Below are 57,221 nucleotides of genomic sequence, written 5' to 3'. Positions count from 1 at the left end.
GGATGAAGCAGGCGCTGACCTGCTGCGGCGCGCTGGTGCCGACGTTGAACCAGACGGGTGAGTTGAAGCTGAAGTACTGGTGCAGCAGCATCCAGGTCAGCTCGTGCTCGAAGATCTCGGCGTCGCCCTCGCTGGCGAAGTAGCCGTGCTCGCGGCCGGCCTGGCCGTAGGTCAGCACCACCCGGTCGATGAGCTGGCGCAGGCTGGTCTCGCGCTGCGGGGTGCCGACGGCGCCGCGGAAGTACTTCGTGGTGACGATGTTGGTGGCGTTGATGCTCCACTCGGCGGGGAACTCCACGCCGCGCTGCTCGAAGTTGATCGAGCCGTCCCGCCAGTTGGTCATGACGACGTCACGACGCTCCCAGGTCACCTCGTCGTACGGGTGCACCCCGGCGGTGGTGAAGACACGCTTGACCTTCAGGCCCTTCCCCCTGGTCGGCGCCTTGGCGGCGCGACGCGTACGGCCCGACAAGCGATCCTCGGTCTCGGTCACGGAGCTCTCCCTGTGTTGTGGGCCCTGTCGTGTGGGCATCTGCGGCGGCTGGGGAAGAGAGCCGCCCTCTTCTTATCGGGTGGTGCTGACGGTTCTCAGGAGCCGGCGGTGCCGCCGGCGGAGGCGGCCTGGCCGCGCCCTCCACCCCGCCGGCGCGCCGGCGGGTCCTGCATGCCAGGCAGCGGCGGGGTGCCGGCGGCGATGTGCCGGGCCCGCAGCTCGGTGATCTCCTTCTCGAAGTCCTCGAGCGAGGTGAAGGCGCGGTAGACGCTCGCGAAGCGCAGGTACGCGACCTCGTCCAGCTCCCGCAGCGGCCGGAGGATGGCCAGCCCCACCTCGTGGCTGGGGACCTCCGCCGCGCCGGTCGCCCGGATGGCGTCCTCGACCTGCTGGGCGAGCTGCTGCAGCTGGTCCTCGTCGACCGGCCGCCCCTGGCAGGCCCGGCGGACGCCGGCCACCACCTTGCTGCGGTTGAACGGCTCGCTCACGCCGCTGCGCTTGACGACGGCGAGGACGGCCTCCTCCACCGTGGTGAAGCGCCGCCCGCACGCGGGGCACGACCGGCGGCGGCGGGTGGTCGCCCCCTCGTCGGCCTCGCGCGAGTCGATGACGCGGCTGTCGGGGTTGTGGCAGAAGGGACAGCGCATGGCCGACCCCCTCCCTCGCGACGCGCTCCGGCGCGGGTCCGCCCGGGAGCGCCGCGGCGACCGCGCGAGCGGCCGGAGCGACGGGACCGGGAGGCCGGCTGTGGACCTCCCTGGGGACATCTGGTGGACGTCGTGGGGAGGGCCTGAGGACGGCCTGTGGACGGACTTACATCGGTGCAACTACTAGATGTAGGGGAACCCTAGGTCCGGCCCCACTAGATCTGCAAGCCGAACGCCAGGCGCGTCGTCCGTCGAGACGACTTCGTGACCACCCGCGCGCACGCGTCACACGCGCCTCGGGAACACGCCGGAGAGCGCTCCGCAGCGGTCGCGGGACGCGCCGGTCGGGTGTAACGGGGCGACCGAACCCGCCGGCGCAGGTGCGCCGCGGGCCGGGCGCGGTGACGCCGACCGGGACGCGTCGCGCGGGATGCGGGAGCGCGTCGCGCCTCAGGCGCGGAGGGCCTCGCCGGGTCGCCCCAGGCGGGGACGGGAGGCGCGGTCGCCGAGCCGCAGGGGCCGGGTCAGGCAGTCGGCCTCGATCGCCCGGGGCATGAGCACCGTGGCGTCGCCCGGCTCCGGACCCGATGCCTCCTCCGGCTGCTCCGCCGCGTCCGCCGCCCGGTGACGCCCGACGCGGTGCCGGCCGGCGGCCGCACCCGCGGGGACGGCGGGCTGCTCGGCGGTCACGTCGCCGCCGTGGCGGCGGCGACGGCGGCCGGCGGCCGGCGCCGACGTGGGGAGGACGCCCGCCACCCGCTGCTCACGGGCGGCGGCCTCGCTCAGCGACAGCAGCGGGGCGACCGAGGCGCCCGGCAGCAGTTCCTCGCCGACACTCGCGAAGGGGTCGATGCCGCTGTCCGGCACCAGCACCGGCACCGGCCGGTTCTCCGGCAGGCGCACCTCGGCCAGGTCGGTCCAGGTCTCCCGGTCGACGCCGGCCACGGTCACCCGGACCCACATCTGGCACGCACCCTGACCATCGTGCCGCCACCCCAGCAGAGAACCCGGCCACCAGGTGCCCTCGACGAAGACCTCGCAGCGCTGCGACTGCTGCGTGAAGACGGCGGCCCGGCTGCCTGAGATCGCTGACACGGAGCTGACCGTAAACGGGCCGTCGGCCACGGGGTGTCAGCGACTCGGCACGACGGGTTGACGAACATGGCCGCCGCCTCTTGTCGCTCCTCGACCGCCCCGTGCCGCGAGCGACCGCGCGCCTCAGGGCAGCTCGAGGACCTGGCCGGGGACCAGTGCCGAACCCTCGAGGTCGTTGAGCTCCTCGATGGCGTCGACCACCGTGCGCACGTCCTGGTCGGCACCGGCGGCCTCCCCGGCGATCGACCACACCGTGTCGCCGGACTCCACCACCACGCTCCGCTCGCCGGCCAGCTGGAGTCCACCGTCGTCCGGGCCCTCGACGAGCGGGGCGAGGAGCACGCCGAGCGCGACGGCGCCGCCGAGGGCCAGGGCGAGCGCCAGCCGGCGCCCCCGGCGGGTCAGACGCAGCCGCGGGACCGCAGCGCGCTCCGGGGTGGCGCAGCCCCCGCGCACGGCACGGGCCGGCACCGGGCGCGACGCGGCGGGACGGCCGCCCGAGGACGTCGGCTCCCGCCGAGCGGGTGCCCGGCCGGCACCCCGGCCCGAGGGAGCCGGGTCCGCGGTGCGCGGCTCCGGGCCCGCCGGGCGGTCGGGCACCGGCCGCAGGTGACCGGCGACGCGGGGGCCGGTCCCGGCCGGCCCCGACGCAGCAGGCGTCTGCGGCAGGCGCCCGGACGCGGCCGTCGCCCGGCCCGGGTGCCCGCACCCGGCCGCACGGCCGTCGTCCGCCGACCCGAGCAACGGACGCCACGGGACCCGGACCGTCGCGTCGAACTCCAGCACGGCCTGCCGCACGCTCGCCATGACCTCTCCTCCTCCATCGACCCGGCGCTGCTCGAACACGCGTTCGATCGAACGTCCGTGCGATGTGTACCGCATCCCCCCGACGAGGTCGACCCGACACCGCACGCCGACTTCGAACACACGTTTGAAGTACCGGCTCCGAGGCGCTACGGTCCGTAGCAGCACCCGTCCGCCGTCGCCGCGAGGGCGCCGGCGGGGCCGGGGCCGGCAGCGGTCCCACGCAGTGGAGCCGGCCGGGTCCGGCTCCCCGGGCGGGCGCAGGTCGACAGGGCCGTGACGACACGGCCGGCGAGGAGGAGACGTGGCGGGCACGAGCGGGACGTCGGGCGGCGGTGTCCGGGGCGGAGGCGGCTCGTCGCGGCGCGCGTCCGGGAGCCGGACCGCCGCACCGGAGCGGGCCGAGACGGCGTCGGTGCGCACCTTCCCCGACCGGGGCGAGAGCGGCGACGGGCTCACCCAGCGGCAGCGGCGGGTCCTCGAGGTGATCCGCGACTCGATCGAGCGGCGCGGCTACCCGCCCTCGGTCCGCGAGATCGGCGAGGCCGTGGGGCTGTCGTCGGCCTCGTCGGTGGCCCACCAGCTCAGCGTGCTGCAGAAGAAGGGCTGGCTGCGCCGCGACCCCAACCGCCCGCGCGCGCTCGACGTCCGCCTGCCCGGCGACACCCCCGGCGCGCCCGCGCCCACGGTGGTGGCCCCCGCCGGCGCCGAGGAGACCCCTGCCCCCACCTACGTCCCGCTCGTCGGCCGGATCGCCGCCGGTGGCCCCGTGCTGGCCGAGCAGGCGGTCGAGGACGTCTTCCCGCTCCCCCGCGAGCTGGTCGGCGAGGGCACGCTGTTCATGCTCAAGGTCACCGGTGACTCGATGGTCGAGGCCGCCATCTGCGACGGCGACTGGGTCGTCGTGCGCCAGCAGCCGACCGCGGAGAACGGCGAGATCGTCGCCGCCATGATCGACGGTGAGGCGACGGTGAAGACCTACAAGCGGCGCGACGGACACGTGTGGCTGCTGCCGCACAACCCCGCGTACGAGCCCATCCCGGGGGATGACGCCACCGTGCTCGGCCGCGTCGTCACGGTGCTCCGCCGGGTCTGACGAAGGGCCCCGTCCCACCCACCCCTCGCACGCTCGGGACGGGCCCCGGGACGGGGCCGACGGGCCGCCGGCGCGGTGACCGCCGCGCCAGCGGCCGAGCGCCCGACCTGGTCGTCAGCCGCTCCGGACGGCAGGCCCCGGCCGGAGCCCCGGGACGCGGGAGGGCCGAGGCCTCAGTCGCGCCGGCGCACCAGCGCGCCCCCGAGCCAGACGAGCACGCCGGCCACGACAGCGGCAGCGACCGCCGCGGCCACCGGGGGCGGGCCGTCGTCGCCGGACAGCAGGCCGGAGCCCGTGCCGTCCGTGGCCGCCGACGACGACGAGGGCGCCGCCTCGGCCGGCAGCGGCACCACGGTGACGTCGCTGGCCAGCCCCTCCCCCGCGACGACGATCGCCGCGGAGTCCCCGGTGAAACTGATCGCCTCGCCCTGGGCCGCCTCGGGCAGGGCGACCCGGCGCGGCTCCCCCGCCAGCGCACCGGCCACGTCCGAGCCGGTCAGCGGCCAGACGTAGGCGTCGGTGTAGGTGCGCAGGGCGATCCAGCGCTCGTCGGGAGAGACCGCACCACCGGTGACCATCAGCTGGCCGGCGCGGCCGACCGGGCCGCCCGGCGTCCCGGTCGGCAGGAACTCCGCGTCGCCGACCTCGGTGAGGCCGACCGTGCCGTCCTCCACGAGCGCCGACACCGGCCGGTACACCTCACTGGCGCCCAGCACCTCCTTGGTCACCAGGTACGGCGTCCCGTCGGGGGCGAGCAGCAGCGCCTCGACGTCCCGCGGGCCGTCGGGGTACGCCAGCCGGTAGACCGAGCTGCTGCCGTCGGCGTGCAGGGCCAGCAGCGCGACCGTCGTCCGGGTGCCGTTGTTGTCGCCGGTGTCGGCGAGCCAGACGGTCCCGTCGACGGCCAGCGCCATGTCCTCGGGGTCGTAGGGGTCCACCGCCGCGGAGTGCACGCTGACCACCGCACAGGTCCCGTCCAGCACGTAGACGTCGAGCGAGTCGCCGCCGTCGTTGTGCACCAGCATCCGGTCACCCACCTCGACCATCCCGGAGACCTCGGGCAGCCGGGGGTCGGTGAGCTGGCAGCGCGTCGTGGGTGCAGCCGGATCGGCCGGTGCGGCGGACGCGGGCAGGGCGGGGCCGAGGGCGAGCGTCAGCGCGAGACCGGTCCCGGCCCCCAGGCGTCGCCCCCTGGCTCCGCTACGCGGACGACCGGCCAGCTCGGGCACCGATCCAGCGTGACACCAGGACCGCGTCGAGCAGGTGAACCACGCCCAACAGCAGGACGCCGACGGCCGCTCCGACCACGGCGTCGGTGACCCAGTGGAAGTCCAGGGACACCATGGCCACGCCGGTGGCCACCGGGCCGGCGACGCTGAGCAGCCGCGCGGTCCGCTGCACCCACGCTGCGAGTCGGTACTGCACCACCTGCCAGCGGGCGACCCCCCACATGAGCACGGCGTTGGCGACGTGCCCGGAGGGGTAGGAGGCGCCGTCCCGGTGGAAGAACGACCCGGGGTAGGCCGGGGCCGTCCGGCCGGTCCCGTACTTGAACGAGTAGACGACGACCGTGAGCAGCACCAGCGCCAACAGCACCCGCACCAGCGGGACGACGGTGCGGAACCGCCACCCGAGGTAGCCGACGAGTCCGGCCAGGACGATCAGGATGAAGCCGCGCCCACCGAGCTGGGTCACCGCCCACACCGGCCAGTAGGCGGCCGAGTCCTGCAGGTCCCAGGCGCTGACCACCTCGGAGACCCGCAGGTCCATCCGCTCGAGCACGCCCCGGCCGAGCAGGTCGACGGTGACTCCGACGGTGACCACCAGGGCGGCTCCCAGGAGCCACCGCGACGGGCGGCCGACGCGGACGTCGGCGTCGGCGGCGTCCGGCGGGGGTGTCCCGGGACGCCGCCGCACCGCGCCGCTGGTCACGCAGGTCACGGTACCGGGCCGTGACCTGACCGTGACCTCGCTCGCCGGCAGACGTGTCAGGCGACCGGCGCCGCGAACCCCTCGAGGGCAGCGGCCAGACCGCCGTCCACCCGGGCGCTGAGCCGGGTGCCCCCGGCCTCGTGGGTCTCCTTGAGCACCTCGCCGTCCCGGTGCACCCGGGCCACCAGGTCGCCGCGGTCGTAGGGCACCAGCACGTCGACCTCGACGTCGGGGTGCGGCAACCGGGCGGCCACGATCTCGCGCAGCTGCTCGATGCCGACGCCCGTGCGGGCCGACACCCACACCGCACCCGGCAGGGCCCGGCGCAGGGTGAGGATGTCCTCCTCGCTCATCGCGTCCACCTTGTTGACGACGATGAGCTCCGGGACGGACGCGGCGTCGATCTCACCGAGGACCACGCGCACCGCCTCGATCTGCCCCAGGGGGTCGGGGTCGGAACCGTCGACGACGTGCAGGAGCAGGTCGGCGGCGGCCACCTCCTCCAGCGTCGAGCGGAACGCGTCGACCAGCTGGTGCGGCAGGTGCCGCACGAAGCCGACGGTGTCGGTGAGCGTGTACTCGCGGCCGTCCGGGGACTGCGCCCGGCGCACCGTCGGGTCCAGGGTCGCGAACAACGCGTTCTCGACCAGCACGCCGGCGCCGGTCAGCCGGTTGAGCAGGCTGGACTTGCCGGCGTTGGTGTACCCGGCGATCGCCACGCTCGGGACGGCGTTGCGCCCGCGGGACGAGCGCTGGGTCGCCCGGGCGGTCGCCATGCCGGCGATCTCCCGGCGCAGCTTGCTCACCCGCGCGCGGATCCGCCGCCGATCGGTCTCGATCTTGGTCTCACCGGGGCCGCGGGTGCCGATGCCGCCACCGCCGGCGACACGGCCACCGGCCTGCCGGGACAGCGACTCACCCCAGCCGCGCAGCCGCGGCAGCATGTACTGCATCTGCGCCAGCTCGACCTGCGCCTTGCCCTCCCGGCTGGAGGCGTGCTGGGCGAAGATGTCGAGGATCAGCGCGGTCCGGTCGACGACCTTGACCTTGAGGATCTTCTCCAGCGCGTTGAGCTGGCCCGGGGTCAGCTCGCCGTCGCAGATGACGGTGTCGGCGCCGGCGGCCGCGACGATGTCGCGGATCTCGGCGGCCTTGCCCGACCCGACGTAGGTGCCGGCGTCGGGCTTGTCGCGCCGCTGGCTCACCGCCTCCAGGACCTGCGAGCCCGCGGTCTCGGCCAGCGCGGCCAGCTCCGCGAGCGAGCGGTCGGCGTCGGCCTGGGTGCCCTCGGTCCAGACGCCGACCAGCACGACGCGCTCGAGGCGCAGCTGGCGGTACTCGACCTCGGTGACGTCGGCGAGCTCGGTGGACAGGCCGGCGACGCGGCGCAGCGCACCGCGCGCCTCGAGCGCGTAGGAGCCGGTCGTGTCGTCCGGCTCGTCCCGTCCCCCGTCGGGACGGGACGCCTCCTCGGCGGGCGCCGGCGCGGCCCGCAGGGCCCGCTCCTCGGCGTCGGCGAGCACGGCGCGGTTCTGTGCTGTCGTCATCGTCTCCAGCGTCGCAGACCCCAGCACCTGGGGCATCTGAGTTGTCATCGCCTCTTCCAACACCGCGGCGGCGGCGGACCATCCCGGCACGCGTGGCCGGGTCGCGACCGGGTAGGGCGGAGGACGGCGACCGACACCACGAGGAGGCTCGACATGAGCGAGACGGGCAGCAGCGCCGCCGGGGCGAACGAGGAGCTCGACGACCCGGGCCGGGACCCCAAGGGCCTCAACCCGCCGCGCAACCCGCTGGGCGGCGGGCCGGACCAGGACAGCGGCCGTGGCCGGCCCTCCGGCAGCCCGGGGACGGCCGGCGAGTCGCTGATGCCGGAGGCACCCGAGGACACCGAGACACCGAAGACCTGAGAGAGGACCCCGTCCCCTCACCGCTCGCCGGCTCGCGGCGAGCCCCTGGACGGGGCCGGGCCGGCGGGTCAGCCCTCGAGCCACTCGGGGGTGAGCTCGCCGGCCGCGACCACGACCGCGGGACCGGACAGCACCGTCGTCCGCTCGTCGACGGTCACGCCCAGCCGGCCGCCGGGGACGTCGACGGTGACCGTGCCCGCCGCCGCGCCGGCGGCCTCCAGGGCCGCCCAGGCCGCGGCGCAGGCGCCCGTGCCGCACGAGCGGGTCTCCCCCACCCCGCGCTCGGACACCCGCAGCCGCACGTGCCGGCCGGCCTCGACGACGTTGACGAACTCGACGTTCACCCCGTCGGGGAACAGCTGCGCGTCGACCGCCGGCGCCGTCGTGAGGTCGAGGGCGTCGACGTCGACGTCGGTGAGGCAGGCCAGGTGCGGGTTGCCCATCGAGACCGCGCGGCCGGGGAACGTCGCGCCCCCGAGCTCGGCGGTGCCGGCGCCGAACGGCCGGGCCGGCCCCATGTCCACCCAGTAACCGCCGTCCGCGGCGGCCCCCACCCGGCGCGGGCCGCCGCGGGTGCCGACCCAGATGCCGCCGGCGCAGGCGTCCCGCTCGACCAGGCCCTCGGTGACGAGCACGTGCAGGAACAGCCGGATGCCGTTGCCGCACATCTCGGCGGTGGAGCCGTCGGCGTTGCGGTGGTCCATGAACCACTCGCACCGCCCCAGCGCCTCGCCGAGCACGGCCGGGGCGTCGGGCACGTGCACGCTGCGGACGACGCGCAGCACGCCGTCCCCGCCGACACCGGCGCGGCGCTCGCACAGCCGCCGGACCATCGCCGCGTCCAGCCGGTCCTCCGGCCAGCCCGTGCCGTCGGGGTCGGGCAGGACGACGAAGTCGTTCTCCGTGCCGTGGCCGATCAGCACCCGGTGCGCGCTCACCGGCCCAGGGTACGAGCGGTGATCACCCCGAGGGCGGCCTCCACCAGGTCGGGCCGGGCGGCGTCGAGCCAGGTGGTCGCCGGGTCGCGGCGGAACCACGAGCGCTGGCGGCGCACGAAGCGGCGGGTGGTCGACACCGTGCGCTCGCGCGCCTCGTCCGGGGTGAGGGCGCCGTCGAGCTGGGCCAGCACCTGGGCGTAGCCCAGGGCCCGGGACGCCGTGGGCCCCTCCCGCAGCCCGTCGGCGGCCAGCGCCTCCACCTCCGCGACGAGACCGGCCGCCCACATGCGGTCGACCCGCAGCGCGATCCGTTCGTCGAGCTCGGCCGGTTCGCGGTCCAGCCCGACGACGACCGCCGGGTAGTGCGGCCGCGGCTCGGGCAGCGTCGCGCGGAACGGCCCGCCGGTGATCTCGACAACCTCGAGCGCCCGCACGATCCGCCGTCCGTTGCTCGGCAGCACCCCCGCGGCAGCGGCCGGGTCCACCGCGGCGAGGCGGGCGTGCAGCGCGGCCGGGCCGACCTCGGCGAGCTCGGCCTCGAGCCGGGCGCGGACGGCGGGGTCGGTACCGGGGAAGTCCAGCTCGTCGAGGACGGCGCGCACGTAGAGCCCGGAGCCGCCGACCAGCAGCGGCACCACCCCGGCCGCGCGCAGCCGGTCGACCTCGGCGCGCGCCAGCCGCCGGTACTCGGCCACCGACGCCGGCTGCCGCACGTGCCAGAGGTCGAGCAGGTGGTGCGGCACGCCGTCGCGCTCGGCGGCGTCGGGCTTGGCGGTGCCGATGTCCATGCCCCGGTAGAGCTGCATCGAGTCCGCGTTGACCACCTCGCCGCCCAGCCGGTGCGCCAGCGCGACCCCGAGGGCGGTCTTGCCGGTGGCGGTGGGACCCACCAGCGCCACGACCGGCGGGAGAGCGGTCACCGCACGCTCCAGTCGGCCACCAGGTAGCCGACGCCGAAGGGCGCCTCGTGCGCGTGGAGCCGGCCGCGCACCTCGCGGCCGGCCAGCGCGACGCCGACCGCCCGCCAGGCGGGCACGCCGGCGGCGAGCAGCCGGGCGCCCTCCGCGGGGTCGAGTGCGGCCAGGGCGCCCGGGTCCCCGGCGGCCAGCGCGGCGGCCACGGCGTCGTCGAACGGCTGCGCCGCCGGGTCGAGGTGGCCCGGCGCCTTGAGCGAGCGCCGCGCCGAGCCGTCTCCCACCGCCAGGACGGCGACCGGGCCGGGCAGGGCACCCAGGGTGTCGGCGAGGTCGTCGGGACCGACGCCGAGGCGGGGGCCGGCGTACCCGGCCTCGTGCAGCAGCCAGGCGCCGATCGTGTGCGCCAGCGGGGTGCGGCGACCGCCCGCGCGCACCCGGCCGGCGAAGGGGACGTCGAGGTCGACGCCGTAGCCGCGCAGGTCCCCGCCGTCGCCGTCGCCGAAGCACCCGCAGCCGTCCTCGCCGCCGACGACCACGACGACCTCCGGGCGAGTGGCCAGCGCCGCGTCCACCGCGGCCGCGCAGGCCGCCCGCAGGACGGCGGTGTCCGCCGCGGCCCGCCCGGCCACGGCCGGCACCAGCAGCGGCGGGCACGGGCAGAAGGCGACGGCGGCCGGGACCGAGCTCACCGCAGCAGTGTCCCGGATGCGGCGTGGGACACTCCGACACGTGTCGAGCACGGAGAACGCCGGAAACCCCTCGCAGCAGCTGTCCCAGCCCGAGACGGCCGGATCCGAGGCGGTCGCCCCCGAGGCGGGGACGGCGGCGGCGCCCACCCCTGGCGACGCCGCTCTCGCCGACCCGACCGCGGGGGCCGCCGAGCAGGCCGCGCCGGAGATCGTCGCGCCGGGGACCCCTGTCCCGGAGACCCCCGCTGCCGAGGCCCCCGCGCCCGAGGCCGCCGCAGCACACCCCGCGGTCCCCCAGCCGCCCGCCGACGCCGCCGCCGCGTCCGACCCCGCGCAGTGGGGCCGCGTGGACGACGACGGGACGGTCTACGTCCGCACCGCCGAGGGCGAGCGCGCCGTCGGCTCGTGGCAGGCCGGCGACCCGGCGGCGGGGCTGGCCCACTACGCCCGCCGCTACGACGACCTCGCGACAGAGGTGTCGCTGCTCGAGGCGCGGCTGCGGGCGCACACCGGCAACCCCGGCGAGATCAAGGCCAAGGCGCAGGCGCTGGCCGAGTCGATCCCCACCGCCGCCGCCGTCGGCGACCTGGACGGGCTGGCCGCCCGCGCTCGCGCCATGGTCGAGACCGCTGACTCCGCGGCCGCCGAGTCCCGGGCGGAGAAGGCCGCCGCCCGGGCCGCGCAGGTGGCCCGCAAGGAGGCGCTGGCCGCCGAGGCCGAGCAGATCGCCGCGGAGTCCACCTCGTGGAAGGCCGCCGGCGACCGGCTCAAGGCCATCGTCGAGGAGTGGAAGACCATCCGCGGCATCGACCGCAAGACCGACGAGGCGCTGTGGAGCCGGTTCGCCGCCGCCCGTGACGCCTTCGGCCGCCGCCGGGGCGCGCACTTCGCCGCCCTCGACGCCCAGCGCGGTGAGGCCCGGGCCGCCAAGCAGGAGCTGATCGCCGAGGCGCAGCGGCTCTCGACGTCCACCGAGTGGGGCCCGACCAGTGCCGCGATGCGCAACCTGATGGACCGCTGGAAGGCCGTCCCGCGCACCGGCCGCGACGGCGACGACGACCTGTGGAAGCAGTTCCGCGCCGCGCAGGACGTCTTCTTCACCGCCCGCGCCGAGTCGGACAAGGCCCGCAACGCCGAGCAGCTGGCCAACCAGCAGGCCAAGGAGGAGATCCTCGCCGAGGCCGAGAAGCTCGACCCGTCGACCGACCTGCGCACCGCGCAGAACGTGCTGCGCAAGCTGCAGGAGCGCTACGACGCCATCGGCCACGTGCCGCGCGGCGCGATGCGCCAGCTGGAGGACCGCATGCAGGCCGTCGAGCAGCGCATCCGCGGCGCGGTCGACTCGTCCCGCCCCCGGGTGGCCCCGGAGAACCCGATGGTCACCTCGATGCGGCAGGCCGTCGCCAAGGCCGAGGAGCAGCTGGCCAAGGCCGAGGCCGCCGGCGACGCGCGGCGGATCGAGGAGGCGCGGGCCAACCTCGCCACCCGCCGCGAGTGGCTGGCCGAGGCGGAGAAGTCGGCCTCCCGCCGCTGACGACCCGTCCGGGTCCCGCCCCGAGCTCGCGAGGCGTGTAGAGGACGGGGTCCTGTCTCAGCAGCCGCCGGCAGGGGCCAGCGGGGCCGGGACGCCGACCTGCGGCATCCCGAGCAGCACGCCGGGGGTGGTGGGGCGGGTGCCGGCCTCGTGCGCGTCGCCGGCGCGGGTGCGCCGGTGCGACAGCAGCGGACCGTCGGCGACCAGGTGGTGCGGCGCCGCCTGGGTCACCACGGTGTCGACCACGTCACCGGGGCGCACGTCCCCGTCGGCACCGCCGTCCGTCGCCGTGAAGTGCACCAGCCGGCCGTCGCGGGCACGGCCGCTCATCCGTCCGGTGCGGGCGTCCTTGCTGCCCTCGCCCGCGGCGACCAGCAGCTCGACGGTCCGACCGACCTGGGCACGGTTCGCAGCGAGGCTGATCTCGTCCTGCAGCGCGGTCAACCGCAGGTAGCGCTCCTGCACGACCTCCTTGGGCAGCTGCTCGGCCATCTCGGCGGCCGGCGTCCCCGGGCGCTTGGAGTACTGGAAGGTGAAGGCGCTGGCGAAGCGCGCCTGCCGGACCACCTCGAGGGTCTGCTCGAAGTCGGCCTCGGTCTCACCGGGGAAGCCCACGATGACGTCCGTGGTGATCGCCGCGTCCGGCATGGCGGCCCGAACCCGGTCGATGATGCCGAGGTAGCGGTCCTGCCGGTAGCCGCGGCGCATCCGGCGCAGCACGTCGTCCGACCCGCTCTGCAGCGGCATGTGCAGCTGGTGGCACACCGCCGGTGTCTCGGCCATCGCCTCGATGACGTCGTCGGTGAACTCGCGCGGGTGCGGGCTGGTGAAGCGGATCCGCTCCAGGCCGTCGATCCGCCCCGTCGCGCGCAGCAGGTCGGCGAAGGCGCCGCGGTCGCGGAACTCGACGCCGTAGGCGTTGACGTTCTGGCCCAGCAGGGTCACCTCGAGCACGCCCTGGTCGACCAGCGCCTGCACCTCGGCCAGGATCTCGCCGGGACGGCGGTCCTTCTCCCTGCCGCGCAGCGCCGGGACGATGCAGAACGTGCAGGTGTTGTTGCACCCGACGCTGATCGACACCCAGCCGGAGTAGGCGGAGTCCCGCTTGGCCGGCAGCGTCGACGGGAAGACCTCGAGCGCCTCGGCGATCTCGACCTGCGCCTCGGCGTTGTGCCGCGCGCGCTCGAGCAGCGCCGGCAGCGAACCGACGTTGTGGGTGCCGAAGACGACGTCCACCCACGGCGCGCGCCGGACGATCTCGCCGCGGTCCTTCTGCGCCAGGCAGCCGCCCACGGCGATCTGCATGCCGGGGTGGGCGTCCTTGACCGGGCGGAGGTGGCCGAGGTTGCCGTAGAGCCGGTTGTCGGCGTTCTCCCGCACCGCGCAGGTGTTGAGGACGACGACGTCGGCGTCGGCCCCCTCGGGCGCGGCGCTGTAGCCGGCGGCCTCCAGCAGCCCGGAGAGGCGCTCGGAGTCGTGCACGTTCATCTGGCAGCCGTAGGTCCGGACCCGGTAGGTCCGCCCGGCAGCCTGCAGGTCGGTCGTCATGACGGAACGAGGGTACGGCGACCCGATCGGGTGGCCCGCGCCTCACACGGTCGGGCTTCGTTACGCCTTCGTGATGGCCGGAGGCGGATGGCGTCGTCCGCCGCCTCTAGGGTTCCCCGGGTGACCAGCCGTACCGCCGGAGAGCCTCTCGTCCGCCTGTCCGGGGTCGACAAGTGGTTCGGTGAGCTGCACGTCCTGCAGGACATCGACCTGTCGATCGACCGCGGCGAGGTGGTCGTCGTCATCGGCCCGTCCGGCTCGGGCAAGTCGACGCTGTGCCGGACGATCAACCGGCTCGAGCCCATCGACTCCGGCGAGATCACCATCGACGGCCAGCGACTGCCCGAGGAGGGCAGGGAGCTGGCCCGGCTGCGGGCCGACGTCGGCATGGTGTTCCAGAGCTTCAACCTCTTCGCCCACAAGACGATCCTCGAGAACGTCACCCTCGGCCCGATCAAGGTGCGCAAGCAGAGCAGGGGCGAGGCCGAGCGGCGCGCCCGCGAGCTGCTGGACCGGGTCGGGGTGGCCGCGCAGGCCGACAAGTACCCGGCACAGCTCTCGGGCGGTCAGCAGCAGCGGGTCGCCATCGCGCGGGCCCTGGCGATGGACCCCAAGGTGATGCTCTTCGACGAGCCGACGTCCGCCCTCGACCCCGAGATGATCAACGAGGTCCTGGACGTCATGACCTCGCTGGCCCGCGACGGCATGACGATGGTCGTCGTCACCCACGAGATGGGCTTCGCCCGCCGGGCGGCCAACCGGGTCGTGTTCATGGACGGCGGCCGGATCGTCGAGTCCGCCGACCCCGAGACCTTCTTCACCAACCCGCAGTCGGACCGGGCCAAGGACTTCCTCGCGAAGATCCTCACCCACTGAGCCCGGTAGAGAGGAACGCACATGCGCATCACCCGCTACGCCGCCACCCTGGGGGCCCTCGGCCTCGTGCTCGCCGGCTGCTCCAGCGAGGCCGGCCAGCAGGCCGAGGAGGCCACCGAGAACGCCCCCGAGGTCGCACAGGACGTCGAGTTCCCGGCGGGGAGCACGATGGCCGAGCTCGCCGAGGCCGGGACGATCACCGTCGGCACCAAGTTCGACCAGCCCGGATTCGGCCTGGCCAACCCGCAGGGTGTGCCCGAGGGCTTCGACGTCGAGGTCGCCAAGATCGTCGCCGGTGGGCTGGGCATCGCCCCCGAGGCCATCGAGTGGAAGGAGACGGTGTCGGCCAACCGGGAGTCGTTCATCCAGAACGGCGACGTCGACATCGTCGTGGCGACCTACACGATCAACGACGCCCGCAAGCAGCTCATCGACTTCGCCGGGCCCTACTACGTGGCCGGCCAGGACATCATGGTCGCCACGGGCAACCCGCTGGGCATCGAGGGCCCGGACGACCTCGCGGGCAAGCGGGTCTGCTCGGTGGAGGGCTCGACCCCGGCGCAGAACATCCGGGACAACTACCCCGAGGCCCAGCTGACGCTGTTCGACGTGTACTCCAAGTGCGCCGACGCGCTGCGCAACGGCCAGGTCGACGCGGTGACCACCGACAACGTCATCCTCACCGGCCTGGTCCAGGGCGGCCAGGGTGCGTTCGAGCTGGTGGGCAACCCCTTCACCCAGGAGCCGTACGGCATCGGCCTGGCGAAGGGCGACGACGAGTTCCGCACCTACATCAACGACACCCTCGAGCAGTCCTTCGAGGACGGCAGCTGGGCCGCGGCGTGGGACCGCACCGCGGGCGCCATCACCGGCGAGCCGGCTCCCGAGCCCCCGACGATCGACCGCTACTGACCGACCGGATCCCCTGACGCCGCCGGGCGGGGCCTCCCCGCCCGGCGGCGTCAGCCGTCCCGACCCGGAGAGGAGGCGCCGTGGACTTCGTGCGCGAGAACGCCGACCTGTTCCTCGATGCGTTCCTGACCACCCTCGGACTGTCCCTGCTGGCCGGTCTGCTGGCGTTGGTGCTCGGCACCCTCCTCGCCGCGATGCGGGTCAGCCCGATCCCCCCGCTGCGCGGGCTGGCCACCTTCTACGTCGAGACCTTCCGCAACACGCCGCTCACGGTGGTCTTCTTCTTCATCATCTTCGGGCTGCCGCAGATCGACTTCGTCATCGGCTTCTTCCCCGGGGCCGTCCTGTCGGTCGGTCTCTACACCGCCGCGTTCGTCTGCGAGGCGCTGCGGTCGGGGATCAACGCGGTGTCGGCCGGCCAGGCCGAGGCCGCGCGGGCGCTCGGGCTGACCTTCGGGCAGTCCCTCCGCGAGGTCGTCCTCCCCCAGGCGTTCCGGACCGTCGTCCCGCCCCTGGGCAACGTGCTGATCGCGATGGTGAAGAACACCTCCATCGCCGCGGGCTTCTCGGTCAGCGAGCTGAGCTCGCTGCTGCCCCGGTTGGTCAACGCCGACGCCGGTGACCTGACCCTCGTGCTCGTCGGCGTGGTGGTGGGCTACATGGTGATCACCCTCCCCTCCGCCCTGGCGGTCAACCGGATCGAGCGGCGGGTGGCGATCCTGCGATGACCACACCCGTCCTCTTCGACCTGCCCGGCCCGAAGGCGCGTCAGCGCATCCGCTTCGGCACCGCGGCCGGCGTCCTCGTCGTCGTGGCGATCGTCGCCCTCGTGCTCGCCCGCCTGGCCGGCAACGGTCAGCTGGAGGCACAGCGCTGGGCCGTCCTGTTCGACCCGGCCAGCCAGGTGCCGCAGGCGCTCGGCCAGGCCCTGCTGCGCACGCTGCAGGTCGCGATCGTCGGCATGGTGCTCGCCACCGTGCTGGGTCTGCTGCTCGCGGTCGGCCGGCTCTCGGAGCACCGCTGGGTCCGCGTGCTCGTGTCGACGCTGATCGAGTTCTTCCGCGCGGTGCCCCTGCTGGTCCTGATCTTCGCGCTCTACTTCCTGCTCCCGAAGTTCGGGATCCGGCTCAGCGCGTTCTGGGCCCTCGTCGGCGGCCTGGTCCTCTACAACTCCGCGGTGCTCGCCGAGATCTTCCGCGCCGGCATCCTGTCGGTGGACCGCGGCCAGCGCGAGGCCGCCTACGGGCTGGGCATGCGCAAGACGCAGGTCATGACGCTGGTGCTGCTCCCCCAGGCCACCCGGCGCATGCTGCCGGTGCTCATCGCCCAGCTGGTCGTGCTGCTCAAGGACACCTCGCTGGGCTTCATCATCAGCTTCCCGGAGCTGCTGCGCGGGGCGCGGAGCCTGGTCGAGTTCTTCACCCTGCAGTTCGGCAACCAGTACACGTTCCAGCTCTACGTCGCCGCGGCAGTCGTCTACATCGTGATCAACCTGCTGCTGTCGTGGCTGGCGCGGTACGTGGAGCGGCGCACGCGGACCAGCCAGAAGGCGGCGGCCACGACCCCCACCGAGCTGCCCGCCGACGTGCAGATGGGCGGTGGCGGCGGCGCCGTCCCGGCGGCACGGTGACAGCGGCCGCCGGGCGCGGTCGATGGGTTGCGCCCGGCGGTTCCGACCGGCGGCGGACCTGCCGAGAACTCCGACGTGGACACCGCCCTCCGCCCCGCCGTGCCCCCGCTCCCGGCGCCGGTGCGCCGCCCGGCGGCACCTCCGGACGCCGCGCAGGAGTTCGTGACCCGGCTGCGGGCGTGCGCGTCGTCCCTGGCCGCCGCCGCAGGCGCCGACACCGCCGTCGTCCGGGAGGTCGTGCCCCCCGCACGTCACCGGCGCTCGCGCTGCCGGGTGGTGCTGCGCTTCGCCGGGGGCGGGGAGACCGACCTGACCTTCCTCGGGCCGGTCAGCTCCGCGGCCGCCGCACCCCAGCGCGCCTTCGACCTGCAGATCCGGGCGTGGCTGTCCTCCGAGCTGGGCCGGGAGGGCAGCTGGCTGGTGGCCGACGACGAGGCGCCGGACGGCGTCGCCGTCGACGTGACCGCCTGGTCGGCAGCCAGGCGCTCCGCCGGCTGATCCACTCCCCACGGGCACGGGCGCCCTCGGGCCGGCCCGGCTTCCCTGACCTGCGTTGTTGGGACACCATGGGAGCCAGCTCCTAATCGGAGGAGCGCGGTCGCCCCCGGGAGTCGCCGCATGACCGCTCTGGCCCCGCACCCCATCGTCACGCGCTCGAGCACCGCTCCTGCACCGGAGAAGGGCTCGCGGCTGGCGAACCTGCTGCGGACCACCGACCACAAGACCATCGGCCTGATGTACCTGGTCACGTCGTTCGTGTGGTTCGTCATCGGCGGCCTGATGGCGATGCTGATGCGCGGGGAACTGGCCCGGCCTGCCCTGCAGTTCCTGTCGCCGGAGCAGTACAACCAGCTGGTCACCATGCACGGCACGATCATGTTGTTGTTCTTCGCGACGCCGCTGTTCTTCGCGTTCGGCAACCTGATCATGCCGCTGCAGATCGGCGCGCCGGACGTGGCGTTCCCGCGGCTGAACTCGTTCTCCTACTGGCTGTTCCTCTTCGGCAGCACGATCGCGGTCTCGGGCTTCTTCACCCCGGGCGGGGCTGCCGACTTCGGCTGGTACGCCTACACCCCGCTGTCCGACGTCGCACACAGCCCCGGAGCCGGGCCGGACCTGTGGATCGCCGGCCTGGCGGTGTCCGGTCTGGGCACCATCCTCGGCGCGGTCAACTTCGCCACCACGATCGTCTGCCTGCGGGCACCGGGGATGACGCTGTTCCGGATGCCGATCTTCTGCTGGAACACGCTGGTCACCAGCCTGCTGGTGCTCTTCGCCTTCCCGATCCTCACCGCCGCCCTCATGGCGCTGCTCGCCGACCGGCAGGTCGGCGCGTTGGTGTACTCGGAGGAGAACGGTGGGCCGATGCTGTGGCAGCACCTGTTCTGGTTCTTCGGGCACCCCGAGGTCTACATCATCGCGCTGCCGTTCTTCGGCATCATCACCGAGGTCATCCCGGTGTTCAGCCGCAAGCCGCTGTTCGGCTACAAGGGCATGGTCTTCGCGACCATCGCCATCGGCGCCCTGTCGGTGACGGTGTGGGCGCACCACATGTACGCCACCGGTGCGGTGCTGCTGCCGTTCTTCGCGTTCCTGACCTACCTGATCGCCGTGCCGACCGGGATCAAGTTCTTCAACTGGATCGGCACCATGTGGCGCGGGCAGCTGACCTTCGAGACGCCGATGCTGTGGTCGATCGGCTTCATGGTCACCTTCCTGCTCGGTGGTCTGACCGGTGTGCTGCTGGCCTCCCCGCCGCTGGACTGGCACGTCAACGACAGCTACTTCGTGGTGGCGCACTTCCACTACGTGGTCTTCGGGACCGTGGTGTTCGCGGCCAACGCCGGCATCGCCTTCTGGTTCCCCAAGATGTGCGGCCGGATGCTCGACGAGCGTCTCGGGAAGCTCCAGTTCTGGATGACGTTCATCGGCTTCCACGGCACGTTCCTGGTGCAGCACTGGCTCGGCGGCGAGGGCTTCCCCCGGCGCTACGTGAACTACCTGCCGAGCGACGGGTTCACCACGCTGAACACGGTGTCGACGATCTTCTCGTTCATCCTCGGCGCCTCCATCATCCCGTTCCTGTTCAACGTGATCCGGTCCTGGCGCCACGGGCCCCTGGCGCTGCGCGACGACCCCTGGGGCCACGGGAACTCGCTGGAGTGGGCGACGTCGTCGCCGCCGCCGCGGCACAACTTCGTGGAGATCCCGAAGATCCGCTCCGAGCGGCCGGCGTTCGAGGCGCACTACCCCCACCTGCTGGACCGTCTGGAGCAGGAGAAGCACGTCGGCGGACGGCACGAGCCCTACGCCGGCGTCAGCGACGTCGGCCTCAGCGAGGGTGGCCGGCAGGGCAGCCGGGACCCCGACCCGACCTGAGTCGAGCCCTGGCCGTCCCCACTCGGGATGGTCGACAGCCCGCGCCCGCGGCCGGCCCGGACCCTACGGCCGGCCGGCCGGCCGGGCCGGCCGGTCGTCACCCATGTGTCGGGCCGGCGCCACGCGCCAGGACGGCGAGCGGAGCAGGTCCGGAGCAGGGTGGTCCGGTCTGCTCAGCCCGGAGTGCGGGCCCGGAGCCGACGCTGCTCCGTCAGGGCAGCCAGGCGTCCAGGCCCTGTTCCTCGTGCGCCCCGGGCTCCTCGGCCTCGCCGGACCGGTCCTCGTCGAGGGCCTCGCGGACCACCCACCCGGCCAGTCTGGAGCCGTAGCCCTTACGGGCGAGCATCCCCACGAGCCGTCGCTCGGCGGTCGTCCGGTCGACCCTCCGCAGGCCCGGCAGCCGGCGCTGCACCAGCCGCCTTGCCGCGTCCCACTCGTCCTGGTCGTCGACGAGCGCGACCGCCTCCTCGGCGACCTCGCCGTCGACGCCCTTGGCGCGCAGCTCCGCCTTGAGGGCCCGGCGTGCCAGCCCGCGTCCGGCCTGTCGGGAGGTCACCCAGGCCCGGGCGAAGGCGGCGTCGTCGATGAGCCCGACCTCGCCGAACCGGTCGAGGACCGCCTCGGCGACGTCATCGGGGATTCCGCGCTTGGTTAGCAGGTCGGCCAGTTGCTGACGGGTCTTGGGTGCACCGGTCAGCGCCCGCAGGCAGATCGACCGGGCGACCTGCTCGGGGTCGCCCGGGTCGTCCTCGGGGTGCGGGCCGCCGGCCGGTGGGGCGGCGTCCGAGCCGTCCGGGGCAGGGGACGGAACGGAGCGCCGCCCGCGTCGACGTCCGGGAGCCGAGCGCTCCCGGGCCTCGGGCCAGCCGCCCACCGTCAGAAGTCGGCCTGGTCGGCCGTCGCCGGCTCATCCAGCTTCGGGCCGATGCCCAGCTTCTCCTTGACCTTCTTCTCGATCTCGTCGGCGAGGTCGGGGTTGTCGCGCAGGAACGTGCGGACGTTCTCCTTGCCCTGACCGAGCTGGTCGCCCTCGTACGTGTACCAGGCGCCGGACTTGCGGATGAAGCCCTGCTCGACACCGGCGTCGATCAGACCGCCCTCACGGCTGAAGCCCTGACCCCACAGCAGGTCGAGCTCGGCCTGCTTGAACGGCGCGGCGACCTTGTTCTTGACGATCTTCACGCGTACCCGGCTGCCGACCGCCTCGGTGCCCTGCTTGAGGGTCTCGATGCGTCGGACGTCGAGCCGGACCGACGAGTAGAACTTCAGCGCGCGGCCACCGGTGGTGACCTCCGGCGAGCCGTAGACGACGCCGACCTTCTCGCGCAGCTGGTTGATGAAGATCGCGGTGGTGCCGGAGTTGTTGAGCGCACCGGTGATCTTGCGGAGCGCCTGGCTCATCAGCCGGGCCTGCAGACCGACGTGGCTGTCACCCATCTCGCCCTCGATCTCGGCACGGGGCACGAGCGCGGCGACCGAGTCGATGACGATGATGTCGAGCGCGCCGGAGCGGATGAGCATGTCGGCGATCTCGAGCGCCTGCTCACCGGTGTCGGGCTGGCTGACCAGGAGCGCGTCGGTGTCGACGCCGATCGCCCGGGCGTACTCGGGGTCGAGCGCGTGCTCGGCGTCGATGAAGGCCGCGATGCCGCCGGCGGCCTGCGCGTTGGCCACCGCGTGCAGCGCGACCGTGGTCTTGCCGGAGGCCTCGGGGCCGTACACCTCGATGACGCGGCCGCGCGGCAGGCCACCGATGCCGAGGGCGATGTCGAGGGCGATCGAGCCGGTCGGGATGACCTTGATCGCCTGTGCGGCGTTGTCGCCCAGCCGCATGACCGAGCCCTTGCCGAACTGCTTGTCGATCTGGGCGAGGGCCATGTCGAGGGCCTTGTCGCGGTCGAGCGTTGCCATGGTGCTCACCTTCGAGAAGTCGCGATGCCGTGTGTTCGAGCGGTCGGTGTCGACGCTAGAGCGGGGGTCTGACACTTCCGGGGGATCCGGTCGACCTGTGGAGGAACGCCCGGCCTGTGGACTGTGCCACCCAATCTAGACCGAACACGTGTTCGACTGCCAGCGTGACACGCCGCTCCCGCGACTCAGCGCTCCTTGCGCGGCACGTCGAACTCCTCGCAGATCGCCAGCCACACGCGTCGCACGGGCAGGCCGGCCTCGATCGCCTCGACGGCGCTGCGCCCGCCCAGCGACGAGAAGACGTGGTCGCGGGCGACGCTCTCGGCCCGCATGGGGCCGAACTGCTCGCGGAGACGGGCCCAGAAGTCCTGCAGTCGCACGACCCCGACGCTAGCGCGCACGCGGGGCGGTCGGCCGGGCCCTGCGGAGTCCTACGCTGGGTACGTGATCCCCGGCACCGGCTCGGCCAGCCTCGACCTCGTCCTCGAGATCGGGATCGCGCTCGCCCTGCTGGCGTCCCTGGTCCTGCTCTGGCGCAACTACCGGGGCCGCTGAGCCGACACCGCTGCTCCGCCCTCACGGGTGCGCGCCCACACCGCCAGCAGCGGGACGACGAGCGCGGCCGAGACCGTCGCGACCAGCCCGTAGCCGCCGAGGGCGAGCAGCGGGCCCCCGACGACGCCGGCCAGCGCGGCGCCCAGGCCCATCAGCAGGTCGGTGCCGCCCTGCGCGGCGGGCCGCCGTCCCTCGTCGACCGCCTCGGTGACCAGGGTGGAGCCGGCGATGAGCCCGCAGGACCAGCCCAGCCCGAGCAGCAGCAGCCCCGCGCCCAGCTGCAGCGCCGCTCCGGACGGCGCCGTCCCGGCCAGCGCGGCTGCCGTCAGCAGCAGGCCCGCACCCACGGCGACCGTCGTCCGGCGGCCGGCCCGGTCGGCGAGCACCCCCACCAGCGGGGAGAACAGGTACATGCCGGCGACGTGCACGCTGATCACCAGGCCGATGACGCGCAGCGTCGTCCCGCCGGCGTGGCCCATGTGCACCGGCGTCATCACCATCACGCCGACCATCACCGAGTGGGAGACCACGACCGCGGTGAGCCCGAGCCGGCCGCGGGGGTCGGCCCACACGGCCCGGACCGCGTCCGTGGTCGCCCGTCGTGGCCGGCCGGTGTCCGCCCCCGCGCCCCGCAGCCGCCGTGCCAGCAGCAGCGGGTCGGGCCGCAGCAGGACGAGCAGCCCCAGCGCCACCACGGCGAAGACGGCGACCGAGACGGCGAAGGCCCCGGTCAGGGGCGGCAGCCCGAGGAGGTCGCCGAGCGCCTCACCGGGGCCGGCCAGGTTGGGGCCGACCACCGAGCCGACCGTGGTCGCCCACACCACCAGGGACAACGCCCGCCCCCGGCGCTCCGGGACGGCGAGGTCGGCCGCGGCGTAGCGGGCCTGCAGCCCGCAGGCGGTGGCGGCGCCGAAGGCGAACAGGCCCACGAGCAGCAGCGTGAGGGAGGAGACGACCGCGGCGACGACCGTCACGAGGGAGCCGAGGACGGCGACCGCGTACCCCGCGGCCAGGCCCGCCCGCCGGCCGGCGCGGTCGCTGATCCGCGCCAGTGGCACGGCGAGGACCGCGGCCCCGAGCACGCCGGCCGTCTGGCCCAGACCGGCGGCGGTCTCGGTGCCGGCCACGTCCCGGGCGAGGAGGCCGCCGACGGTGATGCCCACCGTGATGCCGAGCCCGCTCAGGGCGACTCCCCCGCTGAGCACGCCGAGGGTCCGGCGCTGGACGGCGACCGGGTCGACGGCGCGGGTCTCCGCGGGCACGGCAGGCCCGGCCTAGAGGCCCATGGAGCGGCCGACGATCTCGCGCATGATCTCGTTGGTGCCGCCGTAGATGGGCTGGATGCGGGCGTCGCGCCAGGCCTTGGACACCGGGTACTCGTCCATGTACCCGTAGCCGCCGTGCAGCTGCAGGCAGCGGTCGGCCACCTTGTTCTGCAGCTCCGTCGTCCAGTACTTCGCCATCGCCGCGTCGACCGCCGTGAGCTCACCGGTGTCCAGCTGGCGCACGCACTCGTCGACGAAGGTGCGCGCGATGGTGACCTCGGTCCGGAGCTCGGCCAGGAGGAAGCGGCTGTTCTGGAAGCTGCCGACCGGCCGGCCGAAGGCGGTGCGCGCGGTGACGTACTCGACGGTCTGCGCCAGCACCGTCTCGGCCGCGGCCACCGCGCCGACGGCGATCGACAGCCGCTCCTGCGGCAGGTTCTCCATAAGGTGCGCGAAACCGCGGTTCTCGGTGCCGAGCAGGTTCTCGGCCGGCACCCGCACCCCGTCGAAGAACAGCTCGGCGGTGTCCTGCGCCTTGAGCCCGATCTTGGCCAGGTTCCGGCCACGGGTGAAGCCGGGCATGTCGCGCTCGACCACCAGGAGGCTCAGGCCGCGGGAGCCCGGGGCGTCGGGGTCGGTCCGGGCCACGACGATGACCAGGTCGGCGTTGATGCCGTTGGTGATGAACGTCTTCGAGCCGCTCAGCACCCACCCGTCGCCGTCCCGCCGGGCCGTCGTCCGGATGCCCTGCAGGTCGCTGCCGGCCGCCGGCTCGGTCATCGCGATGGCGGTGATCAGCTCACCGCGGCAGAAGCCGGGCAGCCAGCGCTGCTTCTGCTCCTCGGTGCCCAGGTCGCGCAGGTAGGGCCCGGCGACGTCGTTGTGCAGACCGAAGCCCAGGCCGGTGGCGCCGATCCGCATGAGCTCCTCGTCGAGGACCGCCTGGTAGCGGAAGTCGCGCACGCCCCCGCCGCCGAACCGCTCGTCCATGTCGGTGCCGAGGAAGCCCTGCGCACCGGCCGAGGTCCAGACCTCGCGCGGCACGATGCCGTCGCGCTCCCACTGGTCGTGGAAGGGGGCGACGTTCTTCTCGGCCCACGCCCGGACCGTCTCCCGGAAGTCCTCGTGCTCGGCCTCGTACAGGGATCGGCGCATGGCGGTCAGTGTGCCGCACCCCACGTCGCACCCGAGCGGCTCCGCGCAGGCCAGCGGAGTGTCGTACCCCTGTGGACACTGGGAGCCGTGCCCGCCCTCGACCGGTTCTCCGAGCCCACCCGGGCGTGGTTCACCGGCGCCTTCGCCGAGCCCACCGCCGCGCAGGAGGGGGCCTGGCAGGCCATCAGCAGCGGCGGTCACGCCCTCGTCGTGGCCCCGACCGGCTCGGGCAAGACCCTGGCCGCCTTCCTCTGGTCGCTCGACCGGCTGGCCAACACCCCGCCGCCGGCCGACGAGCGGGCCCGCTGCCGCGTCCTCTACGTCTCACCGCTGAAGGCCCTGGCCGTCGACGTCGAGCGCAACCTGCGCGCGCCGCTCGCCGGCATCGGGCAGGCCGCGGCCCGGCTGGGCCTGCCGCGCCCGGAGATCCAGGTGGGCACCCGCTCGGGTGACACCCCGGCCGAGGAGCGGCGGGCCTTCGCCCGGCGGCCCACCGACATCCTCATCACCACGCCGGAGTCGCTGTTCCTCCTGCTCACCAGCGCCGCCCGCGAGGCGCTGCGCGGCGTCGAGACGGTGATCGTCGACGAGGTGCACGCGGTCGCCGACACCAAGCGCGGCGCGCACCTGGCCGTCACCCTCGACCGGCTCGACGAGCTGCTGGAGCGCCCGGCGCAGCGGATCGGCCTGTCGGCGACGGTGCGCCCCGTCGAGGAGGTGGCCGCCTTCCTCGCCGGCGGCCGCCCGGTGGAGGTGGTCGCGCCCGGGTCGCCCAAGGAGTGGGACCTCTCGGTCGTCGTCCCGGTGGAGGACATGAGCGCTCTGGGCCAGCCCACCGGTGAGCTCGAGGGCTCGGCGGCCGGCGACCAGCCGCGGACGTCGATCTGGCCGGCGGTCGAGGAGCGGGTGCTCGACCTCGTCGAGGCCCACCGCAGCACGATCGTCTTCGCCAACTCCCGCCGGCTGGCCGAGCGGCTGACCAGCCGGCTCAACGAGCTGGCGTACGAACGGGCGACCGGGGAGTCCGTCCCACCCGGCACCAACGCCGCGGCGCTCATGGCGCAGGCCGGGTCCGGCGGTGGGGTGCCCGAGGGCGTGCAGCCGGTCGCGGCCGCCCACCACGGCTCGGTCTCCCGCGAGCAGCGCGCGATCGTCGAGGAGGCGCTGAAGTCGGGCCGGCTACCTGCCGTGGTGGCCACCTCGAGTCTGGAGCTGGGCATCGACATGGGGTCGGTCGACCTGGTGGTGCAGGTCGAGGCGCCACCCACGGTCGCCTCCGGCCTGCAGCGGGTCGGCCGCGCCGGGCACCAGGTGGGGGCGGTCAGCCGGGGCGTCCTGTTCCCGAAGTACCGCGGCGACCTGGTGCAGTGCGCGCTGGTGGCCGAGCGGATGAGGTCCGGCGCGATCGAGTCGATCCGCTACCTGCGCAACCCGCTCGACGTGCTGGCCCAGCAGGTGGTCGCGATCGTCTCCGAGCGGCCGCGCACCGTCGACGAGGTGGGCGCGCTGGTCCGCCGGTCGGCGCCGTTCGCCTCGCTGCCGGACTCCGCGCTGCACGCGGTGCTCGACATGCTGGCCGGCCGCTACCCCTCCGACGCCTTCGCCGAGCTGCGGCCGCGGCTGACCTGGGACCGGGTGACCGACACCCTGACCGCCCGGGGCGGCGCACAGCGGCTGGCCGTCACCAGCGGCGGCACCATCCCCGACCGCGGCCTGTTCGGCGTCTTCCTCGTCGGTGGCGAGGACAGCCGCGGTGGGCGGCGCGTGGGCGAGCTCGACGAGGAGATGGTCTACGAGTCCCGGGTGGGCGACGTCTTCCTGCTCGGCTCCTCCTCCTGGCGGATCGAGGAGATCACCCACGACCGCGTGCTGGTCAGCCCGGCCCCCGGCCAGCCCGGCAAGATGCCGTTCTGGCACGGCGACGCCCCCGGTCGCCCGCTGGAGCTCGGCCGCGCGCTGGGCGCCTTCCTCCGCGAGGTCGGCACCGCCACCCCCGAGGCCGGGCTCGACCGCTCCCGCGCCGCCGGCCTCGACGAGTGGGGCGCGGCCAACCTGCTGGCCTACCTCGCCGAGCAGAAGGCGGCCACCGGCCACCTCCCCGACGACCGCACGCTCCTGGTCGAGCGGTTCCGCGACGAGCTCGGCGACTGGCGGCTGGTCGTGCACTCGCCCTTCGGTGCGCAGGTCAACGCCCCGTGGGCGCTGGTGCTGGCCGCCCGGCTGCGGGAGCGCTACGGCGTCGACGTCGCCTCGATGCACTCCGACGACGGCATCGTGCTGCGCTTGCCCGACACCACCGGGGAGCCGCCGGAGGCCGACCTCGCCGTCCTGGACCCGGACGACGTCGAGCGGGAGGTGACCGCCGAGGTCGGCAGCTCGGCGCTGTTCGCCAGCCGGTTCCGCGAGTGCGCGGCGCGGGCGCTGCTGCTCCCCCGCCGCGACCCGCGCCGGCGCACCCCGCTGTGGCAGCAGCGGCAGCGGGCCGCCCAGCTGCTGTCGGTGGCCAGCGAGTTCTCCAGCTTCCCCATCACGCTCGAGGCCGCCCGGGAGGTGCTGCAGGACGTCTACGACGTGCCCGGCCTGGTCGAGCTGATGCGCGACGTCCGCTCCCGGCGGGTGCGGGTGGTCGACGTGCAGACCCAGGCAGCCTCCCCCTTCGCCCAGTCGCTGCTGTTCGGCTACGTCGGTCAGTTCCTCTACGAGGGCGACGCCCCCCTGGCCGAACGCCGGGCGCAGGCACTGGCCCTCGACACGGGGCTGCTCGCCGAGCTGCTCGGCCGCTCCGAGCTGCGCGAGCTGCTCGACGCCGAGGCGCTCACCGAGGTCGAGGCCGAGCTGCAGCGGCTGCCGGCCGACCGCCACCCCCGCGACCCCGACGGCGCCGCGGACCTGCTGCGCATCGTCGGTGACCTCACCGCCACCGAGGCCGCCGCCCGCGGCGCGGGCCGGGAGTGGCTCGACGAGCTGGTGGCCGCCCGCCGTGCGCTGGTGGTGCGGATCGCCGGCGAGGAGCGGTACGTCGCGATCGAGGACGCCGGCCGGCTGCGCGACGCCCTCGGCACCGCGCTGCCGGTCGGGGTGCCGGAGGTGTTCACCGAGCCGGTGCCCGACCCGCTGGGTGACCTGGTCGGCCGCTACGCCCGCACCCACGGCCCCTTCCAGCCCGGCGAGGTCGCCCAGCGGCTGGGGCTGGGCGTCGCGGTGGTGACCGCCACGGTTCAGCGGCTCGTCGGCACCGGCCGGCTGGTCACCGGGGAGTTCCGCCCGGGCGGCACCGGCCAGGAGTGGTGCGACGCGGACGTGCTGCGGTCGGTGCGCCGGCGCAGCCTGGCCCGGCTGCGCCAGGAGGTCGAGCCGGTGCCGGTGGACACGCTGGCGCGGTTCACGCCGTCCTGGCAGTCGGTGGGCAGCCGGATGCGCGGGCCGGACGGCGTGCTGGCGGTCGTCGAGCAGCTGGCCGGGGCGCTGGTCCCGGCCAGCGCGCTGGAGTCGCTGGTGCTGCCGGCCCGGGTCCGTGACTACTCCCCCGCGATGCTCGACGAGCTGACCAGCGCCGGCGAGGTGCTGTGGGCAGGCGCCGGCGGGCTGCCCGGCGGTGACGGCTGGGTCAGCCTCGTGCCGGCCGACCTCGCGCCGCTGCTGCTGCCCGAGCCGTTGGAGCTGCCCGAGGCGGGCCCGGCGGTGCTCGAGCACCTGGCCGGTGGACAGGCGCTGTTCTTCCGCGGGCTGTCGGACCTCGCCGGCTCCACCGACGACGCCGCATTCGCCGACCTGGTGTGGGACCTCGTCTGGGCCGGTGCGCTCACCAACGACACCTTCGCGCCGCTGCGCACCCGGCTGTCCGGTGGCGGGACGCACAAGCGCCAGCCGGCCCCGCCCCGGGCCCGGCTGGACCGCAGCCGCTACGGCCGCACCCGGCTGGGCCGGCCGGCGATGCCGACCCGCAGCGGGCCGCCCACGATGGCCGGCCGCTGGTCGCGGCTGCCCGACCGGGAGGCCAATCCCACCAAGCGGACGACGGCCCGCGCCGAGGCGTTGCTGGAGCGGCACGGCGTGCTGACCCGCGGCGCGGTGGTGGCTGAGCAGGTCGCCGGCGGGTTCTCCGCGGTGTACCCGGTGCTGCGGGCCTTCGAGGAGAACGGCCGCGCTCGACGCGGGTACTTCGTGGAGACCCTCGGCGCCGCGCAGTTCGGCACGCCGGGCTCGGTCGACCGGCTGCGCAGCTTCGCGTCGCCGGACCGGGTGCCCGGCGGCGCGGTGGTCCTGGCCGCGACCGACCCGGCCAACGTCTACGGCGCGGCCCTGCCCTGGCCCGAACGCCCCGGCGAGACGGGAGAGGACGGTGGCGCCCCAGGTGGAGCCGTCGACGTCGGCGAGGGCATCGGCGGCGGACGGCGCAGTCCCGGGCACCGGGCCGGGCGCAAGGCCGGTGCGCTGGTCGTGCTCGTCGACGGGGAGCTCGTGCTCTACGTCGAGCGGGGCGGCAAGACGCTGCTGTCCTGGACCGAGGACGAGACCGCGCTCAAGGAGGCCGCGACGGCCCTGTCCGGCGCGGTCGCGGCGGGCGCGCTCGGCCGGATGGTGGTGCAGAAGGCCGACGGGGCCTCGGTGCACGAGTCGACCCCGCTGTCGGCCGCGCTGCAGGCGGCGGGCTTCGCCGCCACCCCCCGCGGCCTGCGCGTCCGCGCCTGACCAGGCCGGGCGAGCCCCTCCGGGGCACCGCCGACCACGTCCCGGGCCCCGCCCTGAGCCTGCGCAGGGTGGCGGACGGGGTGCTGGCACGAGGGGCCGCCTCCCGGCAGGGTCCCCGCCGTGAGCCTGCGGCTGACCGGGGGCAGGGAGGCCCTCGTCAGTCGCGGGAGGGGTGCAGCCAGCGGCGGAACAGCCGCGACAGCGCCGGCATGACGACGTAGCCGAGCAGCACCACCACGACGACGGCCGACAGCAGCAGTCGCGCCGGCAGCGGCCACCCCGACACGTGCGGGGCGACCAGCAGCTGGAAGGCCAGCGTGATGGCGAAGACGGCGACCACGGTGAGGACCGTCAGCCGCCACCGGGGCCCCGGCCGGGAGGGGGTCAGGGCCGTGAAGAAGCTGTCCAGCCCGGCCACGTGGGCGTAGTCGACCCGGTCGGTGAGGTGCTCGACACGCTGCAGCGCGGCCTGCCGCTCGCTCGAGCGCTCCCAGCGCGCCAGCGACTCGCCGTCGGCGAACCGGTAGACCAGGTGGTAGCGGGTCGAGCCCGGACCGGGACGCAGCAGGCTGGTGCCCAGGTTGCCCGGGAACCGCGCGGCCAGGTCGAGCACGTCGGCCGCCCATCCCTCGAAGGCCTCCCGCTGGTCGGCGCGTACGTCGCGAGCGACGGTCACCGTGACCGGCTCGGCGGCGGCGACCACCGCCTCGGGTGCGGTGAGCGGGGCGTTCGTCGATCGGTCGCGTCGCTGCACGGGAGGCTCAGCACCGCGGCGGACCTGCGCCTTCCCGCCGCGCGGGTGACCTGCGCCGCGTCCGAGCAGCAGAAGGACCCCGTCCTGCCCACCCTTCGCACGCTCAGGGCGGTGCCCTGGACGGGGCCGGGGGACACTGGAGCGCGTGCCCGAGGGAGACACCGTCTGGCTGGCGGCGAAACGGATGCACACCGCACTCGCCGGCGCCACCCTGCGCCGCGGCGAGCTGCGCGTGCCGCAGCTGGCCGCCACCGACCTCGCCGGCCGCACCGTCTCCGAGGTCGTCCCGCGCGGCAAGCACATGCTCACCCGCTTCACCGACGGATGGACGCTGCGCACCCACTACCGGATGGACGGCAGCTGGCACATCTACCGGCACGGCTCGCGGTGGCGCGGCGGTCCGGCCTTCGCGATCCGCGCCATCCTCGCCACCGACCGGTGGGACTGCGTGGGCTACCGGCTGCACGACGTCGCCATTGTGCGCACCGCGCACGAGGACCAGGTCGTCGGCCACCTCGGCCCCGACGTGCTCGGGCCGGACTGGGACCTCGACGAGGCACTGCGCCGACTGCGGGCGCACCCCGACGAGCAGATCGGCGTCGCCATCCTCGACCAGCGCAACCTGTGCGGGCCCGGCAACCTCTACAAGGTCGAGGGCCTGTTCGTCTGCGGCGTGCACCCGTGGATGCGGGTGGCCGACGTCGAGGACCTGCCCGGCCTGGTCGAGCGGACCCGTTCGCTGATGCTGGCCAACCGCGACCGCCCGGAGCAGAGCACCACCGGCGACCTGCGCCGCGGCCGCGACCACTGGGTCTACGGCCGCAAGAACCGCCCCTGCTACCGCTGCGGCACCCCGATCCTGCGCGGCGACCAGGGGCCGGACCTGCAGGAGCGGATCACCTACTGGTGCCCGACCTGCCAGGCCACCGACGCCCCCGTCGACCCGGCGGCGCGCACCGGCGAGCCCGACCACCCGCCGCCCCTCACGAGCGCCTCCTGAGACGCCGCGGCCCGGTCACCGAGGGGTGAGCGGGCGCGCGGTCGGCCCCGTCCCGGGTCCCGCCCTGACCTCGCGGAGGGTGGGGAGGACGCGCCTCCCTGCAGGGCCCCGCCGCGAGCTCGCGAGTGGTGGGGCCCTGCAGGGAGTCCTCCCACTACTGCTGGTCGGGGCGCTCGGCGGGCTGGGCCGCCGGCTGCGCGGTGGACGTCGGCACCGACGGTGTGCCCTCCTCCAGCGCCGGGGCCGAGTTCTGGCCGGTGATCGCCGGCTGCCCCATCGAGGCGCGGATCTGGTCCAGCCGGGAGGCGCCGGCGACGTCGAGGGTCGCCTTCTGCACCTCGAGCATCCGGCCCTCGACCGACGTCTGCGCCAGCTCGGCCTGGCCCAGGGCGTTGGCGTAGCGGGCCTCGATCTTGTCCCGCACCTCGCCCAGGCTCGGCGTGTTGCCCGGCGCGGAGAGCTCGTTGACCTGCTTGAGCGAGGCCGCCACGTGCTCCTGCATCTTGGCCTGCTCGAGCTGGCTCATCAGCTTGGTGCGCTCGGCCAGGGTCGTCTGCAGCCGCATCCGGCTCTGCTCGACCGCGCCGCGCGCCTGCTCGGCGGCCTGCAGCGCCTCGTCGTGGCTGCGCTTGAGGTCCTCCATCGCCTGCTCGGCGGCGACCAGCTGGGTGGCGAAGGCCTGCGCGGCGTTCTCGTACTCGGCCGCCTTGGCCGCGTCCCCACCGGCGCGGGTCTGGTCGGCCAGCACCAGCGCCTGCCGCGCGGAGGCCTGCAGCTTCTCGACCTCACCGAGCTGCCGGTTGAGCCGCATCTCGAGCTGACGCTGGTTGCCCAGCACCGCCGCGGCCTGGTTGGCCAGGGCCTGGTGCCGCTGCTGCTCGGCCTCGATCGCCTGCTGGATCTGGATCTTCGGGTCGGCCTTCTCGTCGATCTTGGCGTTGGCGGAGGCGGTGAGGTACCTCCAGAGCTTCACGAACGGGTTGGGCATCGGTCCTCCTGCTCGTGCGGTCGTGTGCCAGGCCTACCCGTCCGGCACGCCGCAGCGATCGTCGTCCCCGTCATCGTCCCAGGTCCGCCTGCGCGTGAGCCAGCGGCGAGGTGCGGAGGCGTTCCGCTCGCTAGGGTCGCGGGCGTGAGCAGCGACCGCGCGGTGCTGAGCGTCCTGGGTGAGCTCGTCGTCGACATGCTGCCCGACGCGGCAGCCGGCGCGGGGCCGCACGGCACGACCCCGCACTACGTCGCCCGTCCCGGCGGCAACGCCCTCAACGTCGCGGTCGCCGCCGGTCGGCTCGGCGTCCCGGTGCGGCTGCTCGCCCGGCTGGGCAGCGGGCCGCTGGCCGCGGGCCTGCGGCGGCACGTCGAGCTGTCCGGCGTCGACCTCGGCGGGTTCGTGCCGGCCACCGAGCCGGTCAGCCTCGCCGTGGTGGGACTGAGCCCCGAAGGCCATGCGGACTACGGCTTCCACGTGCAGGGCGCCGCCGACTGGCAGTGGACCGACGAGGAGCTCGTCGCCGTCCTGCCCGCCGGGACGGCGATCCTGCACGTCGGCTCCATCTCCAGCTGGACCCCGCCGGGCTGCGAGGCGATCGCCCGGCTGGTGGAGCAGGTGGCCGCCGACGGCCGGGCGCTGGTCAGCGTCGACCCCAACATCCGCCCCATGCTGGCCGACGGCCCGGTCGGGGCGGCGCTGGGCAACTCCCCGGAGTCGGTGCGCGCCCGCCTCGAACGGCTGCTGTCCCGCGCCGACATCGTCAAGGTCAGCGCCGAGGACCTCGCCTGGCTCGAGCCGGACGCCGTCCACGACCTCGACGCGACGGCGCTGCGCTGGGCCGACCGCGGCATCGCCCTGGTCGTGCTCACCGACGGCGGCGCGCCGCTGCGGATCGCCCGGCCGGGCCGCGAGCTGCTGCACCGCGAGCCCCCGCGGGTGACCGTGGCCGACACCGTCGGGGCCGGCGACTCGCTGGCCGCGGGGCTGTTCGTCGGCCTGCTGGAGGCGGGGGTCACCACGCGCGCGGCACTCGAGGAGCTGCCCGACGAGCAGCTGCTGCCGATCGTCGACGACGCCTTGCTCGTCGCCGCGCTGAACTGCACCCGCGAGGGCGCCGATCCGCCGACCCGCGACGAGCTGGCGGCGGCCCGCCGGTGACCGACCCCGACGACGTCGCGCTGGTCGGCTTCGCCGAGCTGTCGGCTCCCGTCGTCCGCGCCCGCCTGCTGGCGGCGCACGACCGGTTCTGGGACGTCGACACCCGGTCGCTGCACCACCCGGTCTGGTTCGACCAGTTCGGCGGCTTCGGCGCGCTCGCCCGCAGCGCCGCCGGGGAGGACGTCGGCTACGTGCTCGGCGTGGTCACCGCCGACCGGCTGGCCTACCTGCACCTGCTGGCCGTGCGGGACGACCGGCGCCGCACCGGGCTGGGCCGTCGGCTGGTGCGCTGGTTCGACGACCTGGCGCTGGCCACCGGGGCGCGCGTGGTCCAGGCGGTCACCCGGCCGGAGAACACCGCCGCGGTCGCCTTCCACACCGCGCTCGGCGCCAGCGCGCACCTGGCCCCGGACCGCGCCGGACCGGGTGAGGACCGCCTCGTCCTCACCCGGTCGCTGGCCGCTGGTCCGTCCGCAGCCAGGCGGCCGTGTCCGTCGGCAGGTCGGCGGTCCCGGGGGAACTGGTGAGCACCGGTTCGCCCTGCCCGGCCAGCGGCACCGGCCGGTCCGACAGGTTCACGATGCAGCGGAAGCGGCTGCCACGGTCGAACGCGAGCACGCCGTCCCCGAGGTCGCGCCAGGTCAGCGGTCCGTCCTCGGCGAGGCCGGGGAGGGCGCGCCGGAGCCGGAGGGCGCTGCGGTACAGCGACAGGGTGGACGCCGGGTCGTCGCGCTGCGCCGCCACCGTCAGCTCCCGCCACGACTCGGGCTGCGGCAGCCACGGGCGGACGCCCTCGGCGGTGAACCCGAACGGCGGCCGGTCCCCCGACCACGGGAGCGGCACCCGGCAGCCGTCGCGGCCGCGGGCGGTGTGCCCGGATCGCTCCCAGGTCGGGTCCTGCAGGACGTCCTCCGGCAGGTCCTCCACCTCGGGCAGGCCCAGTTCCTCCCCCTGGTACAGGTAGGCGCTGCCGGGCAGGGCGAGGGTGAGCAGGGCGGCGGCGCGCGCCCGCCGGAGGCCCAGGACGAGGTCCGTCGGGGACGCCGCGTCGAAACCCATGGTCCCCGCTCCGCTGGCCTCCCGGCCGAAGCGGGTGACGTGCCGTGTCTCGTCGTGGCTGGACAGCACCCAGGTGGGCGGTGCTCCGACCGGCGCCAGCGCGGACAGCGTCCCGTCGATCGCCGCCCGCAGGCCGTCCGCGTCCCAGGCGGCGCGCAGGTAGTCGAAGTTGAAGCTGGTGTGCAGCTCGTCGGGTCGGACGTACCGGGCCAGCCGCTCGGGGCCGGCGACCACCGCCTCGGAGACGAACACCCGGTCGCCGTCGTAGCCGTCACTGATCGCCCGCCAGCGCCGGAAGACGTCGTGCACCTCGTCGCGGTCCCAGTGCGGGTTGTCCACCCAGGCGCTCGACTCGAACAGCGCGCCGGGTGCGTGGCCGGCGTCGGGCAGGCCGGGCACCTTCGCCAGGGCCGGTGCGGCGTCCACCCGGATGCCGTCGACGCCGCGGTCGAGCCAGAACCGCACCGTCCCGTCGAACTCCTCCCGCACGACCTCGTCGTCCCAGTCGAGGTCCGGTTGCTCCGGGGCGAACAGGTGCAGGTACCACTGCCCCATCGACCCGTCCGGCTCACGCACCCGGGTCCAGGCCGGACCGCCGAAGGCGCTGATCCAGTCGTTGGGCGGCGCGGTGCCGCCGTCCCGGCCGTCCCGGAAGAAGTACCGCGCGCGCTCGGGGGCACCCGGGCCGCCGGCGAGCGCCGCCCGGAACCAGGGGTGCTCGGCCGAGGTGTGGTTGGCGACCAGGTCGACGATCACGCGGAGCCCGACGGCGTGGGCCTCGGCCAGCAGGGCGTCCACGTCGGCCAGGGTCCCCAGCCGCGGGTCGATGTCCCGGTGGTCGGTGACGTCGTAGCCGCCGTCGGCCATCGGCGACGGGTACCAGGGCGTGACCCACAGGGCGTCCACGCCGAGGTCCGTCAGGTACGGCAGCCGGCTGCGCAGGCCGTCGACGTCGCCGACGCCGTCCCCGTCGGAGTCGGCGAAGCTGCGGACGTACACCTCGTACACGACGGCCGTCCGCCACCACGGGCGGCGGCCCTCCAGGTCGGGAGGGTGCATCTCGCTCCTGACGCGGTCGGCAGGCCTCGGGCAGGCAGCGGCGCCGGCGGCCGGTGCGGCCGCCGGCGCCCGGTGCCGATGGGTCAGGCGGCTCCGGCCCTGGAGGCCCCGCCGCCGACCGTCGTCCCCTGTGCCTGCGCCTCCTGCACCTGCTCGACACGGTCCTCGGTGGCCATCTGGGTCAGCCGCGCTCCGGCCTCGGCGTCGCGGGTGAGGTTCTCGCCGGTCTGCGGGTCGAACACGTGCACCTTGCGGGCGTCGAGCCAGAACTCCGCCTCGCGTCCCTCCCGGATCCGGCTCGTGGCGTCGATGGAGACGATCGCCTGCGTGCGCAGCTCCTCGGCGTCCAGCTCCCGCGACAGGTCGCGCAACTGGGTGCGGATCGCCTCCGGCGCCTCGTAGGGGATGTAGGCGTACTGCGAGTCACCCAGCCACTCGGTGACGTCGACGCGCGCCCGGAACAGCGAGCCCAGCGGCCGCTTCGCCTCGTCGACCAGCGACGCGTCCTCGAAGTACTCCGGCCGGATGCCGACGAGCAGGAGGTCGCGGCCGCGGACGGCGGTGGCCCGCCGCTCGTCCAGCGCGATCGGGCCGAACGGCGTCTGCAACTGGTCACCCTGCACGGTGGCGGGCAGGAAGTTCATCGGCGGCGAGCCGATGAAGCCGGCGACGAAGAGGTTGACCGGCTGCTCGTAGAGCTCGCGCGGCGAGGCGACCTGCTGGATGCGCCCCTTGCGCAGCACGCAGACCCGGTCGCCGAGCGTCATCGCCTCGGTCTGGTCGTGGGTGACGTAGACGGTGGTGATGCCCAGCCTGCGCTGGAGGCGGGCGATCTCGGTACGCATCTGGCCGCGCAGCTTGGCGTCGAGGTTGGACAGCGGCTCGTCGAAGAGGAACGCCTCGGCCTGGCGGACGATCGCCCGGCCCATCGCCACCCGCTGCCGCTGGCCACCGGAGAGGTTGGCCGGCTTGCGCTCGAGGTGGTCGCGCAGCTCGAGCACCTCAGCGGCCTCGGTCACCCGTCGGCGCACCTCGTCGTCGGGCATCTTCGCCAGCCGCAGCGGGAAGGCGATGTTCTCGTACACCGTCATGTGCGGGTACAGCGCGTAGTTCTGGAACACCATCGACAGGTTGCGGTCGCGCGGCGCGAGGTCGTTGACCCGCTTGCCGCCGATGATCATGTCCCCGCTGGTGATGTCCTCCAGCCCGACGATCATCCGCAGGAGCGTCGACTTCCCGCAGCCGGACGGGCCGACCAGGATCATGAACTCACCGTCGGCGATGTCCAGGCTGACGTCGTTGACGGCCGGGTAGCCGTCGCCGTACTGCTTGACGATGTTGCGCATCTCGATCGATGCCATGAGATCTCGTCCCCTCGATGGGTGGGTGGGTTCGGGGGTCAGCCCTTGACCGCGCCGTTGGTGAGGCCGGCGACGATGCGCCGCTGGAAGAGCAGCACCAGGACGACGACCGGGATCGTGACGATCACCGCAGCTGCCGCGATCGCACCGGTCGGGTCCTCGAACTGCGACGCCCCCGAGAACAGCCCGAGCGCGGCCGGCACCGGCCGGGAGGCGCTCGTCGAGGTCAGGGAGATGCCGTAGGCGAAGTCGTTCCAGGCGATGAAGAAGGCGATGATCGCCGTGGTGAACACACCGGGAGCGGCGAGCGGGACGATCACCTTGCGGAACGCCTGCCAGGTGGTGGCGCCGTCCACCTGCGCCGCCTGCTCCATCTCCCAGGGGATCTCCCGGAAGAACGCCGACATCGTCCAGATGGAGATCGGCAGGGTCAGCGACAGGTACGGGATGATCAGTCCGGGCCAGGTGTCGTAGAGCCCGATCTGCCGCCAGAGGTTGAACAGCGGCGTCACGATCGAGATGACCGGGAAGATCGCCACCCCGAGAGCCGTGGAGAGGATGAGCTTCTTCCCCGGGAAGTCCAGCCGGGCGATCGCGTACGCGGCGAACATCGACAGGACGCAGGAGATGAACGTCGCGATCAGGCAGATGCCGAACGAGTTGCGCAGCGCCGGCAGGAACAACTCGCTCGCCGAACCCGTGAGGATGGTCGAGTAGTTCTCCCACGACGCGTCGGTCGGGAGGAACTGGCCGTTCGCGATGTCCTCCGGCGCCTTCAACGACAGCGCCACGATCCACGCGATGGGGAACAGGCAGTACAGGACGATCAGGATCCCCCCGATGATCCACCAGGTCTTCTCCCGCCGGGACATCAGCGTTCCCCTCTCGCCTGCGCCAGGTCGATCTTGAATCCCTTGATGAAGCCGAACGCGATGATCACGACGCAGAGGAACAGCAGGACGGAGACCGCGGAGCCGAGGCCGATCTCCACCCGCGCGATCGTCTGCCGGTAGGCCAGGAACGAGACCGACTCCGTGCCGTTGGCCCCGGCCGTCATGATGAAGATCGAGTCGAAGATGCGGAACGCGTCGAGCGTGCGGAACAGCAGGGCGACCATGATCGCCGCCTTCATGTTCGGGATGGTCACCCGCCACATCCGCTGCCACCAGGTGGCGCCGTCGACCTTGGCCGCCTCCTGCAGCACGTCCGGGACCTGCGCGAGGCCGGCCAGGATCAGCAGGGAGATGAACGGCGTGGTCTTCCAGATCTCGGCCAGGCAGATCACCAGGAGCGAGGTCCACTGGCCGCCGAACCAGTCGGTGTCCGCCGCGACCCCGGGGAGCCAGCCGAACCAGCTGTTGACGAAGCCGGTCTCGATCCGGAACGCGAACGCCCACGCGAAGGCCGAGACGACCGTGATGACCGCGTACGGGATGAGGATCGCCGCCCGGACGACGGGTCGGATGGAGCTGAGCGCCTTGGCCATCACCAGCGCCAGCGCGAAGCCCAGGACCAGCTCGACGACGACGGTCACCACCGTGATGAACAGCGTGACGAGCAGCGCCTGCCACCAGAGGCCGTCGGACAGGATCACCGCGTAGTTGCCCAGCCCCCGGAACGACCGGTTCTCCGGGTCGGTCAGGCGGTAGTTGAACAGCGAGTACCAGACCGCCTGCAGGATCGGGTAGGCGGTGACCAGCAGCATGACCACGAACGCCGGGCCGGCCAGCAGCCACCCGAGTTTGCGTTCGGCGCGCGAGCGGTCGCTGATGGTCCCGCGCGGAGCCGCGACCGGTTGGGTCTTCTCGGTGGGTGGCAGCGTGGTGGTGCTCATAGCAGCTGGTCTCCTGACAGGACGGCCTCGATCAGGGCCTGGGCCCGCTCACCGGTCTCGGGCGTCACCGACGACGGCGGGTGGTACTCCCGCTGGATGGCTCCGGAGACCTCGCTGTAGTACGGCGTCTGCGGACGGTTGGCCGCCGCCTCCAGGGAGTCCAGGATCGTCGGGGCCATCGGGAAGACCTCCAGCACCTCGGGGTCGTCGTAGACCGCGGCCGAGGAGGCGGGGTTGCCGTTGGTGGTCATGTAGTACGTCTGGTTCTCGTCGCTGGTGATGCACTCCGTCGCCTGGTAGGCGAGCTCGACGTTCCGGCTCACGGCGCTGACGCCCAGGTCGATCCCGCCGAACGGAGGTGCGCTCGACTGGCCGGCGTCGACAGCCGGGTACAGCGCCCAGCCGTAGTCCTCCGGCACGGACGCGTCCAGGGTGCCCGCCTCGACGGCGGAGAGCGCCCGCGAGTAGACGAACGGCCAGTTGACCATGAAGCCGGCGTCCGGGCCCTCGAACTCGGTGGCGCTGGTGTCCTCACTCGACGTCGAGAAGGCAGGACCGACGACGCCGGAGTTCGCCACGGTGTTCATCACCTCGGCGGCCCGGGCGGCCTCCGGGGTGGTCAGCCCCAGCTGGATGTCCTCCGGGTTCGTGGAGTTCTCCTCGATGATGGAGCCCCCGGCGGACTCGACGAGCGCGTTGAGCCACACCGTCAGGGACTCGGCGCGCCGGCCCTGGGCGCTGAGGAGCTTCTGCTGCTCCTGGGCGGCCGTGACCAGCTGGTCCCAGGTGACCGGCTGGGTCATGTCGAGCCCGGCCGCCTCCGCCACCGACTTGCGGTACCAGAGCAGCTGGGTGTTGGCCCAGAACGGGATGGCGACCAGTTCACCGTCCCACGTCGCGGAGTCGATCGAGCTCTGCACGACACCCTCCGTGACCCGCTCGGCGAGGTCCCCGGGGACGGGGGCGAGGAAGCCGGCCTGCGCGAACTCGGGGATGTACGGAGGGTCGAGGCTCATCAGGTCGATCGAGGTGTCGTTGGCCGCCAGCCGCCGGACGAGCTGCTCGCGCTGGGCGGAGGACTCCCGGGGCAGCTGTGAGGTCTCGATGGTGTACGCGCCGTTCGAGGCGTCGCTGCACCGTTGCGCGATCTCCGCCTGACCGCCGGAGTCCGGGTTGATGTACCAGTTGAGGACGGGGACGGAGCCCCCACCATCGCCGCCGCCACAGGCGGCGAGCGTCGAGGCCAGGACCGCGGCCGCCGCCGCGCCGCCCAGCTGACGTCTGCGCCCCCGCGTCGCGGCTCCGCCGGACGATCTGCCCTTGCCGTTCCTCGACACCGTCATCCGCCTCCGTGGGAGCAGCGAGCTTGAGATCACCGCGGTTTTCGTACCGTGGCCCAGGCCACAGGAGGTGTCAACTCGAACGAAATCAGCTCGTGACCACCCGCGGACGGGCCGTTGACCGGCTCAATCGCGGGCCCCGACGATGGCCGAGGGCGTGGTCAGTTCCTTGGGGGTGCGGGGCAGCACGGTGTCGAAGTAGGAGCGTGCCGCGCGCGTCGTCCCGACGTCGTGGCCGGCCTTCTCCGACAGGAACCAGCGGTGCTCGAGGATCTCGTGGAAGACCTCGGCCGGCGCCAGCCGGCCGGCGAGGTCGGGCGGGATGGCGTCGACGACGGGCTGGTAGGCCTCGGCCAGCCAGCGGTAGCCGGCGACGGTCTCGGGCACGGGTGTGCCCAGCTTCTGCTCCAGGGTGGCCCGGTAGGCGCGCAGGTCGTTGAGCAGCCGGCGGGCCTGGCGCTCCTGCACCTCCAGGCCGGTCAGCCGGAACAGTTCCCGGCGGTTCTGCCCGGGCTCGGACACGCGGGTCTCCACGCGCAGCCGCGCACCGCCGTCCGGGTCGGTGACCAGTTCGATCTCGCCGACGTCGAAGCCGAGGTCGTTGAGCCGCTGCAGGCGCTCGGCGACCCGCTGGCGCTGCTCGGCGAGGGCGAAGACCTCCTCACGGGTGACCTCCTCCCAGAGCGCCTCGTAGCGCACCGGCAGGCTGTCGGCGACCTCGATCGGGTCCACGTGCGAGGGCAGCAGGTCGCCGCACTGCAGGTCGAGCAGCTCGGCACCCACCCGCTCCCGGGCGAGGTCGACGTCGTAGCGCCGCTGTCCGGGGCTCAGCTGCGGGTGCCGCTCGGAGGTCTCGGCGTCCACCAGGTAGGCGGTGAACGCACCGGCGTCGAGCCGGAACAGCGTGTTGGACAGCGAGCAGTCGCCCCAGAAGACGCCGGCCAGGTGCAGCCGGACCAGCAGCACCACCATCGTGTCCAGCAGCTGCTCGGCGGAGTGCTCGGCGGACGACCGGGAGAACAGGTACCGGTAGGACATCGAGTACTCGAGGTAGCGGGTCACCAGGACGGCGTCCTGCTCCTCCGGACGGTCGACGCAGATGCCGAGGACCGAGACCGAGGGCAGACCCTCCTCCTCGAACTGACCGAGCAGCGCGTACTCGTGGCGGGCCAGCGGCTCGGGGATCTCCTTGAGCGCGTAGACGTGCCCGCCCTGCGCGGTGAAGCGGACGACGTGCCGCGAGATGCCCCGCTGCGGGACCTCGAGCAGCAGCTCGGGGGCCCACTCCTCGAGCGGCAGGTGGAAGGGCAGGCTGAGCAGGCCCGCCCCGTCGGTGGCCGGTGGCCGGAAGAGGTACCGCACGGCGACCTCCGGAGGTCTGCGGGGACAGCCGACGCCCCCGACGGGGCGGTGCCGGACCGTCACCATCCCACGCCGCACCGGTCCGCCGCGCGGGCGGCACGGAGCCGACCGGAGGAGCCGGTCAGGACGGCAGCAGGCCGGCGCGGGTGCGGCCCACGGCGTGGCCGCTGCGAGGTGCGCCCCCGGGGACCGTGCGCGAGCGGGTGGGGTGCCCAGCCCGGCGGGGCGGGGTCGAGCGGGAGCGGTCCGGCCGGCGCCGTGCCCCCTGTCGTGCACCGGGGATGCCGTCGGTGACGTGGAGGAACCGGCCGGGCACCGCCGTGAGCGTGCGGCGGGTGGTGAGGACGGCGGCCCCCTGCAGGGTCCCGACGGAGCCGGTGAGTGGCGGGGGCAGGGGGTCCTTGCTCAGGCGGCCAGCGACACCGCGCCGGCCGGGCGACCGGAGGCGCGGGCGGGCGCACCGACCAGCGCCAACGCCGGCTCGGGGACCGGCTGCTCGTCGGACGCGGCCGCCACGGTCTCCTCCTCCTCGGCGGGGACGCCGGCGGCCTCGGCCGCGGGGACCAGCGGGCGGACGCGACCGTCGTCGCCGCGCAGCCCCAGGCTGACCTCGGCCAGCAGGTCGGCGAGCTCGACGTCGAGGGCGTCGCAGATCGAGGCGAGCAGCTCGGAGGAGGCCTCCTTCTGCCCCCGCTCGACCTCCGAGAGGTAGCCCAGGCTCACCCGGGCGGCACCGGAGACGTCGCGCAGCGTCCGCCGCTGGCGCAGTCGGTGGCCGCGCAAGGTGGTCCCGAGCTGGGTGCGCAGCAGCGTCATCGCCGTCTCCTGTCCTACCTGTGCGGAAGCGGCGGCACCCGGGGAGGGAGCCGTGCGCTCACGGTACGCGGCGCCACCGACGCCCACCGTCCCGAGCCAGGCGCGTCCGCTCTGGGCGTAACACCGAGAGCCGGTCGCCTCTTCCGTGGCCCGTCCGTGCTCCCGGGGAGGGATGGAGGACGGATGGGCCTCCTGCATGGTCCCGCTGGCCCCGTCCCGGATCCCGCCCCGAGCCGGCGAAGGGTGGGACCCGGGACCGGGTCCTTCCACGAGTGCGGGGGACGCGTCCTGCCTCAGGCGGCGGCGTCGGTCCGCGGGCCGGCCGGCCCGGTGGAGCGGCGGGCGGCCGCGGCGCGCATGGCACGGGCGCTGGTGCGGCGCAGCGCCAGGGCGCGGTGGACGTAGTCCAGGCCGGTCGCCACGGTGAGCACCACGGCGGCGGCCATCACCCACCACCGCAGCGTGCCGAACAGGCCGTCGAACGGGAGGGTGTAGAGGCCGATGGCCAGCGCCTGGAGGACGGTCTTGGCCTTGCCGCCGCGGCTGGCGGCGATCACGCCGTGGCGGAGCACCCAGAAGCGCAGCAGGGTCACGCCGACCTCGCGGACGAGGATCGTCGACGTCACCCACCACGGCAGCAGCGCCAGCACCGAGAGGCCGATGAGGGCGGTGCCGGTCAGCGCCTTGTCGGCGATCGGGTCGGCGAGCTTGCCGAACTCGGTCACCTGACCGGTGCGCCGGGCGATCATCCCGTCGTAGCGGTCGGTGATGATCGCCAGCGCGAAGACCAGGGTGGCCCAGTAGCGTCGCTCGTCGTCCATCCCGCCGTCGGTGAACAGCAGGGCCGCGAACACCGGCACCATCGCCAGCCGCAGCACGGTCAGCGCGTTGGGCAGGTTGACCACCCGCGCCGACTGGGGCGGCGTGGCGGCCGGGTCCACCGCATCGTTCATGGGCGCACCGCGGGCACCAGTGCCGTGGCCACCAGGTCCACGCCCTCCGTCGCGACGACCTCCGCGGCCACCACCTGGCCGGCGACCGCGCCGTCGGGAACCCCGGTGACCGTCGTCGTCCCGTCGGCCTCGGGGTCCTGGTGGGCCGCGTGCCCGGCCCACGTCCCGGGCCCCTCGTCGGCTGAGAGGTCCTCGGTGAGCAGCACCTCGACCCGCTCCCCCAGCCGGTCCTCGGCACGCTGCGCGGTGAGCTCCTCCACCAGGTCGGTGATCCGCCGGACACGGGCGTCGATCTCGCCCTGGTCGAGCTTGCCGGGCAGGCCCATCGCCTCGGTGCCCTCCTCGTCGGAGTAACCGAACACCCCGACGGCGTCGAGGCGGCCCTCGACGAGGAAGCGCTCCAGCTCGGCGACGTCGTCCTCGGTCTCCCCGGGGAAGCCGAGGATGACGTTGGTGCGGAACCCGGCGGTCGGGGCCAGCGCGCGGGCCCGCTCGATCAGCGCGAGGAAGTCCTCGGTGCCGCCGAACCGGCGCATCCGGCGCAGCAGGGTCGGCGAGGAGTGCTGGAAGGACAGGTCGAAGTACGGCGCGACGCCGTCCGTACCGGCGATGACCTCGAGCAGGCCCGGCCGCAACTCGGCCGGCTGCAGGTAGGCCACCCGCACCCGGGCGATCCCCTCGACGGCGGCCAGCTGCGGCAGCAGCCGCTCCAGCAGCCGCAGGTCGCCGAGGTCCTTGCCGTAGGACGTGGAGTTCTCGCTGACCAGCACCAGTTCGGTGACGCCCTGGGAGGCCAGCCACTGCGCCTCGCCGAGCACCTCGGCCGGCGGCCGGGAGACGAAGGAGCCGCGGAAGGCCGGGATGGCGCAGAAGGCGCACCGCCGGTCGCAGCCGGAGGCGATCTTCAGCGCGGCCGACGGGCCGGAGGCCAGCCGCCGCCGCTGCACCCAGCCGTGGCCGGGGATGACCGGGGCGTCGACCGTGGCGACCGCCGCCGTGCGCTCGACCGGGCTGATCGGCAGCAGGGTGCGCCGGTCGCGGGGGTCGTGCGGGACCAGCGGGCGGCCGGTGAGCACGTCGTCGAGCCGGTCGCCGATCGCGGCGTAGTCGTCGAAGCCGAGCACCGTCGCCTCGGGAAGCGCGCCGGCGAGCTCGGAGCCGTACCGCTCGGCCATGCAGCCGACCGCGACCACCCGGGCGCCGGAGTCGGTGGCGGCCAGGATCGCGTCGACGCTGTCCTTCTTGGCCGACTCGATGAAGCCGCAGGTGTTCACCAGGACGGCGTCGGCACCCTCGGCGTCCTCGACCAGGCGGTACCCGCCGGCGGCCAGCCGGCCGGCCAGCTCCTCCGAGTCGACCTCGTTGCGGGCGCACCCGAGGGTCACCAGCGCCACGGTGCGCGCAGGGTCGGTCGGAGGTGTCACCGGTCCATCGTAGGGCGCACTCCGCTCATCTCCAGGAACGGCGAGGGTGACCCGTCCCTCGCCTACCCCTCCTCCGTGCCGCGGAGCGTGAACATGACCGACTCGAGCTCGTCGGGCTTGACCAGCACGTCGCGGGCCTTGGACCCCTCGGACGGGCCGACGATGCCGCGGCTCTCCATGAGGTCCATGAGCCGGCCGGCCTTGGCGAAACCGACCCGCAGCTTGCGCTGCAGCATCGACGTCGAGCCGAACTGGCTGGTGACGACGAGCTCCACGGCCTGGACGAGCAGCTCCAGGTCACCGCCGATGTCCTCGTCGATCTCCTTCTTCTCGCCCTCCGCGGCGCTGAAGACCTCCTCGCGGTACTCCGGCTCGGCCTGGCGCTTGGTGAACTCGACGACCGCCTCGATCTCGGCGTCGGAGACGTAGGCGCCCTGCACGCGCATCGGCTTGCCCGCGCCGATCGGCAGGAACAAGGCGTCGCCCATGCCGATCAGCTTCTCCGCGCCGGGCTGGTCGAGGATGACCCGGCTGTCGGTGAGGCTGGAGGTGGAGAACGCCAGCCGCGAGGGCACGTTGGCCTTGATCAGGCCGGTGACGACGTCGACCGACGGGCGCTGGGTGGCCAGCACCAGGTGGATGCCGGCGGCACGCGCCTTCTGGGTGATCCGGACGATCGACTCCTCGACGTCGCGCGGGGCGACCATCATCAGGTCGGCGAGCTCGTCGACGATGGCGAGGATGTACGGGTAGGGCCGGTACACCCGCTCGCTGCCCGGGGGCGCCACGATCTCACCGCGCTCCACCTTGCGGTTGAAGTCGTCGATGTGCCGGACGCCGGTGGCCCGCATGTCCTGGTAGCGCTGCTCCATCTCCTCGACCAGCCAGGCCAGCGCGGTGGCGGCCTTCTTCGGGTCGGTGATGATCGGCGTGATCAGGTGCGGGATGCCGTCGTAGGGCGTGAGCTCGACCATCTTCGGGTCGACCAGGATCATGCGCAGCTGGTCGGGCGTGGCCCGCAGCAGCAGCGAGGTCAGCAGCGAGTTGACGCAGCTGGACTTACCGGCACCCGTGGCACCGGCGACCAGCAGGTGCGGCATCTTGGCCAGGTTCGCGCAGACGAACCCGCCCTCGATGTCCTTGCCCAGCCCGACCAACATCGGGTGCGGGTCCTGCTTGGCCACCTGCGAGCGCAGCACGTCGCCCAGGCTGACCATCTCGCGGTCGACGTTGGGCACCTCGACGCCGACGGCGGACTTGCCCGGGATCGGCGCGAGGATCCGGATGTTGTCGTTGGCCACCGCGTAGGCCATGTTCTTGGTCAGCGCGGTGATCTTCTCGACCTTGACCGCCGGGCCGAGCTCGATCTCGTAGCGGGTCACCGTCGGGCCGCGGGTGAAGCTCGTGACGGCGGCGTCGATGTTGAACTGCTCGAGCACGCCGGTGATGGCCTCGATCGCCGCGTCGTTGGCCTTCGAGCCCTTCTTCGGCGGGTCGCCGGCGCGCAGCACCCCGACCGAGGGCAGCGTGTACTGCCCCTCCACCGGCTCGATCCGCAGCTGCTCGGGCTCCTCGATCGGCGGGAGGTCCTCCGGCGGCGCGGTCCGGTCGACGACCGCGGGACAGCGGGCCGGCACCGGCGGGGGCGGGGGCTCGTGGCGCACGGCCTCGGGCGCCTCGTCGAGCGCGGCGTGGTCGATGGCCGGCACGGTCTCCACCGGGCCGGTGTCCATCAGGTCGTCCGACAGCGACCGGCGGCGAGCACTGCGGGGCGCCGGCGGCTCGGCCGGCTCCTCGTCGTCGTCCTCCCAGTCCTCGTCGTCGTAGGCGTCCTCGTCGTCGGCCTGGCCCAGCAGGCGGTCGGTGAGCTCGCGCAGCCGCTCGGGGATCTGGTGCACCGGCGTCGCGGTCAGCACCAGCAGGCCGAAGAAGGCCAGCAGGACCAGCAGGACCACGGCGACGACGGTGCCCACGCCGGCAACCAGCGGCGTGGCCGCGGCCCAGCCGACCAGGCCACCGGAGCCGGGCCGGTCCTGCGACGGGACGGCGCCCTCGCCGACGATCTGGGCGATGCCCAGCACCGACGCCACCAGGCACAGCCAGCCGATCGCCAATCGCCCGCGCGCCTCGGGGCGCGGCCCCCGGCGCAGCAGCCGCAGCGCGGCCAGGAAGAGCACGACCGGCAGCACCATGACCAGGGAGCCGACGACCCAGCGCACCGCGCCGGCGAAGGCGGCGCCGACCGGGCCGATGCCGTTGCTCCAGGCGGCCGCACCGAGGACGACGGCCAGGCCCAGCACGGCCAGACCCACGCCGTCGCGGCGGTGCTCGGGGGCGAGCGGCTCGGCCTCCTCCGGGCGGGCGACCGAGCGGGCCAGCCCGCCGGCGCCACGGGCCAGCAGCGACCAGCCGCCGCTGACGACGCCCCAGAGGCCGGGGCCGGACTTCGTGGGCGCGGCCTTGCGGGCGGCGGGCTTGCGGCCGCCGGCGGCGGGGCGCTTCGCGGGCGGGCGCTTCCGGGACGCGGTCGACCCGGAGCCCGAGCGGCCGCGCGCGGACGACCGGCCCGAGGGTCGGGTCGTCGTCGTGCGAGCAGGCATGTGTCGACGGTAATCGCCCGCGGTCCGCGGCGACGGCAGGCGCGGCATCGTGTCCGCGACCTACGGTCGGGCCATGCCCGCACGGAACACCCTGCCCCACGGGAGCTGGCCGACCCCGATCACCTCCGCACTGGTCGTCCGGGCCGCCGCCCGGCTCGAGGAGTTGGCCGTCGACGGCTCGCCCGACCACCCCGCCGTCTGGTGGTCGGAGGCACGCCCCGGCGAGGGCGGGCGGTCCGCGCTGGTGCGGCGGACGGACGACGGCACGACCACCGACGTCCTGTCCCCGCCGTGGAACGCACGGACGCGTGTGCACGAGTACGGCGGCGGCGCCTGGGCCGTGTCCGGCGGCGTCCTGTGGTTCGCCCACTTCCCGGACCAGCGGCTGTACCGGCTCGGCCCGGGCGACGGCGGGCCGGTCGCGGTGACGCCGGAGCCGCAGCTGCCGGCCGGTGTCCGGTACGCCGACCTCACGCCGACGCGGGACGGCGGGCTGCTCGCCGTCCGGGAGACCCACGCGGCCAGCGGCGCGGCCGCCGACGTGGTCGACGAGCTCGTGCGCATCGGCGCCGACGGCGCGGTCGAGGTCCTGGTCAGCGGGCCGGACTTCGTCTCCGACCCGCGCCCCTCCCCCGATGGCCGGCGCCTCGCCTGGCTGCAGTGGGACCACCCCGACATGCCGTGGGACGCCGCCGCGCTCGTCGTCCGAGGTCCCGACGGCGGCGAGACGGTGGTCGCCGGCGGTCGCTCCCCGGACGGCCGGGCCGAGTCCGTGGTGCAGCCGACGTGGGACGCCGACGGCACGCTGTGGTTCTGCGCCGACCGCACCGACGTCTGGGCGCTGTACCGGTGGAGTCCGGGAGGCGAAGTCGAGGCGGTCGTCGACGTGGGCGCCGACATCGCCGGTCCGCAGTGGCGCTTCGCAGGCCGCCGCTTCGCGCTGCTCGGCGACGGGCGCGTCGTGCTCGCCTCCCCCCGCGCCGGAGCCGACCGGCTGACCGTGCGGGAGACCGACGGCGCGCTCCGCGAGCTGGACCTGCCGTACACCGCCTTTCGTCAGGTGACGGCGGACGGCCGGTCGGTGGTGTGCGTCGCCGGCAGCCCGACGAGCGAGCCGGTCGTCCTGCGGGTCGCGGCGGACGACGGCGCCGCGACGGTGCTGCGGCCGGCGCGCGACCTGGGCCTGGACCCCGCGTGGTTCTCCCGGCCGGAGCACGTCTCGTTTCCGACCCCGGAGCGCGGCACCGGCATCGGACAGGCCCACGCGCTGGTCTACCCGCCGACCAACCCCGAGGCGGCCGCCCCGGAGGGCACGCTCCCGCCCCTGCTGGTCGTCGTGCACGGCGGACCGACCGCCGCGACCACCTCGGTCCTGAACCTGGAGCTGCAGTACTGGACCTCCCGCGGGTTCTGCGTCGCCGACGTCGACTACCGCGGGTCCACCGGCTACGGCCGGCGCTACCGGGAGGCGCTGCGGGGCGCCTGGGGCGTGGTCGACCTCGACGACGTCGTCGCCTGCGCCGAGCACCTCGCCGACGCCGGCCGCGTCGACCGCGCCCGGATGGCGATCCGCGGCGGGTCGGCGGGCGGGTACACGACGCTGGCGGCGCTGTGTCTGCGCGCCGGGGTCTTCTCCGCGGGGGCCAGCCACTACGGCGTGGCCGACCTGGCCGCGCTGGCCGCCGACACGCACAAGTTCGAGTCCCGCTACCTGGACTCGCTCGTCGCCCCCTGGCCCGAGGGCGCCGACGTCTACGCCGAGCGCTCACCCATCTCGCACGTGGACGCGTTCGACACCCCGCTGGCGGTGTTCCAGGGCGCCGAGGACCGGGTGGTGCCGCCCGAGCAGGCCGAGGCGATCGTCGCGGCGCTGCGGGAGAAGGGCGTGCCGCACGCGTACCTGCTGTTCCCCGGGGAGCAGCACGGCTTCCGGCGGGCGGAGAACATCCGCGCGGCGCTGGACGGCGAGCTGTCCTTCTACGCCCAGGTGTGGGGCTTCGACCTGCCCGAGGAGGAGGGCATCGCGCCGATCGAGGTGCGATGACGTCGTCGCCCCACCGGACGACACCGCGGCCACGTGCCGTCCCCCTGCCGGGCTGAGCCGGATCCGGCCCCCTCGGGACCCTCCGGGCCCCACTCGTCGGCTGGAGGACCCCACTGCCCCCGCGCCTCGCACGCTCGGCGCGGGCCCCTGCAGCGAGGCCGTCAGACCTCGAGGACCGTCGGGATGATCATCGGGCGGCGGCGGTAGGTGTCGGACACCCACTTGCCGATCGTCCGGCGGATCACCTGCGAGAGCCGGTGCGGGTCGGTCTCGCCGTCGGCCAGCGTGCGGCGCAGGTTCTCCTCGACCAGCTGCAGCGCCGGGTCGAAGACGGCGGGGTCGTCGGCGAAGCCGCGGGCGGAGAGGTGCACCGGCCGCACGATGGTGCGCGTCGAGGGCTCGATGACGACGGTGAGCGCGACGAAGCCCTCGTCGCCGAGGATGCGCCGCTCCTGGAGCGACTCCTCCCCCACGTCGCCGACGTTGAGGCCGTCGACGTAGACGTCGCCGACCGGCACCGACCCGACGATCGTCGCCTTGCCGTCGACCAGGTCGACGACGACGCCGTTCTCGGCGAGCAGCACCCGGTCGCCGGCCAGGCCGGTCTGCTCGGCCAGCGCCGCGTGCGCCCGCAGGTGCCGCCACTCGCCGTGCACCGGCATCAGGTGCCGCGGCTTGGCCACGTTGAGCAGCGTGCGCAGCTCGCCGGCCGGGGCGTGCCCGGAGACGTGCACCCGCGCGGTCTCCTTGTGCACCACGGTCGCGCCGAGCCGGGCCAGCCCGTTGATGACCTTGTAGACCGCGGTCTCGTTGCCCGGCACCAGCGAGGACGCCAGCACGATCGTGTCGCCGGCCTCGATGGTCACCTGGTGGTGCTCACCGCGGGCCATCCGCCCCAGCGCCGACAGCGGCTCGCCCTGCGACCCGGTGCTCACCAGCACGACCTGCTCCGGCGGCATGCTGGTCGCCTCGTCGAGGCTCACCATGAGGCCGGGCGCGACGCGCAGCAGTCCGAGGTCGCGGGCCACCCCCATGTTGCGGACCATCGAGCGGCCGACGAAGGCGACCTTGCGGCCGTGCATCTCGGCGGCGTCGAGCACCTGCTGGATGCGGTGCACGTGGCTGGCGAAGCTGGAGACGATCAGCCGCTGCGTGGCCCGCCGGAACACGTCCTCGAGCACCGGGCCGATCGACCGCTCCGGCGTGACGAACCCGGGGATCTCGGCGTTGGTGGAGTCGGCGAGCAGCAGGTCGATGCCCTCGAGGCCCAGCCGGGCGAAGGCGCCCAGGTCGGTGAGGACGCCGTCCAGCGGCAGCTGGTCCATCTTGAAGTCGCCGGTGTGCACCAGGACGCCCGCCGGCGTGTGGACGGCGACGGCCAGCGCGTCGGGGATCGAGTGGTTGACCGAGATGAACTCGCAGTGGAACGGCCCCGCGAGGTGGTCGTCGCCGGCCGCCACCTCGACCAGGACGGGGTCCAGGCGGTGCTCGCGCAGCTTGGCCTTGACCAGCGCGAGGGTGAACCGCGAGCCGACCAGCGGGATGTCGCCGCGCATGCGCAACAGGTAGGGGATCGCGCCGATGTGGTCCTCGTGCCCGTGGGTGAGGACGACGGCGGCGACGTCGTCGAGCCGGTGCTCGATCACCCCGAAGTCCGGCAGGATCAGGTCGACGCCGGGCTGCTCGGCCTCGGGGAAGAGCACGCCGCAGTCGATGACCAGCAGCTTGCCGTCGAACTCCAGGACGGCCATGTTGCGGCCGATCTCGCCCAGCCCGCCGAGGGCCATGACGCGCAGGCCGCCGGCCGGCAGCGCAGGGGGTGCCTGCAGGTCGAGGTGGGGCTGGGTGGTCGAGGTGGTCACGGGGTCGCGCTCACAGGTGGATGCCTCCGTCGGCGAGGTCGGCGCGCAGCTGCGCGACTTGTTCGGGGGTGGCGTCGACCAACGGCGGGCGCACCGGGCCGGCCGGCAGGCCGAGCTCGCGCAGCGCCGCCTTGGCCAGGATGACGCCCTGGGTGCGGAAGACGCCGGTGTAGACCGGCAGCAGGCTCTCGTTGACCGCCCGGGCCTTGACCAGGTCACCGGACTCCACGGCGCCGATCAGCTCGGCCAGCCGCGGTCCGACGAGGTGCCCGACGACGCTCACGACGCCCACGGCGCCGACCGCCAGCAGCGGCAGGTTGAGCAGGTCCTCGCCGCTGTAGTACGCGAGGTCGGTGCGGGCGAGGGTGTGCATCACCGCACCGAGGTCGCCCTTGGCGTCCTTCACCGCGACGATGCGCGGGTGCTCGGCCAGCCGGGCGAGCGTGTCCACCTCGATGGGGACGACCGAGCGCGGCGGGATGTCGTACAGCATCACCGGCAGGTCCGTGGCGTCGGCGACGGCGGTGAAGTGGTGCAGCAGCCCGGCCTGCGGGGGCTTGTTGTAGTACGGCGTCACGACGAGCAGGCCGTGGGCGCCGAGCCGCTCGGCCCGGCGCGCGTTCTCGATGGTGTGTGCGGTGTCGTTGGTGCCGACGCCGGCCACCACGGTGGCGCGGTCGCCCACGGCATCGAGCACCGCCTCGAGGACGGCGTGCTGCTCGCCGTCGCTCAGGGTGGGCGCCTCCCCGGTGGTGCCGAGCACGACCAGGCCGTCGTGGGACTGCCGGTCGACCAGGTGGGCAGCCAGTTCCTGCGCCCCCGCCAGGTCGATCGAGCCGTCCTCGGCGAAGGGGGTCACCATCGCCGTGAGCACGCGCCCGAAGGGCCGAGTGGGGTCACTGGTCATACCGGAGAATCTACCGACCCGTCCCGGCCGACACGTCGGCGTCGGTCGATGCGCGCGCGTACTCCGACACCGCGTACCGCAGGCCGGTGGTGGACGTCGCCCATCCGGTCCCCGGGGTGCGCGACACCCGCGCCCACCCCGGGCCGAGTGCCGGCGCCCAGGTGTCGCCCTCGACCTCGGTGTCGACGTCGGTGACGACCACCCGGTCGGCGTGCGGGAGGAACGCGGCGTAGACCCGGCCGCCGCCGATCACCCAGAGGTCGCCGGCGTCCTCGCGCGCCAGCACCTGTGCCACGTCGCCGGCCCGCTCGGCGCCGTCGGCGGCCCAGGAGGGGTCGGTGGTGAGGACGACGTTGCGGCGTCCGGGCAGCGGGCGGAACCGCTCGGGCAGGGACTCCCAGGTGCGCCGGCCCATGACCACGGTGGAGCCGGTGGTGAGCTCGCGGAACAGGCGCAGGTCCTCGGGCAGGTGCCACGGCAGCCGGCCGTCGGCGCCGATCACCCCGCCGCGGGCCTGCGCCCAGACCAGACCGATCACCCCGCTGCCGACCACCCGCGCCTCAGACCGCCACCGCGGCGCGGATCGCCGGGTGGTGCCGGTAGTCGCGCAGGGCGAAGTGCTCGTAGGTGTAGTCGAACAGCGACGGCGCCGGGGCCAGGTCGAGCGTCGGGAAGGGCAGCACCTCGCGGGAGAGCTGCTCGCGGACCTGGTCGACGTGGTTGCTGTAGACGTGGCAGTCGCCGCCGACCCAGATGAGGTCGCCGGGGGCCAGGCCCACCTGGTCGGCGACCATCCGGGTGAGCAGGGCGTAGCTGGCGATGTTGAACGGCACGCCGAGGAACATGTCGGCGCTGCGCTGGTAGAGCTGGCAGGACAGCCGCCCGTCGGCGACGTGGAACTGGAACAGCGCGTGGCACGGGGCGAGCGCCATCTCCGGCAGCGCGCCCACGTTCCAGGCCGAGACGACCATGCGCCGGGAGTCCGGGTCGGTGCGCAGCGTCTCGAGGACGCCGGCGATCTGGTCGACGTGCTCGCCACCGGGCGTGGGCCAGGACCGCCACTGCACGCCGTAGACCGGGCCCAGCTCGCCCTCCGGCGAGGCCCACTCGTCCCAGATGCTGACCCGGTTCTCCTGCAGCCAGCGCACGTTGCTGTCACCGCGGAGGAACCACAGCAGCTCGTAGGCGATCGACCGGAAGTGCACGGACTTGGTCGTGACCAGCGGGAACCGCTCGGAGAGGTCGTAGCGCAGCCGCTCGCCGAACAGGCTCACCGTGCCGGTGCCCGTCCGGTCGGACTTCGGCGTGCCCTGCTCGAGCACCCGGCGCAGCAGGTCCTCGTACTGGGTGTCGACCCGCACTGTGTCCATCCCCGGAGCGTTCGTGCCCACCAGACCCGTTCCCCTCGTCGTCGACTGCCCGGCCCAGGGTAGGCGGAGCCACCGACCACACTGGAGCGCGTGAGGTGGCTGGAGCTGGTGCTGTCGGTGGGAGCGGGTCTGCTCCTGCTCTGGGGCGTGCTGCTCCTGCTGCTGTGGCGGGCACGTCCACCGGACCTCACCGTCCGCGAGGCACTGCGGCTGCTGCCGGACCTGGTGCGGCTGGTGCGCCGGCTCGCCGCGGACCGGTCCCTGCCGCGGGGCGTCCGGGTGCGGCTGTGGCTGCTGCTGGCCTACCTGATCTCGCCGGTGGACCTGGTCCCCGACGTCGTCCCGGTCCTCGGGTACGCCGACGACGTCGTCGTCGTGGCCCTGGCGCTGCGCTCGGTGGTGCGGGCGTCGGGGGCTCCGGCGGTGCGGCGGGCGTGGCCCGGCGGGTCCGCCGGTCTCACCGTCGTCTCCCGGCTGGCCGGCCTGCGCGACTAGGGGACGAGCCGGCCCACGGCGGCCGCGAGCTCGGCGGCCAGGTCGCCGCGCTCCCCCGCGATGACGGCGTCCAGCTGCATCCAGCCGGCCATGAGCGCCAGCTCCTCGGCGAGGGCGGCGGCCACCTCGGTCCGGTCCACGCCGTCCTCGCCGAACGCCGCCTGCACCCGCAGCACGCCGGCCTGCCGGTCGGCCTTGAGGTCGACGCGGGCGACCAGCCGGTCGCCGAGCAGGAACGGCAGCACGTAGTAGCCGTGCACGCGCTGGGCGGCCGGCGTGTAGATCTCCAGCCGGTAGCGGAAGCCGAAGACGCGTGCCACCCGCGGCCGCTCCCACACCAGGGAGTCGAAGGGGCTCACCAGCGCCCGCGCCCGCACCCAGCGGGGACGACGCGCCTGCGGGTGCAGCCACGCGGGGGCTCCCCAGCCGGCCACGTCGACGGGCAGGAGCTCACCGGCGTCGGCCAGTTCGGCGATCGCCGCTCGCGCTGCCTGCGGACGGAGCCGGAAGTAGTCGCGCAGGTCCCGCTCGGTGGCGACCCCCAGGGCGCGCGAGGCGGTGCGCACCAGCTCGCGGACGGCGTCGGCCGGTTCGGGCGTGGGGCTCTGCAGGACGGCGGCCGGCAGCACCCGCTCGGTGAGGTCGTAGACGCGCTCGAAACCCGCCGTCCGGCCCCGGGTGGTGATCACGCCGGTGTAGAAGAGCCACTCGAGGGCGACCTTGCCGGCGTGCCAGTTCCACATGCTGCCGGGCCGATCCGGTCGCGGCTCGGCCAGGTCGCTGGCCTTGAGCGGGCCGGCCTCCCGTACCCGCTCGAGGACCTCGCTGACGTACCCCGGCCGCTCCCGCTGGATCCGGACCATCGAGCCCCAGGCGTGCTCCTCCGCCGCCGCCATGCGCCACCGCAGGTGGGGGTGCAGCCGGACCGGCAGCAGCGAGGCCTCGTGCGCCCAGTACTCGAAGAGCTCCCGTCGGCAGCCGGCGAGGTCGTCGAGCGCCTGGCGCGGATAGGGGCCCAACCGGCTGAAGGCGGGCAGGTAGTGCGCGCGGGACAGCACGTTCACCGAGTCGATCTGGAGTACCGCCAGCCGGGCCGTCATCCGGCGCAGCTGCCGGCCGTCGACGGCCGCGACAGGTCGGAGGTCGGCGAAGCCCTGCGCGGCGAGGGCGATGCGACGGGCCAGCGCGGCCGGCAGCCGGTCGACGACGGGTGCTCCCACGGCCGCCGATCCTGCCTGGGGCCCCTGACACCCGAGAGGTCCACCCCGCCGCGGCCTACGCTGCCTGGCGTGCACCCGACCTCGCCGTTCCCCCGCCGGTCGGGGACCGCGGAGGTGTCGGTCCGCCCGGCCCGGCCCGCCGACGCCCCGGACATCGCCCGCGTGCAGGCGGTGACCTGGCGGACCGCCTACCGCGCCGTCCTCCCGGCCGAGGTGCTCGACGGGTGGGACGAGGCGGGTGCCGCGGACACGTGGCGGGCCGCGATCGCCGCACCGCCCACCCCAGGCCACGGCGTCCTCGTCGCCGTCGAGCGGGACCTGGTGGTCGGCTTCGCCGCGTACGGCCCGGCGGAGCTCACCGGGGACGAGCGCCCCCACCCGGCGGGGCCCAGCGGCGAGGTCGCCACCCTGCTGGTGGAACCACGGTGGGGACGGCGGGGGCACGGCAGCCGGCTGCTGGCCGCCCTCACCGACCTCGCCCGGGCCGGCGGGACGGCGCGGCTGCAGGTCTGGCTGCCCGAACAGGACCGCGTGTCCGCGGGCTTCCTCGAGTCGGCGGGCTGGGCGCGGGACGGCTGGGTGCGCACGCTGGACACCGGGGGGACGCCGCTGCGCGAGGTCCGCTGGCACACGCTGCTCGAGGAGGCGGACGAGGACCGATGACGTTCCAGGGCTTCCCCGACGAGGGGCTGGTCTTCTACGAGGGCCTCGAGGCCGACAACAGCAAGACCTACTGGACCCGCCACCGCCCGGTGTACGAGGACTGCGTGCGGGCGCCGATGCAGGCGCTGCTCGACGAGCTGGCGGGGGAGTTCGGCAGCCCCAAGCTCTTCCGGCCCTACCGGGACGTGCGCTTCAGCAACGACAAGGCGCCGTACAAGACCCACCAGGGTGCGGTCGTGAACCCGGCCGGCCGTGGCGCGGGCGCCTGGTACGTGCAGGTGTCGGCCGACGGGCTGATGGTCGCCGGAGGGTGCTGGCGGCTGGAGACCGACCAGGTGGCCCGGTACCGCCGGGCCGTGGCCGACGAGGTGCAGGGCCCGCGGCTCCAGGCCGAGGTGGACCGGCTCGCCGGGGCCGGGTGGTCCATCGACGGCGAGCGCCTGGTGCGGGTGCCCTCCGGCTTCGACCGGGACGGCGACCGCGCCGACCTGCTCCGTCACAAGTCGCTGTACGCGACCAGGCACTGGGAGCCCGCCGACTGGCTGCACGAGCGCCGGGCGCTCGAGGAGGTGCGGACCTCCTGGCGGGACCTGACCGCGCTCAACGCGTGGCTGGCCGACAACGTCGGGGCGACGACGAGGGAACCGCGCACCCGCCGGTGAGGACCGCACCCGAGGCCAGCTCGGTGTTCTCGCCCGCCCGTTCCGATGATCGCGAGGCGCGGGTGTACCTCTACCTACCCGTCAGTAGGGACACCCCGGGGAGAGGACACATCCCGTGAAGTTCGCACGCACCCTCACCGGCATGGCCGCGATCGCCATGCTGAGCGCCTGCGGCGGCACCGAGGCCGACGAGGTGGCCGGCGCCAGCGACCCCCCGGCCCTGCCCGAGATCAGTCAGACCCCCGGCCGAGCTCACACCCGAGGACGCCGAGGAGCAGGACGAGGTCGAGCTGTCCCCGCGCGGCAACGTCGTGGTCGAGGTGGGTGAGGAGGTGCCGATCGCAGCGGAGGGCGACACGGCCACCGCCACCATGACCATCGACGGGATCGAGGTCGACGCTCCCTGCGACCCGGCATACGGCACGGTCGAGACTCCGGAGAACGGCCGCTTCCTCCGGCTCGACATCCGCGCGGCCACCGCGCCGGTGACCGGCCCGCCCACGCGAGTGTCCGACCCCACGATCAGCGACTCCAACTTCTCCTTCATCGGCCCCGACGGGGTGACCTTCAACGGTCGCTGGGCACCTACGCCGCCTTCGGGTGCCTGCCTGACGAGAGGAGATTGCCCTCTCAGTTGGGCCCGGGTCAGCAGTTCGCGGGCTCCATCCTCCTCGACGTACCGGCGCCCACGGGCACGCTGATCATGAGTGACTACTTCGGCTCCAGCGGGTGGGAGTGGGCCTTCTGATCCAGCCCGTCAGACTCCTCGGGTGCCGCAGCTCGTTCCCGCTGCGCTTGCCGGGTCGACCGAACGGTCGCCTTCGCCCACGGCGCCCGGAGGGGCGCTGGAGGTCGTGTGCTCCGGGCATCGGGGCTGGACCGATCCGGCGACGGGGACGCGCCATTCGCCGGCGCTGGGTGGACGACTCGTCGGGGACCCGTGCCACCTCGCGGAGCTCGAGGCCACCGACGGCATGGTCGACGTGCCCGCGGTCCAGGTGGTCCGCGGCGACATCGTCTCTGTCCGCGGCCGGAGCCCGCGCGGTAGGGGGCAGGCAGACCAGGCCGCGCTGACCCGTTGGACGAAGCGACGGAAGAGGACCGCGTCGCAGTTGAGCGCCTCGCTCCGATCCGCGCCGGGAGTGCATGAAGGGCCCTCACCGTGGCGGTGAGGGCCCTTCATGGAGGAGTTGTCCGGCGGCGTCCTACTCTCCCACTCCGTTCCCGGAGCAGTACCATCGGCGCTGAGAGGCTTAGCTTCCGGGTTCGGAATGGTACCGGGCGTTTCCCTCTCGCCATGGCCGCCGTA

At 74.2% G+C, this 57,221-nt stretch carries 51 protein-coding genes and 1 rRNA gene (1 of these 52 running past the window's edge); 18 read left to right on the top strand and 34 right to left on the bottom strand.

Going from position 1 to position 57,221, the window contains the following annotated elements; all coding sequences use genetic code 11:
• The 4 genes from ACI79G_RS12195 to ACI79G_RS12180 all read right to left on the bottom strand — a co-directional run.
• Positions 1-493, bottom strand: partial view of a vitamin B12-dependent ribonucleotide reductase gene (locus ACI79G_RS12195; protein ID WP_456881392.1) — the 5' end (the start) only. The gene continues 2,369 nt to the left of window position 1, outside the view; only the first 493 of its 2,862 coding nucleotides appear in the window; it begins with the start codon at positions 491-493; the stop codon falls past the left edge of the window.
• Positions 494-588: 95 nt separating this feature from the next.
• Positions 589-1,140 (bottom strand): transcriptional regulator NrdR, encoded by a 552-nt coding sequence (gene nrdR, locus ACI79G_RS12190; protein ID WP_456881391.1) that lies wholly within the window; start codon positions 1,138-1,140, stop codon positions 589-591.
• A 450-nt stretch (positions 1,141-1,590) separates the two neighbouring features.
• A complete protein-coding gene (locus ACI79G_RS12185) occupies positions 1,591-2,235 on the bottom strand; it encodes a hypothetical protein (protein ID WP_456881390.1) in 645 nt (214 codons plus the stop codon).
• Between the two features lie 123 nt (positions 2,236-2,358).
• Entirely contained in the window at positions 2,359-3,042 is a 684-nt protein-coding gene (locus ACI79G_RS12180; protein WP_456881389.1) for a LysM peptidoglycan-binding domain-containing protein, read from the bottom strand.
• A 301-nt stretch (positions 3,043-3,343) separates the two neighbouring features.
• On the opposite strand from ACI79G_RS12180, the gene lexA reads away from it, so the two are divergent.
• Positions 3,344-4,135 (top strand): transcriptional repressor LexA, encoded by a 792-nt coding sequence (lexA, locus tag ACI79G_RS12175; RefSeq protein ID WP_456881388.1) that lies wholly within the window; start codon positions 3,344-3,346, stop codon positions 4,133-4,135.
• 173 nt (positions 4,136-4,308) lie between these two features.
• Here lexA and ACI79G_RS12170 read toward each other — a convergent pair whose 3' ends face one another.
• The 3 genes from ACI79G_RS12170 to hflX form a co-directional block, all read right to left on the bottom strand.
• On the bottom strand, positions 4,309-5,181 hold the full coding sequence (locus ACI79G_RS12170) for a hypothetical protein (RefSeq protein WP_456881387.1): 873 nt from the start codon (positions 5,179-5,181) through the stop codon (positions 4,309-4,311).
• A gap of 154 nt (positions 5,182-5,335) precedes the next feature.
• On the bottom strand, positions 5,336-6,067 hold the full coding sequence (locus tag ACI79G_RS12165) for a phosphatase PAP2 family protein (RefSeq protein WP_456881386.1): 732 nt from the start codon (positions 6,065-6,067) through the stop codon (positions 5,336-5,338).
• 56 nt (positions 6,068-6,123) lie between these two features.
• Positions 6,124-7,614 (bottom strand): GTPase HflX, encoded by a 1,491-nt coding sequence (gene hflX, locus ACI79G_RS12160; protein ID WP_456881385.1) that lies wholly within the window; start codon positions 7,612-7,614, stop codon positions 6,124-6,126.
• Positions 7,615-7,767: 153 nt separating this feature from the next.
• Here hflX and ACI79G_RS12155 point away from each other — a divergent pair, with 153 nt between their 5' ends.
• Positions 7,768-7,977, top strand: a complete 210-nt coding sequence (locus tag ACI79G_RS12155) for a hypothetical protein (RefSeq protein ID WP_456881384.1) — start codon at positions 7,768-7,770, stop codon at positions 7,975-7,977.
• A 68-nt stretch (positions 7,978-8,045) separates the two neighbouring features.
• Here the strand turns inward: ACI79G_RS12155 and dapF are convergent, their stop codons facing one another.
• From dapF to ACI79G_RS12140, 3 genes are read right to left on the bottom strand one after another with little or no spacing between them, the layout of a single operon-like run.
• A complete protein-coding gene (gene dapF, locus ACI79G_RS12150) occupies positions 8,046-8,915 on the bottom strand; it encodes a diaminopimelate epimerase (protein WP_456881383.1) in 870 nt (289 codons plus the stop codon).
• Positions 8,912-9,835, bottom strand: a complete 924-nt coding sequence (miaA, locus tag ACI79G_RS12145) for a tRNA (adenosine(37)-N6)-dimethylallyltransferase MiaA (protein WP_456881382.1) — start codon at positions 9,833-9,835, stop codon at positions 8,912-8,914. Before miaA ends, dapF begins: the two co-directional genes overlap by 4 nt.
• Positions 9,832-10,521 carry a hypothetical protein gene (locus ACI79G_RS12140; protein WP_456881381.1) on the bottom strand — a complete coding sequence of 230 codons (690 nt, stop codon included), beginning with the start codon at positions 10,519-10,521 and terminating at the stop codon, positions 9,832-9,834. Before ACI79G_RS12140 ends, miaA begins: the two co-directional genes overlap by 4 nt.
• A gap of 40 nt (positions 10,522-10,561) precedes the next feature.
• On the opposite strand from ACI79G_RS12140, the gene ACI79G_RS12135 reads away from it, so the two are divergent.
• Positions 10,562-12,055 (top strand): DUF349 domain-containing protein, encoded by a 1,494-nt coding sequence (locus ACI79G_RS12135; RefSeq protein ID WP_456881380.1) that lies wholly within the window; start codon positions 10,562-10,564, stop codon positions 12,053-12,055.
• Positions 12,056-12,112: 57 nt separating this feature from the next.
• On the opposite strand, the gene miaB is transcribed toward ACI79G_RS12135, so the two are convergent.
• The gene (gene miaB, locus ACI79G_RS12130) at positions 12,113-13,603 is read right to left on the bottom strand and encodes a tRNA (N6-isopentenyl adenosine(37)-C2)-methylthiotransferase MiaB (protein WP_456881379.1); all 1,491 of its coding nucleotides are present in this window, start codon (positions 13,601-13,603) and stop codon (positions 12,113-12,115) included.
• A gap of 120 nt (positions 13,604-13,723) precedes the next feature.
• Between miaB and ACI79G_RS12125 the strand changes: the two genes are divergently transcribed.
• The 6 genes from ACI79G_RS12125 to ctaD all read left to right on the top strand — a co-directional run bounded on the left by ACI79G_RS12125 (position 13,724) and on the right by ctaD (position 19,400).
• On the top strand, positions 13,724-14,479 hold the full coding sequence (locus ACI79G_RS12125) for an amino acid ABC transporter ATP-binding protein (RefSeq protein WP_456881378.1): 756 nt from the start codon (positions 13,724-13,726) through the stop codon (positions 14,477-14,479).
• 21 nt (positions 14,480-14,500) lie between these two features.
• On the top strand, positions 14,501-15,391 hold the full coding sequence (locus tag ACI79G_RS12120; RefSeq protein ID WP_456881377.1) for a glutamate ABC transporter substrate-binding protein: 891 nt from the start codon (positions 14,501-14,503) through the stop codon (positions 15,389-15,391).
• An 80-nt stretch (positions 15,392-15,471) separates the two neighbouring features.
• Positions 15,472-16,119 carry an amino acid ABC transporter permease gene (locus tag ACI79G_RS12115; protein WP_456881376.1) on the top strand — a complete coding sequence of 216 codons (648 nt, stop codon included), beginning with the start codon at positions 15,472-15,474 and terminating at the stop codon, positions 16,117-16,119.
• Positions 16,116-17,021 (top strand): amino acid ABC transporter permease, encoded by a 906-nt coding sequence (locus ACI79G_RS12110; RefSeq protein WP_456881375.1) that lies wholly within the window; start codon positions 16,116-16,118, stop codon positions 17,019-17,021. The genes ACI79G_RS12115 and ACI79G_RS12110 overlap by 4 nt, the downstream gene beginning before the upstream one ends.
• 75 nt (positions 17,022-17,096) lie before the next feature.
• Positions 17,097-17,519, top strand: a complete 423-nt coding sequence (locus ACI79G_RS12105; RefSeq protein ID WP_456881374.1) for a hypothetical protein — start codon at positions 17,097-17,099, stop codon at positions 17,517-17,519.
• A gap of 120 nt (positions 17,520-17,639) precedes the next feature.
• Positions 17,640-19,400 carry an aa3-type cytochrome oxidase subunit I gene (ctaD, locus tag ACI79G_RS12100; RefSeq protein ID WP_456881373.1) on the top strand — a complete coding sequence of 587 codons (1,761 nt, stop codon included), beginning with the start codon at positions 17,640-17,642 and terminating at the stop codon, positions 19,398-19,400.
• A gap of 211 nt (positions 19,401-19,611) precedes the next feature.
• On the opposite strand, the gene ACI79G_RS12095 is transcribed toward ctaD, so the two are convergent.
• The 5 genes from ACI79G_RS12095 to ACI79G_RS12075 form a co-directional block, all read right to left on the bottom strand.
• Positions 19,612-20,274, bottom strand: a complete 663-nt coding sequence (locus ACI79G_RS12095) for a RecX family transcriptional regulator (RefSeq protein WP_456881372.1) — start codon at positions 20,272-20,274, stop codon at positions 19,612-19,614.
• Positions 20,275-20,276: 2 nt separating this feature from the next.
• A complete protein-coding gene (gene recA, locus ACI79G_RS12090; RefSeq protein WP_456881371.1) occupies positions 20,277-21,311 on the bottom strand; it encodes a recombinase RecA in 1,035 nt (344 codons plus the stop codon).
• 185 nt (positions 21,312-21,496) lie between these two features.
• Positions 21,497-21,691, bottom strand: a complete 195-nt coding sequence (locus ACI79G_RS12085; protein WP_175479665.1) for a DUF3046 domain-containing protein — start codon at positions 21,689-21,691, stop codon at positions 21,497-21,499.
• Between the two features lie 159 nt (positions 21,692-21,850).
• Positions 21,851-23,128: an MFS transporter gene (locus ACI79G_RS12080; RefSeq protein ID WP_456881370.1), complete on the bottom strand. Its 1,278-nt coding sequence runs from the start codon at positions 23,126-23,128 to the stop codon at positions 21,851-21,853.
• Positions 23,129-23,140: 12 nt separating this feature from the next.
• A complete protein-coding gene (locus tag ACI79G_RS12075; protein ID WP_456881369.1) occupies positions 23,141-24,286 on the bottom strand; it encodes an acyl-CoA dehydrogenase family protein in 1,146 nt (381 codons plus the stop codon).
• 87 nt (positions 24,287-24,373) lie between these two features.
• Here ACI79G_RS12075 and ACI79G_RS12070 point away from each other — a divergent pair, with 87 nt between their 5' ends.
• Entirely contained in the window at positions 24,374-28,978 is a 4,605-nt protein-coding gene (locus ACI79G_RS12070) for an ATP-dependent helicase (RefSeq protein ID WP_456881368.1), read from the top strand.
• Positions 28,979-29,135: 157 nt separating this feature from the next.
• Here ACI79G_RS12070 and ACI79G_RS12065 read toward each other — a convergent pair whose 3' ends face one another.
• Positions 29,136-29,732 (bottom strand): antibiotic biosynthesis monooxygenase, encoded by a 597-nt coding sequence (locus tag ACI79G_RS12065; protein WP_456881367.1) that lies wholly within the window; start codon positions 29,730-29,732, stop codon positions 29,136-29,138.
• Between the two features lie 145 nt (positions 29,733-29,877).
• Between ACI79G_RS12065 and ACI79G_RS12060 the strand changes: the two genes are divergently transcribed.
• A complete protein-coding gene (locus ACI79G_RS12060) occupies positions 29,878-30,732 on the top strand; it encodes a DNA-formamidopyrimidine glycosylase family protein (RefSeq protein ID WP_456881366.1) in 855 nt (284 codons plus the stop codon).
• Positions 30,733-30,886: 154 nt separating this feature from the next.
• On the opposite strand, the gene ACI79G_RS12055 is transcribed toward ACI79G_RS12060, so the two are convergent.
• Positions 30,887-31,720: a PspA/IM30 family protein gene (locus ACI79G_RS12055; RefSeq protein WP_456881365.1), complete on the bottom strand. Its 834-nt coding sequence runs from the start codon at positions 31,718-31,720 to the stop codon at positions 30,887-30,889.
• 144 nt (positions 31,721-31,864) lie between these two features.
• On the opposite strand from ACI79G_RS12055, the gene ACI79G_RS12050 reads away from it, so the two are divergent.
• Both ACI79G_RS12050 and ACI79G_RS12045 read left to right on the top strand, forming a co-directional pair.
• Positions 31,865-32,881, top strand: coding sequence for a carbohydrate kinase family protein (locus ACI79G_RS12050; protein ID WP_456881364.1), 1,017 nt, complete (start codon positions 31,865-31,867; stop codon positions 32,879-32,881).
• Positions 32,878-33,408, top strand: a complete 531-nt coding sequence (locus tag ACI79G_RS12045) for a GNAT family N-acetyltransferase (RefSeq protein WP_456881363.1) — start codon at positions 32,878-32,880, stop codon at positions 33,406-33,408. Before ACI79G_RS12050 ends, ACI79G_RS12045 begins: the two co-directional genes overlap by 4 nt.
• On the opposite strand, the gene ACI79G_RS12040 is transcribed toward ACI79G_RS12045, so the two are convergent.
• The 10 genes from ACI79G_RS12040 to ACI79G_RS11995 all read right to left on the bottom strand — a co-directional run bounded on the left by ACI79G_RS12040 (position 33,326) and on the right by ACI79G_RS11995 (position 46,689).
• Positions 33,326-34,999 carry a glycoside hydrolase family 13 protein gene (locus ACI79G_RS12040; RefSeq protein WP_456881362.1) on the bottom strand — a complete coding sequence of 558 codons (1,674 nt, stop codon included), beginning with the start codon at positions 34,997-34,999 and terminating at the stop codon, positions 33,326-33,328. The two genes, ACI79G_RS12045 and ACI79G_RS12040, sit on opposite strands and share 83 nt — an antisense overlap.
• An 83-nt stretch (positions 35,000-35,082) precedes the next feature.
• On the bottom strand, positions 35,083-36,360 hold the full coding sequence (locus tag ACI79G_RS12035) for an ABC transporter ATP-binding protein (RefSeq protein WP_456881361.1): 1,278 nt from the start codon (positions 36,358-36,360) through the stop codon (positions 35,083-35,085).
• Positions 36,361-36,398: 38 nt separating this feature from the next.
• Entirely contained in the window at positions 36,399-37,232 is an 834-nt protein-coding gene (locus ACI79G_RS12030) for a carbohydrate ABC transporter permease (RefSeq protein ID WP_456881360.1), read from the bottom strand.
• Positions 37,232-38,194, bottom strand: a complete 963-nt coding sequence (locus ACI79G_RS12025; protein WP_091222569.1) for a carbohydrate ABC transporter permease — start codon at positions 38,192-38,194, stop codon at positions 37,232-37,234. The genes ACI79G_RS12030 and ACI79G_RS12025 overlap by 1 nt, the downstream gene beginning before the upstream one ends.
• The gene (locus tag ACI79G_RS12020) at positions 38,191-39,537 is read right to left on the bottom strand and encodes an extracellular solute-binding protein (protein WP_456881359.1); all 1,347 of its coding nucleotides are present in this window, start codon (positions 39,535-39,537) and stop codon (positions 38,191-38,193) included. Before ACI79G_RS12020 ends, ACI79G_RS12025 begins: the two co-directional genes overlap by 4 nt.
• A 123-nt stretch (positions 39,538-39,660) precedes the next feature.
• On the bottom strand, positions 39,661-40,896 hold the full coding sequence (locus tag ACI79G_RS12015) for a DUF4032 domain-containing protein (protein WP_456881358.1): 1,236 nt from the start codon (positions 40,894-40,896) through the stop codon (positions 39,661-39,663).
• Positions 40,897-41,301: 405 nt separating this feature from the next.
• Positions 41,302-41,712 carry a helix-turn-helix domain-containing protein gene (locus ACI79G_RS12010; protein ID WP_456881357.1) on the bottom strand — a complete coding sequence of 137 codons (411 nt, stop codon included), beginning with the start codon at positions 41,710-41,712 and terminating at the stop codon, positions 41,302-41,304.
• Between the two features lie 293 nt (positions 41,713-42,005).
• Positions 42,006-42,665 (bottom strand): CDP-diacylglycerol--glycerol-3-phosphate 3-phosphatidyltransferase, encoded by a 660-nt coding sequence (gene pgsA / locus ACI79G_RS12005; RefSeq protein ID WP_456881356.1) that lies wholly within the window; start codon positions 42,663-42,665, stop codon positions 42,006-42,008.
• Positions 42,662-44,089 (bottom strand): 30S ribosomal protein S12 methylthiotransferase RimO, encoded by a 1,428-nt coding sequence (gene rimO, locus ACI79G_RS12000; RefSeq protein ID WP_456881355.1) that lies wholly within the window; start codon positions 44,087-44,089, stop codon positions 42,662-42,664. Before rimO ends, pgsA begins: the two co-directional genes overlap by 4 nt.
• 62 nt (positions 44,090-44,151) lie before the next feature.
• Positions 44,152-46,689, bottom strand: coding sequence for a DNA translocase FtsK (locus tag ACI79G_RS11995; RefSeq protein ID WP_456881354.1), 2,538 nt, complete (start codon positions 46,687-46,689; stop codon positions 44,152-44,154).
• 73 nt (positions 46,690-46,762) lie between these two features.
• Here ACI79G_RS11995 and ACI79G_RS11990 point away from each other — a divergent pair, with 73 nt between their 5' ends.
• The gene (locus tag ACI79G_RS11990) at positions 46,763-48,733 is read left to right on the top strand and encodes a prolyl oligopeptidase family serine peptidase (protein WP_456881353.1); all 1,971 of its coding nucleotides are present in this window, start codon (positions 46,763-46,765) and stop codon (positions 48,731-48,733) included.
• A gap of 161 nt (positions 48,734-48,894) precedes the next feature.
• On the opposite strand, the gene ACI79G_RS11985 is transcribed toward ACI79G_RS11990, so the two are convergent.
• From ACI79G_RS11985 to ACI79G_RS11970, 4 genes are read right to left on the bottom strand one after another with little or no spacing between them, the layout of a single operon-like run.
• Entirely contained in the window at positions 48,895-50,595 is a 1,701-nt protein-coding gene (locus ACI79G_RS11985) for a ribonuclease J (protein ID WP_456881352.1), read from the bottom strand.
• Positions 50,596-50,605: 10 nt separating this feature from the next.
• Entirely contained in the window at positions 50,606-51,502 is an 897-nt protein-coding gene (gene dapA / locus ACI79G_RS11980) for a 4-hydroxy-tetrahydrodipicolinate synthase (protein WP_456881351.1), read from the bottom strand.
• Positions 51,503-51,512: 10 nt separating this feature from the next.
• A complete protein-coding gene (locus ACI79G_RS11975; protein WP_456881350.1) occupies positions 51,513-52,040 on the bottom strand; it encodes a dihydrofolate reductase in 528 nt (175 codons plus the stop codon).
• Positions 52,041-52,062: 22 nt separating this feature from the next.
• Positions 52,063-52,872 (bottom strand): thymidylate synthase, encoded by an 810-nt coding sequence (locus ACI79G_RS11970; protein WP_456881349.1) that lies wholly within the window; start codon positions 52,870-52,872, stop codon positions 52,063-52,065.
• 90 nt (positions 52,873-52,962) lie between these two features.
• Between ACI79G_RS11970 and ACI79G_RS11965 the strand changes: the two genes are divergently transcribed.
• Entirely contained in the window at positions 52,963-53,367 is a 405-nt protein-coding gene (locus ACI79G_RS11965; RefSeq protein ID WP_456881348.1) for a DUF1232 domain-containing protein, read from the top strand.
• Here the strand turns inward: ACI79G_RS11965 and ACI79G_RS11960 are convergent.
• A complete protein-coding gene (locus tag ACI79G_RS11960; RefSeq protein WP_456881347.1) occupies positions 53,364-54,587 on the bottom strand; it encodes a winged helix-turn-helix domain-containing protein in 1,224 nt (407 codons plus the stop codon). The genes ACI79G_RS11965 and ACI79G_RS11960 overlap by 4 nt on opposite strands.
• A gap of 69 nt (positions 54,588-54,656) precedes the next feature.
• Between ACI79G_RS11960 and ACI79G_RS11955 the strand changes: the two genes are divergently transcribed.
• From ACI79G_RS11955 to ACI79G_RS11945, 3 genes are all read left to right on the top strand, one after another.
• Positions 54,657-55,250: an N-acetyltransferase family protein gene (locus tag ACI79G_RS11955; RefSeq protein ID WP_456881346.1), complete on the top strand. Its 594-nt coding sequence runs from the start codon at positions 54,657-54,659 to the stop codon at positions 55,248-55,250.
• A complete protein-coding gene (locus ACI79G_RS11950) occupies positions 55,247-55,912 on the top strand; it encodes a DUF2461 domain-containing protein (RefSeq protein ID WP_456881345.1) in 666 nt (221 codons plus the stop codon). The genes ACI79G_RS11955 and ACI79G_RS11950 overlap by 4 nt, the downstream gene beginning before the upstream one ends.
• A gap of 622 nt (positions 55,913-56,534) precedes the next feature.
• Positions 56,535-56,660, top strand: coding sequence for a hypothetical protein (locus ACI79G_RS11945; protein WP_456881344.1), 126 nt, complete (start codon positions 56,535-56,537; stop codon positions 56,658-56,660).
• 444 nt (positions 56,661-57,104) lie between these two features.
• On the opposite strand, the gene rrf is transcribed toward ACI79G_RS11945, so the two are convergent.
• Positions 57,105-57,221, bottom strand: a 5S ribosomal RNA gene (rrf, locus tag ACI79G_RS11940).

Source organism: Geodermatophilus sp. SYSU D00779 (genome assembly GCF_054050595.1).
Note: the sequence above shows the minus strand (reverse complement) of the source record. Positions and strands in the feature narration are given on the sequence as shown.

What these genes read in the sequence shown, in the direction of transcription:
- ACI79G_RS11950 (WP_456881345.1), top strand. Translation starts at nt 55,247, where the DNA reads ATGACGTTCCAGGGCTTCCCCGACGAGGGGCTGGTCTTCTACGAGGGC.
- ACI79G_RS12075 (WP_456881369.1), bottom strand. Translation starts at nt 24,286, where the DNA reads ATGCGCCGATCCCTGTACGAGGCCGAGCACGAGGACTTCCGGGAGACG.
- ACI79G_RS12035 (WP_456881361.1), bottom strand. Translation starts at nt 36,360, where the DNA reads ATGGCATCGATCGAGATGCGCAACATCGTCAAGCAGTACGGCGACGGC.
- nrdR (WP_456881391.1), bottom strand. Translation starts at nt 1,140, where the DNA reads ATGCGCTGTCCCTTCTGCCACAACCCCGACAGCCGCGTCATCGACTCG.
- ACI79G_RS12020 (WP_456881359.1), bottom strand. Translation starts at nt 39,537, where the DNA reads ATGACGGTGTCGAGGAACGGCAAGGGCAGATCGTCCGGCGGAGCCGCG.
- ACI79G_RS12040 (WP_456881362.1), bottom strand. Translation starts at nt 34,999, where the DNA reads ATGCACCCTCCCGACCTGGAGGGCCGCCGCCCGTGGTGGCGGACGGCC.
- ACI79G_RS12030 (WP_456881360.1), bottom strand. Translation starts at nt 37,232, where the DNA reads ATGTCCCGGCGGGAGAAGACCTGGTGGATCATCGGGGGGATCCTGATC.
- miaB (WP_456881379.1), bottom strand. Translation starts at nt 13,603, where the DNA reads ATGACGACCGACCTGCAGGCTGCCGGGCGGACCTACCGGGTCCGGACC.
- ACI79G_RS12180 (WP_456881389.1), bottom strand. Translation starts at nt 3,042, where the DNA reads ATGGCGAGCGTGCGGCAGGCCGTGCTGGAGTTCGACGCGACGGTCCGG.
- dapA (WP_456881351.1), bottom strand. Translation starts at nt 51,502, where the DNA reads ATGACCAGTGACCCCACTCGGCCCTTCGGGCGCGTGCTCACGGCGATG.
- ctaD (WP_456881373.1), top strand. Translation starts at nt 17,640, where the DNA reads ATGACCGCTCTGGCCCCGCACCCCATCGTCACGCGCTCGAGCACCGCT.
- ACI79G_RS11990 (WP_456881353.1), top strand. Translation starts at nt 46,763, where the DNA reads ATGCCCGCACGGAACACCCTGCCCCACGGGAGCTGGCCGACCCCGATC.
- ACI79G_RS12155 (WP_456881384.1), top strand. Translation starts at nt 7,768, where the DNA reads ATGAGCGAGACGGGCAGCAGCGCCGCCGGGGCGAACGAGGAGCTCGAC.
- ACI79G_RS12170 (WP_456881387.1), bottom strand. Translation starts at nt 5,181, where the DNA reads ATGGTCGAGGTGGGTGACCGGATGCTGGTGCACAACGACGGCGGCGAC.
- ACI79G_RS12120 (WP_456881377.1), top strand. Translation starts at nt 14,501, where the DNA reads ATGCGCATCACCCGCTACGCCGCCACCCTGGGGGCCCTCGGCCTCGTG.
- pgsA (WP_456881356.1), bottom strand. Translation starts at nt 42,665, where the DNA reads ATGAACGATGCGGTGGACCCGGCCGCCACGCCGCCCCAGTCGGCGCGG.
- ACI79G_RS11995 (WP_456881354.1), bottom strand. Translation starts at nt 46,689, where the DNA reads ATGCCTGCTCGCACGACGACGACCCGACCCTCGGGCCGGTCGTCCGCG.
- ACI79G_RS12025 (WP_091222569.1), bottom strand. Translation starts at nt 38,194, where the DNA reads ATGAGCACCACCACGCTGCCACCCACCGAGAAGACCCAACCGGTCGCG.
- hflX (WP_456881385.1), bottom strand. Translation starts at nt 7,614, where the DNA reads ATGACGACAGCACAGAACCGCGCCGTGCTCGCCGACGCCGAGGAGCGG.
- ACI79G_RS12055 (WP_456881365.1), bottom strand. Translation starts at nt 31,720, where the DNA reads ATGCCCAACCCGTTCGTGAAGCTCTGGAGGTACCTCACCGCCTCCGCC.
- ACI79G_RS12110 (WP_456881375.1), top strand. Translation starts at nt 16,116, where the DNA reads ATGACCACACCCGTCCTCTTCGACCTGCCCGGCCCGAAGGCGCGTCAG.
- ACI79G_RS11970 (WP_456881349.1), bottom strand. Translation starts at nt 52,872, where the DNA reads ATGGACACAGTGCGGGTCGACACCCAGTACGAGGACCTGCTGCGCCGG.
- recA (WP_456881371.1), bottom strand. Translation starts at nt 21,311, where the DNA reads ATGGCAACGCTCGACCGCGACAAGGCCCTCGACATGGCCCTCGCCCAG.
- ACI79G_RS12010 (WP_456881357.1), bottom strand. Translation starts at nt 41,712, where the DNA reads ATGACGCTGCTGCGCACCCAGCTCGGGACCACCTTGCGCGGCCACCGA.